Source organism: Bradyrhizobium sp. Mp19, assembly GCF_029952935.1.
Lineage (GTDB): Bacteria > Pseudomonadota > Alphaproteobacteria > Rhizobiales > Xanthobacteraceae > Bradyrhizobium > Bradyrhizobium elkanii.
Map to the genome: position 1 here is coordinate 54,894 of NZ_JASAUT010000009.1, position 57,671 is coordinate 112,564.

The following is a 57,671-nucleotide window of genomic DNA, read 5'->3' on the forward strand; positions in this document are numbered from 1 at the left end:
CGGCCGCTTACTCGGCGCAGCCCTTCTTCTCGTCGGCGTTGTCAGCGCTGCGGGCGCGCGGCGTCAACATGGACGTGCCGATCAGCATCGGCATCGTGCTCGCGCTGGCGACCTCGGTGATCGAGACCGTAAACCACGCCGAACATGCCTATTTCGATGCCGCGATCATGCTGATCGCGTTTCTGCTTGCCGGTCGTTATCTCGACCAGAACATGCGGCGGCGCACTCGCGCCTTTGCCGGCAACCTGGCTGCCCTCAAGGCGGAGACGGCGACGAAGTTCGTCGGTCCGACCGAGATCAAAACAGTCCCGGCAGCCGCGATCCGCCCCGGCGACATCGTTCTGCTGCGGCCCGGAGAGCGCTGCGCGGTCGATGGCAATGTGATCGAGGGCCGCTCGGAGGTCGATCAGAGCCTGATCACGGGCGAAACCTTACCGGCGATAGCCACGCCCGGCACCGCGGTGTTCGCCGGCACTCTGGTCCGTTCAGGCACATTGCGCATCCGCGCGTCCGCGGCTTCGGGCGGCACGTTGCTCGACGAAATATCCCGGCTGCTCGATCACGCGCTGCAGGCGCGCTCGCGCTACCTTCGCCTGGCGGAGCGGGCATCGCGGCTCTATGCCCCCATTGTCCACGCGACCGCATTTCTCGCGATGCTCGGCTGGTTGGCCTATGGCGCGAGTTTTCACGATTCGATCGTGACCGCGATTGCGGTCCTGATCATCACCTGTCCCTGCGCGCTGGGGCTTGCCGTTCCGGCCGTGCAGACCGTTGCATCCGGTGCGCTGTTCAGTTCAGGTGTGCTGCTCAACGCTGGCGATGCGATCGAGCGTATCGCTGAGATCGATCGGGTGATCTTCGACAAGACAGGGACGTTGACGCTGCCCGAGCTTGATGTCGCCAATCTCGCGGACATTCCAGACGATGTCTTGAAGATTGCAGGCCGGCTGGCACTCTCGAGCCGTCATCCGGTCGCTGCCGCCGTTGCGCGCAGGGCGGGCGTCGCCTCACCGTTGCCCGACATCCAGGAAGAACCAGGCCAGGGCGTGCACGGCTTTCATGAGGGGCGTCCGATCCGACTGGGCCGCCCGTCATTCTGTGGCGCGGACAACTTGGCCAACGAGATTCTGTGCCGCGATCCGGAGGCTTCCGTCGTCGCATTCAGCCACGGCGAGAGCAAATATGCCTTCGCAGTCCGGCAGAGGCTACGGCCGGACGCGGCCGAGGTGGTGGCAGGGCTGGCGCGCATGGGCATCGCCGTCGAGATCGTGTCCGGGGATCGCGAACCTGCGGTCCGGCTGACGGCCGAAGTGCTCGGCGTGCATGAATGGCGCGCCGAGGTGTCTCCGGTCGACAAGATCGACCGGATCGACGAGCTGGCGCGCCAGGGCTGCAAAGTTCTGATGGTCGGCGATGGCCTGAACGATGCGCCGGCTCTTGCTGCGGCACACGCTTCGATGTCGCCCGTTACGGCCACGCACATGAGTCAAGCGATCGCCGATGCGGTCTTTCTTGGCGAGCGTCTTGCGCCGGTGCTGGCAGCGGTCAAGGTGTCGCGCCAGGCGCTGCGGCTGATGCGGCAAAATCTCTGGCTTGCTGTCGTCTACAACGTGCTGGCGGTACCGATCGCGATCGCCGGCCTAGTCACGCCGCTGATCGCCGCCGCGGCCATGTCAGGCTCTTCAGTGATCGTGATGTTCAATGCACTGCGAGCACGAACGAGGGAAGCGGCCTGATGGAAGTTCTGGTCATTCTGGTCCCGTTAGCGCTCGCGCTTGGCTTTGCCGGGCTGCTCGGCTTTCTCTGGTCACTCAAGAGTGGACAGTATGACGACCTCGATGGCGCAGCCTGGCGTGCCATCACCGACGATGAGCCCGTCAGTGGTCAAGGCCGGTCCAAGTAATGAAAGTACAGCAATGAAGCCGCCGATGCGATCGTGAGCGCCGTGCAGGCGAGCGCAAGCACCAGTGTCCAGTCTGTCTGCCGCAATCGCGGTGTCCGCGACCACAGGAGCAGGACTGAGACCAGCCGGTTGATGACGCCAAACCGCGCCATCGTCAGCAGCAGCACGTCGGAAGCACGTCAGGCTGCCAATGGCGCCAGTGTGTCGCCGACACGATAACAGGCTGCATCGTGGCGGCGTCCAGCCACCCCTCGGTGTGGCGGATGCAGGGGACGCCGAGCGGCTGACGTTCGCCATCAATCATTGCAAGCTCGATCACGCAACCGAATGGCGCCGACGCGATGTCGTGCCATCCCAAAAGGGTGAGCCGGCGAAACCGTGATGTGAATGTGTGGCGCACGCAAGCCTCCGGTCGATGTTCCGCTTTGTCGCACGTGTAGCAGGTCACGCGATTGACGTGGCTCAAAGTCTGCGGTGCGGACGGCGAGGGGGCCGTTGACGCAGCACAATCCACCAAGCGGGAGAACTGCATATTCTTGAGGTGCCCACGGCAAAGGAAATCCGGAGCAAACGCCACGGAGCGTTACCGGCCGGGTTGACGGAGATCAACTCAAGACCCGCGGCGACGCGATTAACTCTCATCGCGCAGTATCGTGCCAGATCTCGCTGACATCCGCTGAACAAGGAAGACGTCCATGGCGACGATGCAGAGGTTAACGGGTTATCGAGGCCCAGCACTGTTCTCCTACGGCTTTCGGCCGTTCTTTCTGTTCGGCGCCATCTACGCCGGCGCAATCGTTCCATTGTGGATGGCGGTTTTCTATGGGGATGTCAGCCTTCCAACCGCGTTGGCGCCACGGGACTGGCACGTGCATGAGATGCTGTTCGGTTACGTGGGTGCGGTGATAGCAGGTTTCCTCCTGACCGCCGTTCCGAACTGGACAGGGCGCCTCCCGATCCAGGGCGGTCCGCTCGGCGCTCTGTTCGCCATCTGGCTTGCCGGAAGACTGGCCGCGACATTCTCAGGCATCATCGGCTGGCAATTCGCGCTTGCGATCGACGCTACGTTCTGGCTGTTGCTCGCCGCCGCAGCCGCCCGCGAGATCATCGCTGGACGAAAGTGGGGCAATCTGAAACTGGTCGGCATCGTATCGCTGCTTGCGGCCACCAACATCGCTTTCCATATCGAAGCACATTTCAATGGCATTGCGGACTATTCAGCGCGGGCGGGTGTTGGTCTTGTCGTTACGCTGATTTGTGTGATCGGAGGGAGGATCGTTCCGAGCTTTACACGCAACTGGCTCTCGCGCCAGAAGCCGGGCCGGCTGCCTGTTCCCTTCGGCCGCTTCGACGCGGCGGCGGTCGCTATCGGTGCGAGCGCGATGGGTGCATGGGCTGTGGTTCCTTCCGGTCGCGCGGTCGCAGGCGCCCTGGGAGTTGCTGGAGTGCTCCACGTCATCCGCCTTGCTCGCTGGGCCGGCCATCGAACGATATCGGACCGGCTGGTCCTGATCCTCCATGTTGCCTACGCGTTCGTGCCTGTCGGGTTTTTCCTGACGGCGCTATCGTCGCTAGACCTCGTCGCCCCCAGCGCGGGTATCCATGCCTGGACCGGTGGTGCGATCGGCTCAATGACGATCGCGGTGATGACACGAGCGTCGCTCGGTCATACGGGGCAGGAGCTCTCGGCATCCATGGCTACTCAAGCCGTTTACGCCTCGGTCAGCATCGCAGCGCTGGCGCGGATATGCGCGGCTGTCGATCCGACCTACTCAATCCCGCTATTAATGGTCGCTGGTGTCGAATGGACGAGTGCATTTCTCGGATTCGCGCTGATCTATGCTCCGGCCCTGTGTCGCGCACGCAGGTTCTGAGTCCACCGGCTGTAAAAAGCTCACTATGGGCGCGGAGGAGGCAGTGATGAAGAATGCGGTTGGAAGGGACTACGGTCCAGTTGCAAAGACACTGCACTGGCTGAGCGTTCTCTTCGTCGCACTCGCATGGGCCTTGGGAACGTTCGGAGAGGAATTGTCCGAGGGATCAAGGCGGGAGACCGGACTGATAGCGCATGTTTGGACCGGTCTTATCGTACTGTTGCTCGTCGCGGTGCGGATACCGTGGCGCGTTGCAAATCCGCCACCGAAGTCCAGTCCTACCGAATTCGGCAAATGGCTGATCGAATGGACGGATCCGGCAGCGCGGATCATGCACTACCTCCTTTACGTCTTGTTGGTGGCTGTACCGCTTGTTGGGATCGCATTTCTCTTCGCGCGAGGACATTCGCTCTCGCTGTTTGGCTTCTTGGAAATCCCGTCACCGTGGAGTGCCGACCGAGCGCTCGCACGGAAACTAAAGGAAGTTCACGAAGTTCTCGGCAACCTGCTCGTTATCCTGGCGCTGTTTCACATGATGGCGGCACTGCTGCATCATTGGGTTTTTGGAGACAATACGTTGAGGCGGATGCTGCTGCACTTTCGTAGTCCAAACGCGCATTGATTTCAGGGGGAGACGGACTCGAAGGCCTTTCGGGCCGTCGGAGCGGCCGGGCAATCGTTCCCCGCAAGGAACAAGGTGTACTGCACGACTTGGCGGTAGTAGTGCCGGCTGCACTCAGGGCGCGCTCAAATCGAAACTGAAGTTTCGACGTGTTCAACCTTCTTGATCGTTCTTACCGTCAATAGGCGAAGTAGCCGTGCCTGCCCGGTTGCAAGACGGATCAAAGGCTTGACTTGGTGCCGTTCCGCTTCAGCTTCTTGCTCCAGTCGTAGAATAGGCGCTCTTAAGGCAGCGAAGGTCTCTTCGGCGGCGTCGCTAAATAGCGAATCTTTGTGATCGGTTAGGTTAGGGCAGAAGCGACCTCCGCCCAATCCTGGGGTAATAGAGCCTTGAAGGCTGCCGGGAAGAAATCGCGGTAAGCTGGTATCGCATGAAAGTCCCCCCGATTGGTTCAGATTTCGACTACGCAATGATTGATGTCGCCTCCTCGCCGGTGCTGATAGTGAGAAGACGTGAGGTGGTGAGCGTGAAAGTACTAGCGGTGAAGTTGATCGCTTTCATTTCGAAATCCGTTCGTAAGTGATTGATCTTCCTTCTCTATCCGCTCTTTAGAGGCCAAGTCATTGAAATGATTGGGATTGCAATAGGACTCTTAATCAGCGGCGCGGTCCGAATCAGTTATGCAGCAAGCTTAGGAAGCTCCTGTTCAATCAATCGCAATAATCGGGTGTTGCGCCTCCCCGCAACCAAATTGGTAAAAAACCCCAGCAATCCGAATGGCTTGCTGGGGTTGTTTTTTGCGTTCTTGATTGATCCAAGCGGCCCCAATGACTTAGCTCGTAAGTTCAAATCACCCTGCAACCACACATGATGTGTTGCGGCGGATACGTCGCGGCGCGAGCTGCGCAGGCAGCACCGCGCGCTTGATCGCCTCATCATGATCGCCATTCACCACCAGGACTTTCGCCCTGATCGAGCGCAGTTGATCATCAGTCCAGTTCGGTCCGGTCTCCCACATCCTGGTGATCTGCGCGACGAGGGCGTCTTCATTCTTCGGTGTCGCGGTTTGGCGCACTCGACGCGGGTCTGCTCGATGAAGCGCGCGAACACCGATGCTTTCTCCAAGCCCTCCCGTGTCTCCGATGTGACCGTATTGGCGGCGAACGCGAAAACTTCCGACACGGCCGGAGTGGCGGAGGCGATATCGAGCCCGAGAATGGCACCGTCGCTCCAGCTTACGGCGTCGCTCTTGGCGATACGCAACATGTTGAGAACGCGATGACGTCATCGGCTATCAGATCGTACTCATAAGCTGCGCTCGCGTGGCCCAAACTCTTCGTGTGAAGTGCCGGCCTGATCGGCAATTGTCCACCGCGCAGCATTGAATTGTCGACTTCATCTCGTGTCGAATTGATTTTATCCATCATCAGTGAAGGCCCGCGAATTATTTTTCAAACTTCGCTGCCGGGCTGCGCGTCGGATGTTTGCGTGTTGCGTTCGCGCGCAGCAGCGAATTAGATCGCACTGCAACAGAAACGATGTCTGCAGAAAATAGCTAACGCGCAAACCGTTCTCCGCTCACCCGATTGGAGGATGTTCGATGCGTCAATTGCGCAGGCGTCAGCAAGAAATAAGTGCAGGTGATATCAATGAAGAACAATATGCTGGCGAGCGGAATTGCAATCGCGCTGCTGTCGACAAGCGTTGCAAATGCGGCGGATCAGCCGGTGTCCGGCGGTGCGCTCACATGGGGCGTTACCACCGAGCCATCCTGTTTCGATCCGCATCGCTCATCACAGCAGGCGGCCTTCTTCGTCGCGCGCAACTATATTGACTCCCTGATCGCCAAGAAGACGGATGGGACGTTTGCATCCTGGCTCGCGACGGAGTGGTCGATCTCTGCGGACGGCAAGGAATATACCTACAAGCTGCGCGAGGATGTCGTCTTCCATGACGGCGAGAAGTTCGACGCTGCTGCGGTCAAGGCAAATTTCGACTTCATCCACAAGCCCGAGAACGCGGTGACGGCCGTCTCCCTGCTGACGAACTTCGATCACGCGGAAGTGGTCTCGCCACATGTCGTAAAGCTCGTGCTGTCGAAGCCGGACTCGAGCTTCCTGGAATCGACGTCGAATGTGAAGCTGGGTCTGATCTCGCCGAAGTCGCTCGAGAAGGGTGATCTCTGCGGTGGCGGGCGGGCGCTCGCCGGCACCGGCCCGTTTATCTTCGAAGGTTACACGCGTGGTCAGTCTGCGGTCTTCGCTCGCAATCCTGCGTACAAATGGGCACCAGGCAATGCCGCGCATAGCGGCCCGGCCTATCTGGATCGTGTGACCTTCCGCTTTCTGCCCGAATATGCCGTGCGCACCGGCGCCCTGACGTCCGGTCAGGTCGACTTGATCGAAGGCGTGCAGCCGACCGACGCTCCGCTGTTCGCCGAGCAGCCGGGGTTCAAGCTGCTAACGGGGCCGTCCGGCGCAAGCACGTCCTTCACGTTCAACATCAACTATACGCGTCCGCCGGCCGATGATGTTCGCGTGCGTCGCGCGTTGCGTGACGGCTTCGATCTCGAGCCGATCGTCAAGCAAGTCTATCTGGGAACGGTGCCTCGCGCCTGGTCGATCATCGGGCCTGCCAATCCTGCGTACAACAAGGCGCTCGTTGGATCCTGGGGTAATGACATTGCGGGGGCTAACAAGCTGCTTGATGAAGCCGGCTGGACCGGTCGCGACTCCGAGGGCTTTCGAACCAAAGACGGCAAGCGGTTGTCGATCGAGGTCGGCTATCCTCAACCTTATGTGCGGGACAATCGCGATATCCTGATCCAAGGTGTTCAAGCTGCTCTGCGCAAGAATGTTGGTCTGGATCTGAATTTGCGGCTCATCACCGCCGGCGAATACGCCAAGAACAATGCCAACGGCACCTGGACGATCTACCCGAACACCGACAATCCATCGGACCCAGCGCGCGAACTGTGGGATATGCTGGGCTCGAAGGGCTTCCTGTACGCTAACATTCCCAATCCGGATCCGGAGATCACTGGCCAGATCGATGAGGCGCTGCAATCGACCGATTCGGTGCGCAAGCGGGAGCTGACAGACGCGGTGCAGAAGCGCGGTGTCGATCAGGCCTTCATCGTGCCGCTGTTTGCGCCAAGCTGGTTCCTGGCGGCCAAGAGCAACGTCAATGGCCTGAGCTTCGAGGCGGGCCTCGACTCGCCGTCCAGCGCCTACGACTTCTGGATCGCAAAGAAGTAGGGCAGCCGGATGTGGTCCCGTATCATCTCCAGGCTGTTCACCAGCCTGGTGGTCGCCTGGGCGAGCGTGACCGTGACGTTCGTCGCGTTGCACGCGCTGCCGGGCAGCATTCAGGACATCCTTGCCGGTGACCTCGAATATCCCGGCTTGCGTGAGGCGATCGCCGCCGAATGGGGACTGAATCGCAGCCTGCCGGAACAATATCTTGATTTCCTGTTTCGCATCTTTCGCGGCGATTTCGGCACGTCATACGTGCTGCGTCAGCCCGTCATCGAAGTCGTCGGATCGCAGTTGCTGCCGACGGTCGAGCTTGCCCTGACCGCGGGTGTGCTTGCGATCGTGATTGCCGGGGCCATCGCGCTCCTTACGGCAGGGCGAGGCCGTCTCTCGCGCGAGGTTGCTTCGTTCGTCGAGCTCGTGTTCGCGTCGACGCCGGTGTTCTGGCTCGGCATCCTGCTCCTGATGGCGTTCTCCTTCAATCTGCGTTGGTTTCCAGTATCAGGCGCAGATGGCTGGAAGTCGCTCGTCCTGCCGTCGATCACCCTGGCGCTGCCGACCGCGGGCCTCCTGACGCAGGTCCTGCGCGAGGCCATGGAGAAGACCCTCGATCAGCCGTTCGTGACGACGGTGCGGTCACGGGGTGTCGGTGAATTCATGATTCGATGGCGGCACGTGCTCCGCCATGCCTTGCTGCCGGCAGTGACCCTCGGCGGCTGGCTGATCGGCGGCTTGCTCGGCGGTGCGGTGATTACCGAGAAGGTATTCGGTCGGCCTGGACTCGGCACCGTGACGCTTGGCGCCGTGCTCACCCATGACGTGCCGGTGGTGCTGACCGTTGTGCTGCTGGCTGCTTTCATGCACGTCGCTGCCTCGACGCTGCTGGACATTCTCTATGTGCTGATCGATCCGAGATTGAGAGCTCAATGACCGCACCGTCGCACCGTTCATTCGAGCAGGCCGTCGCCCTGGAGCGGCCGGAAGATGTGGTCGGCTTCGAGACGCTGCCTGCAACTCCCGTGGTCGGCATTCGCCGCCGACCGCCGCTTGGCTTCGTTGTGGCGCTGGCATTTGTGGCGCTTCTGATCATCGCGGCGGCAGTGCCGTCGCTGTTCACACATTTCGACCCGCTCGTCGGCGATTTCACCGAGGGGTTGAAGCCGCCGGGCTGGGCCCATCTGTTTGGAACAGATCGCCTCGGCCGCGACGTCTTCGCGCGGACGGTCTATGGCACGCGCTACTCGCTTCTCATTGGCTTTGGCGGCGTCGCCGTCGGGCTCGGTTTCGGCGTCGTTCTCGGCATCATCGCCGGTCAGCGCAATCGGATCCTTGATGAAGCAGTGTCGCGTCTCTTCGACATGCTGTCATCCTTTCCCGGCGTGCTGCTCGCCATGCTGATCGTCACCTTTCTCGGGCAGGGCATGCTCAACATCGCGATCGCGGTCGGCATCGCAGGCATTCCGAAATTCGGTCGCGTGGTTCGGGCGCAGACCCAATTGGTGCGCGACGCCGATTACGTGACACAGGCCGCCATCTACGGTTTGAGCCGGTGGCAGGTCTTCGTCCGGCACGTCCTGCCCAATGTGCTCGTCGCGATCCCGATCATCGCGACCGTCTATGTCGGCAGCACCATCCTGATCGTGTCGGGCCTGAGCTTTCTCGGCCTCGGTCCGCAACCGCCGACCCCGGAGTGGGGCGTCATGCTGGCGGAGAGCCGGGATGTCCTGCGTGTCGCGTGGTGGCCGGGGGTATTTCCGGGGCTTGCGATCACCGCGACGGTGATCGCCTTCAGCATCGTCGGCAATTTCCTGCAGAAGACGTTCGAGGGGCGCGTGGCATGAGCGGCAGCCAACCGAACGCTCCGTTGGTCGACGTGCAGAGGCTGAGCGTGGGCTTTGCCGGGGCGAGCGGCGGCAGATCGATCGTGGTCGACGTGGATCTGACGATCCGCCCCGGCGAATGCGTTGCGCTGGTCGGTGAGTCCGGATCTGGCAAGAGCGTGACCGCGCGCAGCCTGCTGAACCTCGCCGGAGAGGGCGCTATCGCGCGCGCGCAGCGCTTCGAGATCAAGGGACGCGATGTCCGCGGCTTCAGCGAAGCCGACTGGCGGAAGCTGCGCGGCACGGTGACGGGTCTCGTCATGCAGGATGCGCTGGTGTCGCTCGATCCGCTGCGCACCATCGGCCAGGAGGTCGCCGAGGTGATCTCGAGCCACGGAATTCTTACCGATCCGGGGGCGATCCGGGAGCGGACGCTGGACACGTTGCGCAAGGTCGGCATCCCCAACCCGGCCGATCGCGTTTTCCAGTATGCGCACCAGCTGTCGGGTGGACTGCGCCAGCGCGCGCTGATTGCTTCGGCGATCGCCGCCGATCCCGATCTGATCATCGCGGACGAGCCGACTACGTCGCTCGATGTCACCGTGCAGGCGCAGGTATTGCAGGTCCTGGCCGAGAGGATCCGCGAGGGCGCAGGGCTGTTGCTGATCAGCCATGACCTCGCTGTCGTCGCCGGTATCGCCGACCGGGTCGTCGTGATGCGCGATGGCAGGATCGTCGACAGCGGGCCGACACGCGAGGTCCTTGCCCGGCCGCGGCACGCCTATACGCGGCAGCTGATCGCTGCTGTTCCATCGCTCCGCTCGCGAGGCGCACGGCTTGCCTCCGCTCGATTTGAGCTCGCAGCGACGGGCGCGGGAGACGGAGGCGCCGTCAATATCGTGCGAGAGCCATTGCCGTCGCGCCGCGCCGTCGGGGATGTGGTTCTCGAGGTCGAGAAAATCTCAAAGAGCTTTACTTCGCCGAAGGCAAGCGGACGGGGCCGGACAGTGGTGTTGCAGGACATCAGCTTCGATGTCAGGGCCGGCGAAGTCGTGGGCATCGTGGGCGAGTCCGGCTCGGGCAAATCGACCTGCGCCAAGGTCATCCTCGGCTTGCTGCCGCCCGACGAGGGCGAGGTGCGGTTGCTCGGCGGGCCCTGGTCGGCCGTTTCCGAAGCGGGGCGGCGGCCGCTTCGCCGCAAGCTTCAGTATATTCCGCAGGATGCGCTCAGCAGCTTCGATCCCAGGTATCGCGTCCAGGACATCATCGGCGAGAATCTCGTGGACGGGCCGGGACGCAACGCGCGCCGTGAACGCATCGTGTCCCTGCTGGAGCTCGTTGGCTTGGGTGCAGCGTATCTCGACCGCCGGCCGAGGTCGTTGTCGGGCGGACAGCGTCAGCGGGTTTCCATTGCGAGGGCACTGGCGGCGGAGCCCGCCTTGATCGTCTGCGATGAACCGGTGTCAGCGCTCGATATCTGCATCCAGGCCCAGGTGCTGGATTTGCTGGCGGAATTGCAGTCGAGACTTGGCACGGCGCTGATCTTCATCTCGCATGATCTCGGCGTGATCGAGCATCTGGCCGACCGGGTGCTCGTATTTCACAACGGCCGCATGGTGGAGCAGGGGAGCGTCGAGGCGGTCCTCCGACATCCGCAGCAGGCATATACCCAATCCCTGCTGGCGTCCGTTCCGGACATCCAGCGCGGATTGACAACGAGGTTGCAGGCGCAGGGCCCGATTGCCCCAAGCCTTGGGTGAGGTGCGCGGAAGGCGCGCCGGGAGGACGATGATGACGCAAATCGATCAAGCCTGGGGCAGCGGTCCGTCGGCACGCTATGAGGATCTTGCGGCGCCGTTTCGGCCGCTGTTCCGCTCGATCCGGGATACGGCTGTCGCGCGCGATCTCGAGCGCCGCCTGCCCTATGACGAAATCAAGGCGCTGCGCGCGGCCGGCTTCACGACCGTGCGTGTCCCCGAGCAGTTTGGCGGCCCTGGCGCTACGCTGCCGGAGCTTTTCAACCTCTTGATCGAGCTGTCGGAGGCCGATTCGAACGTCACCAATTCGCTTCGTTCGCACTTCGGCTTCACCGAGGACGTGCTCAACTCGCCCGATCCGAAGCGTCGCGAGCTTTGGCTGCGGCGGATCGGCGAGAAGACCCTGTTCGGCAACGGGCACAGCGAGGTCGGCGACAACAAGTTGCAGGCGTTTTCGACGACGGTTTCGAACAAGGACGGGCAGTTGGTGCTGAACGGCCGAAAGTACTACACGACAGGCACGCTGTTCGCCGACTGGATCAATATCGCGGCTCAGCACGAGAGTGGCGATCCGGTGGGCGTCGTCGTATCCCGCCATTCGTCTGGGGTCGAGGTGCTCGACGACTGGGATGGTTTTGGCCAGGCGCTCACGGCGAGCGGAACGACGATTTTCAAGGATGTTCCGGTCGAGGGAAACCAGGTCATTCCTGTGACCGAGCGGTTCAAATACTCCAATGCGTTCTACCAGCTCGTGCATCTTGCGACGCTGGCCGGGATCGGCCGCGCCGCGACCAACGACGTTGCGCGCCTGGTCAAGCAGCGCACGCGGGTGTTCAGTCATGGCAATGCGAGCAGTGTCGCATCCGATCCGCAGATTCTCCAGGTCGTCGGCCGCGTGCGCGGAAACGCCTACGCCGCGGGTGCGATCGTGCTCAAGGTCGCCGAGGCGCTGCAGCGCGCGCATGAGGCGCAGCTGTCCCGCGACGAGGAGCGAACCGCAGGCGCGGTTGCCATCGCCGAGATCGAGCTTGATCAGGCCGTCACGGTTGTTTCCACCCTCATTCTCGAAGCGACAACGATCTTCTTCGATGCGCTCGGCGCATCATCCGCGGCGCGCAACCTCGCGCTCGATCGCTATTGGCGAAATGCCAGAACCATCGCCAACCATAATCCGCGGGTCTATCGCGACCGTATCGTCGGCGATTTTGCCGTGAACGGAACGCTTCCGCCCGGTCAGTACCGGATCGGGACGCCGTGAAATAGCGAGGGCGTTCCGGCTTGTCGAAGACGTCGCCGTCTCTCCGACAGTTTTGCTTTCTTCACGTCGTACCGTGGAAGGAACGTGTTGCTAGCCCGATATCGGGGCAGCATTCATCGCTTTTCTCGCCGCTCGATTGATAACCGCATGGCGTGTGTTCACTATGCGCGCGTCGGAGCGCGCTTAAGGCGGGGCCAGCGGTGAGGCTCGAGGTCTCTCGGCGCAGGCGAGAGGGATTTGATCGATGGCATTACCTCTACGATTTGGCGTGTGGGCGCTGACGCATGGCGCGTGGGCGTCGCGGCATCATCCGCTCGACCCTCCCGATGCGTCTTGGGGACGCGTCCGCCGCCAGATTCTCAAGCTCGAGGAGCTCGGTTATGAATCGACACTGCTTGCCCAGCACATCATCCATCCGAGCGGCGACGATCAGGATCTGCTCGAGAACTGGACCGGAGCGGCGGCGCTTGCCGCGCTGACCAGCCGGATCGAGCTGATCGCGGCGATCAAGCCCTTGCTGGTGCACCCCGTGGTGCTGGCCAAGATGGCGCTCCAGATCGAGAATATCAGCGAGGGCCGGTTCGGCATCAATCTCGTCAACGCCTGGTATCGTCCCGAGTTGGAACGCTCGGGCATCGGCTTTCCGGCCCATGACGATCGCTATGCCTTTGGACGGGAGTGGGTCGAGATCGTCGAGCGGCTGACATCGGGCCAACGGGTCGATTTTCACGGACACCATTTCAACATCGACGGCTATCAGCTTCGGCCTCGCGACCAGTTCCGGCCACGTCCGGCGATCTACCTCGGCGGCGAGTCGGAGGCGGCGCGCGCGCTGGCGGCCGACGCTGCTGACGTCTACTTCATCAACGGGCAACCGCTTGAGGATGTCCGGGCGCTGATCCAGGACGTCGCCCGCAGACCCCGGCGCGGGCCGCCGATCCGGTTCGGAATGTCCGCGTTCGTGGTCGCGCGCGAAACCGGGGTTGAAGCCGATGCCGAGTTGGCACAGCTGTTTGCGATCTCGGAGCAGGACAAGCCAACACGTGCCCGGCTGGTCGCCAATGCCGACCCGGACGCGCAAATGTTCAAGACCGCTGCGAAGGAGGCAAGGGTGGGGACCAATGGCGGGACCTCGGCGCGCCTGGTCGGAAGCTACGACACGGTCGCGCAGCGCATCCTGGAGTTCAATGCGATCGGCGTCGAACTGTTCATGCTGCAGTTTCAGCCGGTCGAGGAGAACATCGAGCGCTTTGCCGAGCACGTGATCCCGCGCGTGCGGCGCTTGCAGGCCAGAGCCGCCTAGGTGTCGCATCGACGGTCTGAGCGACTTTCACCGACGCGGTGGGCCAACCGCTCACCATCAGATTGTGCCAGTCGAAACATTTCATTGCCTCGCTCTCGGCCGGCAGCAATCGTCCACGACCGCCATGCAATTTGCCATGGACACGAATTGGTCGCGACCATTACGTTTTGAAGACATCATTGCTGCACGCGGAGACGCGACCGCGACATTGATGTGCGAGCGTCCACACCAAGATTTTCGAAGGTTGTCCTGATGAGCTTCCGTCCGCTGCACGATCGCGTGGTGATCCGTCGAATTGAGGAGAGCAACAAGACCAAGGGAGGAATCATCATTCCCGATACCGCCAAGGAGAAGCCGCAGGAGGGAGAAATCGTCGCCGTCGGCAGCGGCGCCCGCGACGAGACCGGCAAGCTGCTTCCGCTCGACGTGAAGAAGGGCGACCGGGTTCTGTTCGGCAAGTGGTCGGGAACCGAGGTCAAGATCAATGGAGAGGATCTGCTGATCGCCAAGGAATCCGACATTCTCGGCGTGATCGCCTAGACCCTCGCCACCAAACTCATTCCCCAACGATGTCATGCTTCGCGGTCTGGCGCGAGGCAGGGACAGTTTTGCATGAAGGACAATGTACATGGCTGCAAAGGACGTGAAATTCTCGGTCGACGCCCGCGACCGCCTGCTGCGCGGCGTGGATACGCTGGCCAATGCCGTCAAGGTGACGCTCGGCCCAAAAGGCCGCAACGTGGTCATCGAAAAGTCGTTCGGCGCGCCTCGCATCACCAAGGACGGCGTGACGGTCGCCAAGGAGATCGAGCTCGAGGACCGGTACGAGAATATCGGCGCGCAGCTGTTGCGCGAGGTCGCCTCGAAGACCAACGACCTCGCCGGCGACGGGACCACGACAGCGACTGTGTTGGCGCAGGCCATTGTCCGGGAAGGCGCAAAGGCCGTTGCGGCGAGCCTCAATCCGCTCGACCTCAAGCGCGGCATTGACCTTGCGGTCGCGGAGGCGATCAAGGATATCGAGAAGCGGGCGCGAAAGGTGCAATCCTCGGAAGAGGTCGCTCAGGTCGGCACGATCTCGGCCAATGGCGATGTCGCGGTCGGAAAGATCATCGCGAACGCGGTGAAGAAGGTCGGCAACGACGGCGTCATCACCGTCGAGGAGGCGAAGAGCCTGGATACCGAGCTCGACGTCGTGGAAGGCCTGCAGTTCGATCGCGGCTATCTATCTCCGTATTTCGTCACCAATGCCGACAAGCTGCTGGTTGAGTTCGAGGATCCCTATCTTCTGATCCACGAATCGAAGTTGAACTCCCTGCAACCGCTGCTCCCGGTGCTCGAGGCAGTCGCGCAGTCCGGCAAGCCGCTGTTGATCATCGCCGAGGACGTCGAGGGCGAGGCGCTTGCCACCCTGGTCGTCAACCGGCTTCGCGGCGGCCTCAAGGTGGCTGCGGTCAAGGCGCCCGGATTCGGCGATCGGCGGAAGGCGCAGCTCGAGGACATCGCGATCGTGACAGGCGGTCAGACGATTTCGGACGAGCTCGGCATCAAGCTCGAGAACGTGACCCTGTCGCAGCTCGGCCGCGCCAAGCGGGTGCGGATCGACAAGGAGAACACGACGGTGGTCGGCGGCTCGGGCAAGCGGAAGGATATCGACGGCCGGATCGTGCAGATCAAGGCGCAAATCGAGGAGACCACTTCGGATTATGATCGCGAGAAGCTGCAGGAGCGTCTCGCCAAGCTCTCGGGCGGTGTTGCGGTGATTCGCGTCGGCGGGGCGACCGAGATCGAGGTCAAGGAAAAGAAGGACCGTGTCGACGACGCGCTCAATGCCACCCGGGCGGCGATCGCCGAGGGCATCGTGCCGGGCGGCGGGGTCGCGCTGCTGCGGGCGAAGGCCGCTATCGGCCGGCTGAACCACGGCAATGCCGACGTGCAGGCCGGGATCAACATCGTCCTCAAGGCGCTGGAAAGTCCGATCCGGCAGATTGCCGAGAACGCCGGTGTCGAAGGCTCCATCGTGGTCGGGAAGATCCTCGAGAACAGGTCGCCGACCTTCGGCTTCAACGCGCAGACCGAGGAGTATGTCGACCTGATCGAAGCCGGCATCGTCGACCCGGCCAAGGTCGTCCGCACCGCGCTGCAGGACGCCGCCTCGGTCGCATCGCTGATCGTGACGACGGAGGCGTTGGTGGCCGAACTGCCAAAGGACAAGTCGGGAATTGCGGCTCCGGGGGCGGGGGGAGAGTTCTGAGCGGCCCAGCCGGCAGCATCGCCGGCTGATCGAGCAGAACGGACTGTCGCGAGGGACGCGATCGAATGGCGGCTTTGATCGGATGTCCCTCGCGACGGTCGCTTCGTCGTGAACGACCAGCCGTTGAACCGGCCCGAACCGAATATTGGGAGAGTGAAATGGCGTTACAAGCAAGGCCGCATCAGCCATCCAGCCTGTCGCGACGAAGGCTGTGCGCAGCGCTCGGCCTGGCCGTCACTGCGCTCGTCGGCGGAGCGATGGCTCGGGCCGATGAAAGACCGCTGCGCATTGGGCTCGCGACCAGCATATCGAACCAGGCCGCCGAGATTGCGGCGCGCGAAGCCAAGGCGCAGGGTATCAACGTCGAGCTGATCGAGTTCAACGACTGGAATACGCCGAACCGCGCGGTCGCGGAAAAGGAGATCGACGCCAACCTGTTCCAGCACGTTCCGTTCCTGGAGTTCAGCATCCGCAACGCCGGCTATGCTCTCGTGCCGGTCGCGCCCGCGTTCAGCACGCCGTTCGGGCTCTATTCCAGGAAGTACAAGTCGATCCAGGATCTGCCTGACAATGCACGGATCGCGATCTCGAGTGACGCCGTCAACACGGGACGGGCGTTGCTGCTGCTCAAGAAGGCTGGGCTGATCGAGCTCAGGCCGGGTGCCGACCACCGCGCGAAGCTGGAAGACATCGTCGCCTACCGCAAGCCGCTGAAGCTGGTGCAGCTCGAAGGTCCCCAGATTGCGCGCTCGCTCGACGATGTCGATGCCGCGGCGACGTATCCGACGTTTGCCAAACTTGCGGGGCTCGATCCGTCGTCGGGCCTGATCTTCGAGAACGACCCGATCTACGCTTTTCAGTTCGTGACCCGCCCGGAACTGAAGGACGATGAACGCCTCAAACGCTTTATAGCCGTCTACCGCGGCTCGGAGGCGGTCCACGCCAAGCTGCGTGAACTCTACGGATCGCTGGTGAGCTTTCCGGGCTCCTAGGAGGTGGCGATGATCTCGATGTCCCGACGAGCCTTCGTTGCGGGAGCCGCGGCTAGCCTTGCGGCTTCCGCGGCGCGGGCGCAGGGGGGCGCGCCGCGCGCCGGAGGTCGGCTCACCTTCGTGATTCATCCGGAGCCGACGACGCTGGTCTGCTTCAACACGACGGAGGGACCGGCCGTCCAGGCGAGCACCAAGGTTGTCGAGGGACTGCTGACCTACGACTTCGAGCTCAATCCCAGGCCCCAGCTCGCAACCGCCTGGAGCGTCAGCGAGGACGGGCTGCAATACCGCTTTGAGCTGCGGCGGAACGTCAAATGGCACGACGGCCAGCCGTTCACGGCAGCCGACGTGGCGTTTTCCATCGGCCTGTTGAAATCGGCCCATCCGCGCGGGCGCACGACATTCGCCAACCTGCTCGACGCCACTGCGCTCGATGCGCATACCGTGTTGCTGAAGTTGTCCCGGCCGGCGCCTTACCTGCTCTATGCGCTGGCGGCAGGCGAGTCGCCGATCGTTCCGCGCCACCTCTACGAAGGCAAGGGTGATCCGCTACAGAACCCGAACAATCGCGCTCCGATCGGCACGGGGCCCTTCCTGTTCAAGGAGTGGGTGCTCGGCAACTATGTCAGCTATGTCCGCAATCCAGACTACTGGGACAGCCCGAAGCCGTACCTCGATGTATTGCTGGTACGGGTGATCCCGGATGGTGCGGCGCGCGCTGTGGCATTCGAGACCGGAGAGCTCGACCTCGGCGGTTCAACGCCCGTGTCACCGCTGGACGTCGAACGCTTCCAGAAGCTGCCGCATCTCGGCCTCGAGACGCGCGGCTATGAATACTCTCCGACGCTCTATGGTCTCGAGTTCAATCTCGACCATCCGATCCTGAAGAACAACAAGGTTCGCAAGGCGATCGCCCATGCGGTCGATCCCGGCGTCATCCTGAACGTGGCCTGGTATGGGCTTGGAGAGCGTACGGTCAGCATCGTCAGCCCGACCTTGAAGCGGTTCTACAACTCCAAGGTCCCGACGTACCCCTACGATCCGAAAACTGCGGCCAGCTTGCTCGATGAAGCCGGCTTCCCCCTGAAAGGGCGCTGGCGCTTTGCGCTGACGCACGACTTCCAGCCTTTCGGCGAGAACTTCAAGCGCAGCGGCGAGGCGCTGAAGAGCGCGCTCGCCGCCGTCGGCATCGATGTCACCGTCCGCGGACAGGATTTTCCGAGCTATCTGAAGCGGGTCTATACCGATCGTGACTACGATTTCACGTTCCATCCCTTCACCAACATGTTCGATCCGACGGTCGGGCTGCAGCGGTTTTACACCAGCGACAACTTCCGCAAGGGCGTGGCGTTCACCAATGCCAGCCATTACGCCAATCCGGAAGTCGACAGATTGTTTGCCGAGATCGCCGTGGAGGCCGACGCCGGCAAACGCAAGGCGCTGATCGATCGCTTCCAGGAGATCGTCGCGGATGAGCTTCCGGTTCTTCCGCTGATGCTCAGCAAGCCCGTCACCGTCTACAACCGCCGTGTCGTCGGCCACACCGTCGACAGTGCGGGCGTTCAGGGCAATTTCGCCAATGTTTGGTTGCGCAGCTGAGCGGTATCTAGAGCATTTTCGGTTCTGATTGAATCAGAACCGAAGCTCTAGATTGTTGTTTTGACACGTTTTCTTCACGCGAACCGGTATCCACCTTCGCTCGAAAACGCTCTAGCTCGTCGCCAGATCGGCATGGTGGCACGCCACGCGCTGGCCTGACCGGCTCAAGCGCAGTTCGGGATCCTGTTGCTCGCACAGCGCAGTCGCAAGCGGGCACCGCGGCCGGAAACGGCAGCCTTTGACCGCGTTGCGAGGATCGGGCAGATCGCCCGGCAACGGCGCTGCGTAGCGGCGCCGCTTGGGATCGGGGACGGCGTCGATGAGGGCGCGGGTGTAAGGATGCAGCGGCGCTTTCCAGATCTGTTCATGGCTGCCGCTCTCGACGATGCGCCCGAGATACATCACCAGCACACGATCCGAAAGGTACCTCACCACTGAGAGGTCGTGTGAGATGAACAGAAGCGACAGCTTCAGGTCGCGCTTGATGTCGGCAAGCAGGTTCAGGATCTGGGCCTGCACGGACAGATCGAGAGCGGATACCGGCTCGTCGCAGATGATCACATCGGGGTTCAGGATCAAGGCCCGCGCAATGCCGATGCGTTGCCGCTGGCCGCCGGAAAATTCGTGCGGGTAGCGCGCGGCCGCGTTTTCCGGCAGGCCGACCCGCGAAAGGATCGCTCCGACACGCTCGCGCCGGTCGGCGCGCGAGCCGATGCCGTGGACATTGAGCGGGGCGATCAGGATGTCGCCGATGGTCTGGCGTGGATTGAGCGAGGCAAAGGGATCCTGGAACACCATCTGCAACCGGCGCCGGTAGGCGCGCATCCGTCGCTCGGGCAGCGCGGTGAGATCGGTGCCGTCGAACTTGATCCGGCCCGCCGCAGGTTCAACGAGCCTCAGGATGGACTTGCCAAGCGTCGACTTGCCACAGCCCGACTCTCCGACCAGGCCGACGGTCTCGCCCGGCGCGATGTCGAGGGACACGCCGTCGACGGCGTGCACCGCTGTTGCACCCACGTGATACGTGGTCTTGAGTTCAGAGACCGACAGATGCGTCATGCGGCAGACCGTGCGACAGATTGGCGGATTCGACGTGACAGGCGAGGCGCCGTCGTGGCGCGGCGGACCGTTCGACCGGGAAATGGTCGCGGCACAGGCTTTGCCGGGCTGGACAACGCGGTGCGAACGGGCACCCGGGTTCGGCAGCGGCCGAGGCGATACTGCCGGGAATTTCGGAGAGCCTGGCGTTCCGGTAGTGCAGATCGTCGTGCAACCGTGGCGAGGCTGCCAGCAGCCCATGTGTATATGGATGCAAGGGGCGGCCGAACAATTCGTCGGGCGGTGCTTCCTCGACCTTTCTGCCGGCATACATCACGACGACGCGGTCGGCCCATTGTCCGACCAGACCGAGGTCGTGGGTAATCAGAAGCAGCGACAGCGACAGCTCCCGCCGCAGCCGATCGAGCAGTTCGAGCATCTGCGCCTGAATGGTCACATCCAGCGCCGTCGTCGGCTCGTCCGCGATCAGGACCTTCGGCCGGCACGCGGCCGCGATGGCGATCATGACGCGCTGACGCATGCCGCCGGACAGCCGGTGCGGATAGTCGTCCAGGCAGCGCTCGGGATTTGGAATGCGGACGAGATCGAGCAGTTCGGCGGCTTCGCGGCGCGCCTGTGCTTTCGAGAGACCCCGATGCACCTGCAACACTTCGGCGATCTGCCGGCCGATCGTCAGCACCGGATTGAGCGACGTCATCGGCTCCTGGAAGATCATCGCGATGTCGCGGCCGCGGCGCCGCCGCATCTCGATCTCGGGGAGCGCCGTCAGGTCGTCATCACCGAGCCGGATCCGGCCGGTTGCGATTTGCGCGGTGCTCGGCAGCAGCCGCATCAGCGCAAGCGCCGTCAGCGATTTCCCCGAGCCGGACTCGCCGACGATGGCCAGCGTTTCCGCCGGCGCAACGCTGAAGGAGAGGTCTCGCACCGGCGTCGCGTTCGGAAAGCTGATCGTCAGGCCGCTTATGTCGAGCAGAGCGGGCATATCAGCGCTCCCGGCTGAGACGAGGGTTGAGCACGTCGGTCAGTCCGTCACCGATCAGGTTCAGCGACAGCACGGTCATGACGATGACGAGCCCGGGAAGGGCGGTCAGATACCACGCCGTCCTGATCAACTCGCGACCGGAGCCGATCATGCTGCCCCAGCTCACGGCGTTCGGATCGCCGAGGCCGAGAAAGGACAGCGCCGCCTCCATCAGGATCGCCGTCGCCACCATCACCGAAGACGTGACGATGATCGCCGGAAGCGCATTGGGCAGAATCTCGCGAACGACAATCCGGGTGTGGCCAAAGCCGAGGCTGCGGGCGGCCATGACGAACTCCTTCTCCCGCAGCACCCTGAACTCGGCCCGGACCAGCCTGGCGATGGTCGGCCAGGTGACAAGTCCGATCGCCCAGGTCACCGTCACGATCGAAGGCTGGGCGATCGCGACCAGCACGACCAGCAGGATGAAGCTCGGCACGGTCTGAAACAGCTCGATGATCCGGACCAGCAAATCGTCGACGCGGCCGCCGCGGTAGCCTGCAACAGCGCCTACGGATATGCCGACGACAAGGCCGATCGTGGTCGCGACGAAGCCGATCAGGAGCGATATTCGCGCCCCATGCATGAGATCGGCAGCGAGGTCGCGGCCCAGGGAGTCGCTTCCGAGAGGAAACGAGGAATCCTGCCCTGGCCACAGCAGCGGCCGCGCGACCATCGAGAGGGGATCGCCGGGGTAGAACACGGGGGCGAGGGCGGCTGCCGCGACGATCAGCAGCAGCAAGGCGGTCCCGGCGACAAAAGACGGATTCCGGCGTAGGCGACGGATCAGTTGTGGGCGATCATGCTCCACGATGGGCGCGATCACATGCGTGTCTGGCGCATGAAGGTTCGGCCATTCGGGTTGATGTGGCAAGGCGCGTGGCTTGTCGTCGGCCGAACGTCCGGTTGCGGGAGCAGAGTCCAGGGTGGCGTCAGTCATGATGGCTAGCGGGTTTCGATGCGAGGGTCGAGCCAGGCCTGCACGAGATCGACCGCCACATTGGCGACGATCACGAGCAACGAAGAAAGCAGGAGGATTCCGAGCAGCACGCTGAAGTCGCGGCTCATGACCGCTTCAAAGGCGAGGCGGCCGAGACCGGGCCAGCTGTAGACGGTCTCGACCACCACGGCACCACCGAGCAGCCCTCCGAAATGCATGCCGGCCACGGTCGTGACGGGCAACAGAGCGTTGCGCAGGACATGACGCACCGTGATCGCCAGCGGGGAGAGCCCCTTCGCCGCCGCCGTCCGTACATAGTCCTGAGCCTGGGCCTCGAGCATGGCAGCGCGTGCCAGCCGGGAATAGATCGCGATGTAGAACAGCGCCAGCGACAGAGCGGGCAGCACCATGTAGCGGGCACGATCGATCAGGAGGTCGAAGCCGCTGATGTTCGCGCCGATCGTCGCCGCGCCGCCGCTCGGCAACCACCCCAGCTTGACCGAGAACAGCAGGATCAGCATCAGGCCGATCCAGAAGCCGGGGACCGAGTAGAACAGCGTCACCACGATCGAGATCAGCCGGTCGGGCCATCGCCCGGCAAAGGTCGCCATCACGATGCCGAGCGCGATACCGCCGGCGAGCGCGATGACGAGGGCGGTGGCCATCAAGGCCACGGTGCCGGGCAGACGCTGGCCGATGATGTCGGCGACGGGCAGGTTGTAGCGCGGCGAAAACCCAAGGCTGAAATGCGCAAGATTGTCGAGATAGGCGACGAGCTGCAGCAGAAGCGGCTGATCGAGGCCGAAGCGCGCCCGCAACGCCGCGATGGTCTCGACCGTTGCGGATCCCGATTCTCCCGCCAGCACATCGGCGGCATCGCCCGGCGCAAGCTGGAGCAGAAAAAAATTGATGATGATGATTCCGATCACCGTCGGGATCGCCTGCCAGATCGTACGACGAAAAGTCTTCGCGATGCGCTGGATGCTCGACATGTTTGTTCTAACTTCCGTGGCGTGGCAAAAATGCAGTTATCCGCGCCGCGCTCCTGCTTGCGCGCGGGCACGGCGATCGTGCAGCTCCGATGACGAGGCTCGGTTGACAACGGCAATACGCGTCGTCAACGTCGATGCATTCGCGTGCGATCTGTTCGATGTTGCGGCCAAGCCGCCGTCCGCACGCATCATCACGACGGACATGATCATGACGATAGTGCACAGGCCGGGCGACATCGTTGGCTCGCCGCTGTTTCCGAGCCCGACGCAGTTTCCCGACAGCCCTCTGTCGAAGGCGCTGCAGCAGCCGTTGCTGCTCGGGCTGTTCCTGCCGATCCAGGCCGGCGGCTGGAGCGCGTCGACCTTGCCGCGATCCACGACCTGGACCTTCGACTACAATCGCGACCTCACGCTCGACGCCGAGGCGTTCGGCTTCGATCTCGTTTTTGCGCTCTCGCAATGGCTGCCCAAGGGCGGCTATGGCGGCGTGTTCACGGGGGAGGCGCTCGACTCCTTCATCACCACGGCATCGCTCGCTGCCGTGACGTCGCGGATCATGCTGATCTCGACCATCCACGTGCTCTATGGGCCGATCCATCCCCTGCATCTCGCCAAGTACGGCGCGACGCTGGATCACATTTCGGGTGGTCGCTGGGGCATCAATGTCGTGACCGGCCACCGTGCCATCGAGCACGAGGCGTTCGGTTGGAACCAGATCGAGCACGATCGGCGTTATGAGTTGGCGGCCGAATTCATCGAGGTGCTGCAGCGACTGTGGACCGACCAGGAGAATTTTTCCTTCACCGGCCAGTCGCCATGGCGCCTCAGCAACGCCTTCGTGACGCCCAAGCCGCGGTTCGGGCGGCCCATCCTGGTCAACGCCACCGGGTCCGACGCCGGGATTGCATTCGCCGGCCGCTACTCCGATATCGTCTTCGTCACGAGCCCCGCCGGCTCTTCGTTTGAAAATGCGATTCAAGCGCTGCCCGCGCATGTCCAGCGCGTCAAGCAATCGGCGGTCGATGTCGGACGGGAGGTGCGGACGCTGCTCAATCCCATGGTCATTTGCCGCGAGACCGAACGGGAGACCCGGCAGTACCATGACGCGATCGTCGACCATCTCGATCCGGTCGCGAGCATGCAGAACTTCGCCAGCGATGCGCATGCCTGGAAGGGACGGGTGGGTGTTGACGCGCCGAAGCGCCGCGCCATCGGCGGCAATATCGAGGTGATCGGTACGCCCGAGCAGGTCGTCGAGCAATTCGTGCAGCTCAAGGAGGCCGGGATCGACGGGCTGCAGCTGAGCTTCTTCGACTTCAAGCCGGATCTCGACTTCTTCGGCCGGCGAGTGCTGCCCTTGATGGAGCAGGCCGGGTTGCGCCATGCCGTGCCGAATCCCGAGGTCGGTTGAGCGCATGGCCATGCGGATCAAACGGAGGTGACTTCAGGCCGCCGCGCGGCGGTTGCCTCGTGGCGGAAGCGGGCGGCGGGATGCGACGACGGCAGGCGGGCCTGACCGGGGCCGAATATCTTCTCGCGCAACGTGCCGGGGGCGTATTCGGTCTTGTAGACGCCGCGCCGTTGCAATTCAGGCACGACGAGCTCGGCGAAATCCCGGTATCCGCCGGGTGTCACGGCGTAGCTGAGGTTGAAGCCGTCGATGTCGGTCTCATCGACCCAGGCCTGAAGCTGGTCGGCCACCTCGTCCGGCGAGCCGATGATCACGGGGCCGCGGCCGCCGATTCCGTTGTGCGTGATGATCTCGCGGATCGTCCATGGCCGCTCGGTCCTGGAAAACGAATCGATCATCGACGTGACCGCGTTGTCCTTTTTCACTGTCGGGAACGGGTCGTCGAGGCTGTAGCGGGAGAGGTCGATGCCGGTCCAGCCCGACAGCAAGGCAAGCGAGCCCTTCGGGTCGATGTAGCGTTGATAGTCGCGGTACTTGGCTTCCGCCTCGGCACGGGTCTCGCCGACGATCACGGTCGTCAGGGCGTAGAAGCGAATATCCCTGCCGTCGCGGCCGAATGCCCGCGCGCGTGCGCGGGTCTCGGCGACATTGGCCGCGGTGCGGGTCTTCGAATGTTCACCAAGGAGCACCGCTTCCGCGTGCCGCGCCGCGAAGTCCTTGCCGCGGTTGGAGGCGCCCGCCTGGAACAGGAATGGCGTCCGTTGTGGCGAGGGATGAACGAGGTGGATGGCATCGATCTTGAAGTGGTCGCCCTGATGATGGACTTTGCGGATCCGCGAGGGATCACCAATGACGCCCCGGACCGGATCGACCACGACGGCTTCGTCGTCCCAGCTGCCCTCCCAAAGCGCGTAGACGGCATCGAGGAATTCGTCCGCGAGATCGTAGCGTGGGTCGTGGGCCATGATGGCGTCGCGGCCGACCGCGCGAGACGCCGCGTTGGAATAGCCGGTCACGATGTTCCAGGCGACGCGACCTTTGCTCAGATGGTCGAGGGTGGAAAACCGCCGCGCGAGGGTGAAGGGGGGTTCATACGACACCGGAGCCGTGACGCCGAGCCCGAGATGCTTGGTGACGTGCGCCATGGCCGACACCAGCAGCATCGGATCGAGTTTCGGAATCTGCGCGCCGGTGCTTAGCGCAGCGTCGGCGGTTCCAGCGTAGACGTCATGGATCCCGATGCCGTCGGCGATGAAGATGGCGTCGAACCTGGCGGCCTCGAGGATCCGGGCGACATCGGTCCAGTAATCCAGCGTTGCGAAGTCGAGGGAGCGGTCGTCGGGATGGCGCCATAACCCCGGCGAGAGATGGACCGGGCTGAAGATGGCAAAGCCGTTGACCTGGATTGTCTTGGGCACGGTGAGGTCTCGCAAGCGGGCTGCTACTGGAAGGTCGACGGTTCCGGATGCGCTCCGGTCAGAAACCAGGTGCCGACATTGCGCGTCTTGTATTCGGCCGGATTGTGCAGCGTGTGGATCCGCACGTTGCGCCAGAAGCGGTCATATCCGTTGGCGATGGTGGCTGAGCGGGCGCCCATCACCTCGAAGATGCGGCTGGTGACGTCGAGCGCGACCTCGCCGGCATGGGCGTTGGCGCCCGCGATCACGACCGCCGCCTCGCCGCGCTCCTGGAGCGTGAGGTCACGGCCACGCGACCAGACCCAATCGAGCTTGTCGGCCGCTTCATCGGCGAGCAACGTGGCGGCTTTGACGCGCGTATAGAGCTCGCCATAGACGCGCTTCACCCATGGATCGTTGGTGTGCGTCTCGACGCCCGAGTGAATCCAGGGCCGCGATTTTTCCCGGGTGTAGTCGCGCGCGGCGATCAGCGCGCCCTGCGCGCTGCCGATGAAAACGTTCAGCAGGGTGCTCTGCTGCAGGAAGGGGGTGACTGTCTGATAGGGCCGACCGCCGTCGGGCTTGTAGTCGAGCACCTCGTTGCGCTGGATGCGCACGCCGGTATAGGTGACGCGACCGCTTCCGGTCTGCCGCTGGCCGAAGCCGTCCCAGTCGTTTTCGATCCGGATGCCGTCCCGGTTGGCCGGGATCGCCGCGAAGCTGCGCGCGTTGGTGTCGCGGTCCTCCCAGGCGACCTGCAGATAGTCCGCGATGTGCGATCCCGACGTGAAGGGACGATAGCCGTCCAGCACATAGCCATCGCCGTCGCGCCGGCCAAACAGGCTCTTGGAAAAGCTGTTGGCGGTGTTTCCCCAGAACCAGTTGCCGGCCGCGGACCGCCGGAAGATGTCGGCGGCCTGTTCGGTCGTTCCGCGCAGATGGGCGGCATGCTGGGAGCCGAAATGGTAGCCGTAGAGATGGCCCAGCGCGCCGTCGACCTTGGCAAACTCACGCGCAATCTTCAGCGCGGTCGACCAGCGTTCGCCTGCGCCGCCGAATTCCTTCGGCACCAGCAGATTGAGCAGCCCGCTGTCCTTGAGGAGCGCGAGTTGCTCGAGCGGTTTGCCGCCGGCGCGATCACGCTCGGCCGCGTCCCGGGCAAAACTCTCGCGCAGTTGCACCGCCTTGGCGAAATGGGAATTGGACGTATCGAGATCGAAACTCATCGGAAGCACCTCGTGCGGGATCAGGCTTGCAGCCAGACATCGGCAAAGTTTGCGGATGGGCCATCGATCGTCGTGGTGTGATCGCGCACCTTGCGGTTGGCGATCGTCAGGTTGGCGCCCGTCACCAGATTGATGTCGGGCAGGTCGGTAGCGATGATGACCTGGAACGCGCGGAACAATTCGCGCCGCTTGACCGGATCGCTCTCGACGGCCGCGGCCTCGAGCAGCCGGTCGGCCTCCGGATTGCTGTAGCCCGAGCCGTTCGAGAACGGCACGCCGGGCTTGAAGTTCTTCGACCAATAGAGCCGCTGGACACCGACCGTCGGGTCGAAGGAGTGGCTCATGCCGTTGCTCATGAAGTCGAAGTCGCGATTGGTATAGGTGCGTTTGAACCAGGTGGGCACGTCCTGCGCGCGCAGCGTGACCCCGATGCCGACATTGGCGAGCGCCTGCCGGGTGTAGGCGCCGAGTTGCTGATAGGTCTCGCTGTAGGGCATGTAATCGTGAAAGACCTTGAAGCGCGTGCCGTCGGGGCCGCGCGGCAATCCGGCCGCATCGAGCAGCGCCTCGGCCTTCTTCGGATTGAAATCGTGGCGGGGAATGTCCGGATTGTAGAACTGCTTCAATGCCGGGCTGATCGCTGCGGGAGCGTTTTGGCTCCAGCCGTAGAACACGACCCGATTGATGGTGTCGCGGTCGACGGCGTGCGCGACCGCCTGCCGGACCTCCGGCTTGGCGAAGTAGGGATTGGCAAGGTTGAATTCGAGCCGGTAGACGATCGGCTGGTAGTCATAGCCGCGCGTCTCGATGACAAGGCCCGGATTGGCCTTCAATGCCTCGATCTGTCCGAGCGGCACCGGCGTGTCGGGCGCGTAGTGGATTTCTCCGGTCTCGATCGCGACCGCGCGGGCGTTGGCATCGGCGATGAAGCGGATCACGATGCGGTCGAGGTATGGTTTGCCCGGATCCCAATAGTTGGGATTGCGTTCGAGCAGGATGTGGCTGCCCTGCTTCCATTCCTTGAAGACGAAGGGCCCGGTGCCGATCGGCGCGCGCCCATTGGGATTGGCCAGCGGATCGGTTCCTTCATAGATATGTCGGGATACGATCGGCGATTCCGAGGCTGTCAGGGCGGCAAGCAGGTAGGGGGCCGGCTTGTCGAGCACGATTTCCGCGACATGCGGATCGGGGGTGCGCACTTCGTGCACCGACGCGAGGGTGCCGCGGCCGCGCGGATGGTGCTGCTTGAGGAGATCGATCGAGTAGGCGACGTCCGCCGACGTGAAATCCCGGCCGTCATGCCATTTCACGCCACGCCGAAGCTCGAACCGGTAGCGAAGCCCGTCTTCGCTCCTCTGCCAGGACGTCGCGAGTTGAGGCCGTGGATTGAAGTCGAGATCGAAGGTGACGAGCCCTTCGGTGACCTTTCCGCTGACGCGCGTTGTCGGACCCGCCGTGTGCGTGAGACTCACGAGAATCGGCGGCTCGGGCTGAATGACGACGTTCAGCGTGCCGCCGTGCTTGCGTTCGTCCGCGGCGCGCAGCCTCGAAGGCACCACTCCGCCGGCGAACGCTCCCGATGTCAGCAGCAGGGCCTTCGTGAGTTGTCTGCGCGTAAGTCCGTTCATTGACGATCACGTTTCAACCGGGAACATTTCACCGCAGTAATTCATCGAAGGATCGCACAATCAATCCTGCTAGGCGTTTCCTCGCATAATGAAAATTTTGCTGCTGTACGTATGCAGTGGCGCGTTCGCGAACGCGCGCCGTGCCTGCAAACTACAAAAGCAAATTCTCCCGGACGCGTGCCTAAGATGGCAGCGGCATAACTTCTGCTGCGGATGGTGACGAGATGTCTTGTTCGATCGCCGCAGCGTAAGGGGAGAGGCGCGATGGCGCTGGATCGAAGGACATTCAATCGCGGACTTCTCGCCACCGGTACCGCCGGCCTGTTCACAGCCTCGCAAGGGATTGCAGCCGACGCTAGGCCGGTCCCCGGTGGAACCTTGAACTGGGTGTATTACCCCGATCCGTCCGCGATCATCGCGATCAATACGTCCTCGGGGACGGGGCAGACGATCGGCACCAAGATCAATGAAGGGTTGCTGGCGTATGACTACGATCTCAACCCGCGACCGGTCCTTGCGACATCCTGGAACATCAGCGAGGACGGCAAGCGCTACACGTTTCGCCTGAGACCGGGGGTGAAATGGTCGGACGGCAGGGAGTTCACCGCGGCCGACGTGGCGTTTTCCATCGAGCGGTTGAAGGTCGCTCATCCGCGCGGCCGGATCACGTTCGCAAATGTCGAGGCGGTCGAAACGCCCGATGCGCTGACGGCTGTGATCGTGCTCTCGAAGCCGGCGCCGTTCCTGATCTCCGCGTTGGCCGGTGCCGAATCTCCGATCGTTCCCAGGCACATCTACGAGGCCCTCAAGCCCGAGGAGCAACCCCGGCTGGAGCAGACCATTGGCACCGGACCGTTCATCCTTCGCGAATGGGTTCCGGGAAGCCATCTGCTGTTTGTTCGCAATCCAAACTATTGGGATGCGCCAAAGCCCTATGTCGATCGCGTGGTGCTGAAGGTGGTGCTGGATCCCGCCGCGCGCGCGGCGGCGCTGGAGGCCGGCGAGGTCGATATCGGGGCGACGCCGGTGCCGTATGGCGATGTCGAGCGTTTCAAGCTCGACAAGCGCTTTGTGGTCGACACCACCGCCTATGCCTATTCGGGTCCGCAGCAGCAGCTGTTCTTCAATTTCGATACGCCGCTCCTGCAGGATCGCCGCGTCCGCAAGGCGATCGCCCACGCAATCGATCTGCGCGCTTTGGTCAACGTCGTCTTTTTCGGTTACGCGCTTGCCTCGCCGTCGCCCGTCAGCACGGCGCTTCCCAAATTCTACGACCCGGCGATCCAGGCTTGGCCGTTCGATCCGAAAGCGGGCGACCAGTTGCTCGACGAGGCCGGTCTCAGGCGAGGAGCCGGCGGCCTGCGGGCTAAGCTCAGGCTGACGCAAAACCCGTTCCTGCCAGCGAGCTTTGCCGATTTCCTGCGCAACTCGCTGCGCAAGATCGGACTGGACATCGAGATCCTGCGCTATGACCTTGCGACCTATCTGAACGTCGTCTATCGCGACCGTGCCTTCGATCTCACCATCGAGAGCCTCTCGAACACGTTTGATCCGACGCTGGGCGTGCAGCGCGCCTATTGGTCGAAGAATTTCCGGATCGGTCTGCCGTTCTCGAACGCGGCGCATTACAGCAATCCCGAGGTCGATCAGTTGCTGGAGGCCGCGGCAATCGAGCCCGACGTCGGGAAGCGGCGGACAATTTGGGCGAAGTTCCAATCGATCATTCACGAGGAGGTCGCATCGGTGAACCTGGTCGCTGCCGGTGGTGTCATCATCGCCAACAAGAAGGTCCGCAATTTCGCGCCGGGAGCCGAAGGGTTGAACGGAAGCTTTGCGGATATCTGGATCGACCCGTCAGCTTGAGCCATACGCTCACAATCTTTCTCCATCGGCGGCTTGCGCAGAAGAGTCATAGCGTCGGTCCGGCCAAGAATGAAAATCTGTGAGATTGCGCAAAGTGAATGCCGATTGTCATACTTGCGCACATCGGCGGAGTGTCGTTCCGACGTTGCGTGACGGCTTCGGGTTGCGCGTCCGGCAAAGGAATATCGCGATGATCGCAAGACGGACCCTTCTCACCCTCCTGCTTGCGGGGAGCGGTCTGCTGGCCGGCTTGTCGTCGGGCATCGCCGCGGACGCGCTGACAGTGCGGATCGGCTTTGCGTCGGTCGGCGCGGACAACCGCCAGTTTTCCGGTGGCTCGTCTGCGGCGGTGGCCCATTCGGAGCATTATCTCGACCAGGATTTGCGCGACCGGCCGGACGTGAAGGTCGAGTGGTACTTCTTCAAGGGGGCGGGGCCCGCCGTCAACGAGGCCTTCGCCAACAACCAGCTCGACTTTGCGATCCAGGGCGATCTGCCCGAAATCATCGGGCGCGCGAACGGTCTGAAAACCAGGATCCTGCTGGCCTCTGGAGCTCACGCTCCCATCTACCTCGCGGTGCCCTCAGGCTCGCCGATCCGCAAGGTCGCCGACCTGCGCGGGCGCAAGGTCTCGATCTTCCGTGGAACCAACAACCATCTTGCGGCTGTGAAGGTTCTGGCTGGAAACGGTCTGCAAGAGCGCGATGTGCAGATCATCAACATGGATACCGCGACCACCAATGCGGCATTGACCTCAAAGGATATCGACGCCGCCTTCGGAAATTTTCCGCTGGCGAGTCTCGCCGAGAAGAGCATCGCGGAGATCGTCTACACCACAAAGGGCGACAATCCGGCCTGTGAGCGCCACTCGACGCTGATCGGGCAGGACGCCTTCATCAAGGCGCATCCCGATATCACGCAGAAGATCGTCTCGGCGATCGTCCGTGCCGCGCGCTGGTCGTCGGACGAGGCCAATCGGGAGGCGTTTTTCGAGATCTCGTCCCGCAGCGGCTTTCCGGCATCGGGCTATCGGTTCGACTTTTCAGGTCAGGAGTTGAAGTACCGCAACACGCCGATCATCGATGCTTCGATCATTGAGAGCTACCGGGTGCAGGCTAGGCAGGCGAAGGAGTTCGGCTTGCTTCGCCGCGACGTCGATCTCGACGGGTGGTTCGACCGCTCGTTTCTCGACGTCGCGTTGAAGGAGAAGGGGCTCGTCGGCTATTGGCAGGAGTTCGATGCGAACGGCAAGCCGCAGGCGGCCGGGCAGTGAGCGTTGTGTTGAAACTGCCGGATGCGTCGCGCGCACCGCTTGAACGCGCGAGCGGCCGCCTGGAGGTGCGCAACGTCTCCAAATCGTTTGTCGTCAACGGCGCGCCCGTCGAGGCGTTGCGCGACATGTCGCTCGATGTTGCCGCAGGCGAGTTCGTCGTCCTGCTGGGGCCGAGCGGATGCGGGAAATCGACGTTGCTGCGGCTGATCGCCGGGCTCGATCGGGATTTCCGCGGCACGATCAGCCAGGACGGAGAGGCGATCGCGGGGACCAGTCTCGAGCGCGGCATCGTCTTTCAGGAGCCGCGGCTGTTCCCCTGGGCGACGGTTGCGCAGAACATTGCGCTGGGCCTCAAGAATGCACCGCTCAGCGAGCGTGCCAAGCGGGAGTCGATCGCTGCCCATATTTCGCTGGTTGGGCTCGACGGTTTCGCCGAAGCCTATCCGCACCAGCTCTCCGGAGGTATGGCCCAGCGCGTAGCGATAGCACGCGGTCTGGTCAATCGTCCCCGACTGCTGCTCCTGGACGAGCCCTTTGGTGCGCTCGACGCCCTCACGCGGGCGCGTCTCCAGCTCGAGCTTCAGCGCATCTGGGCGCACGAGAAGGTGACCATGATTCTGGTCACCCATGACGTCGACGAGGCCGTCTTGCTCGGCGATCGGGTTCTGGTGCTCGCGCCTCGCCCCGGACGAATCTCGCATGTTTTTAAGGTCGGCGCAGCGCGGCCAAGGGCGCGAAGCGACGATGATCTGATCCGGATCCGCAACGAATTGCTGCGCGCGCTTGGCGACGACGAGGCGGGTGCGGGATCGGAGGCTGCCGTCCCGGGAAATCCGGCATGAGCGACGCTGCGCTTCGATCACCCCTCGAACCAGATGTCTCATGGCAGGCCGGAATCAGGCGCATCGCCGCCGGTCGCGTTGGCGAGGTCCTGGCTCGTCAGCTGGTGACGCTGGGTTGGCTGCTCATCCTGCCGGCCATCGCGTTGCCGATCTGGGTTATCGGAGCAGACCGTGGCTGGCTGCCCGAGCAGATCCTTCCGCGGCCGAGCGATGTTCTGCATACGCTTCGCGACATGATTGCGAGCGGCGAACTGGCCCAGCACGCAGGCTACAGCCTGCGCCGCGTCGCCCATGGGTTCGCGATCGGGGCCGGAGCTGGTCTGGTGGTTGGCTCGGCCATGGGACTGTCCCGCCGCTTGGATGACTATATTCGTCCGTTGTTCACGGCGATCGCCCAGGTGCCGGCGCTCGCCTGGATTCCGCTTGCGATGCTGCTGCTCGGCATCGGCGAAGGCTTGAAGATCGTGGTCATCGCGAAGGCCGCTTTTGTGCCTGTCGTGATGAACACCAGTGCCGGCATCGCGAATGTGCCGAAGGCCTTCGTCGAGGTGGGAGAGACATTCCGCTTCACGCCGTGGCAGATGTTGCGTCACGTCGTGCTCCCGGGCGCGGTACCATCCATCTTCACGGGCTTGCGCTATGGGCTTACCCACGCCTGGATCGCGCTGGTCAGCGTTGAGCTGCTGGCCTCGTCGGAAGGGCTGGGCTACCTGTTGGTCTGGGGACGCCAGATGTTCTGGCTGGATACCGTGCTTGTGGCGATGGTCGTGATCGGCGTGATCGGCTTTGCAAGCGACAAGGTCCTCGCGGTCATTGAGGCTCGCTTGCAACGTTGGCGGATCGACGGTGTCCGGTAGCACGACCCTCAGGACGGTCGGCCGGGGCCTGGTCCTGCCGCTCGGCCTGCTGGTTGCGTGGGAGATCGCGAGCCATTCCGGTCTCGTCAACCGGCAATTCCTGCCGCCGCTCGAACATGTCGGCTCCAGCGCGTGGCAGGAATTGACGAGCGGCGAACTCGCGCAGGCGCTCGCTGCAAGCCTGCGTCGCGATCTCCTCGGGCTGGCTCTGGGCGCTGGTGCTGGCGTGCTGGCAGGTCTTCTTCTCGGTCTGTCCCGGATCGCGGACCGCATTCTCACGACCTGGTTCAATGGGCTCAAGCAGATTGCGTTGCTGGCATGGATCCCCCTGATCTCGCTCTGGTTCGGCTTCGATGAGAGCGCCAAGGTCGTCTTCATCGCGCTCGCGGCGGCGATCCCGGTGATTCTCAATCTGGTCGAGGGTGTGCACACCACCTCGCGGAAGCTCGTCGAAGTCGGCGAGGTGTTTTGCTTCAACCGTCTCCAGTTCATTATTTACGTCTATCTTCCGTCGGCGCTGCCGTCGCTGCTGACTGGCCTGCACCTCGCATTGATCTACGCGTGGCTTGCGACCATTGGCGCCGAATACTTCATGGCGGCCGGCCCAGGTATCGGCGGTTTGATCATTGCGGGCCGCGAGCGCTTCGACATGGATCTCGTGATGCTCGGTATCCTCGTTGTCGGCTCGGTCGGTTTTGCGATCGACCGCGGCGCGAACTGGCTGGAGCGGAGATTGATCCCGTGGAGGTCTGCGTCGACGCAGGGCTGACCTGCGCCGGATACGCGCTGTTCGCAATAGCTGTTTCCATTACGCATCGTGCGGCGACAAGAACTCCCTAATCTTGCCGACAACTTTGCGATCGACGTGGCCGACCGCCGTCTCTAGCATTTCGCAACGTTGTTCGCCGTGCAGTGGATGCGAGCGGATTGAACCAAGCTCGAGAGGCGCGTGGTGATATTGCGGTCATCGCAGCCGGACCGGACAAGGGCGCCGAGCAAGCTGGAGATACCTGATGACAACCGACCAACGTGAACCGTTTTCGCCGTCACGGCGCCGCCTCCTTGGGCTGGCCGGCCTGGTCGGGGCGACTGCGCCCTTCGCCGCCATGCAGGCGGCGCGCGCTTTTCCGGCCTTTGGCCTTGGCCCGTCCGCCGATCCTCTCAACGGCGCGCCGATCTGCCGGGTGGCGAACCCGGACGAGGCACCCAAGGGGCCGTCACGCCGCATCCGCTTTGCCTATAATGGCACAGGAATCTGCACGGCGGCGGTGCCTGTCGCGCTGCACCGGGGCTTCTTCGCGCGCCACAATCTGGATGTTGAATTCCTGCAGCTTGCCGGCAGCACCGACCAGATGCTGCAATCGCTCGCCACCGACAAGGCCGATGCTGGCTCCAGCATGCTGCTCAACTGGCTGAAGCCTCTCGAGCAGGGTATCGACGTCAAGCTGACCACCGGCCTGCATGGCGGCTGCACGCGGTTGTTCGTAAGGAAGGACTCCGGTTTCAAGGACATCACGGACCTCAAGGGCAAGACGATCGGCGTATCCAGCATTTCCGGTCCGCCGCGCAACTTCTTCGCAATCCTGCTGTCGGACAATGGGCTCGACCCGCAGACCGATGTGCAGTGGCGCGAATTCCCGGCCGATCTGCAACTGACCGCCTTGCAGCGCGGAGAGATCCAGGCCATCGCCGATTCCGATCCGAATGCCTGGCTCACGGAGCGACGCGCCAACGGCGATCTCGTCGAGATCGCGTCAAATCTCACCGGCGACTATGCCAACCTGTCGTGCTGCACGCTCGGGGTGCGGAGCTCGCTCTGGGCATCGGATCCCGCCGCGGTGAAGGCGCTGACCCTCGCCATTCGCGAGGCGGCGCACCACGTTGCCGAAAATCCCGACGACGCCGCCGAGATCTTCTCGAAATACACGCCCAAGGTCGCGGTCGCCGAGCTCGCCGCCATGCTGCGCAGCCACACCCATGGCCATCACCCGGCAGGCGCAGAGCTGCGTCGCGAAGTCGTGAAGATCACGACCGATCTGAAGCGTGCCACGATCATCAAGCCGAACACGGATCCCGCCAAGCTTGCCAATCGCGTCGTGGTGGATATCGACGTCTGACTGTCCGAAGGGAGCGCTTCATGAGCGATACGAGAGCCAAGCCGACCTCGCACATCGTACCCGGACCGGCCGAGACAGACCCAGCCGCGTCGGCACTGAGTTCACGCTACGGCCAGCACGTGCCTCAGATTGGCGAGCTCTGGAACGAAGTTTTGGCCAATCTCCTCGCGCACCGCTCGGTGCGCGCCTATCGTCCGGACCCCTTGCCGCCGCGCACGCTGGAAACGCTCGTGGCTGCTGCGCAATCGGCTCCATCGTCCTCCAACCTTCAGACGTGGAGCGTTGTCGTGGTTGAGGACCAGGCGCGAAAGGCGCGCCTTGCCGAATTCGCCGGCGGGCAGAAGCACATCGTCGAAGCACCGTTATTCCTGGTGTGGCTCGCGGATCTGTCGCGCGCGGAGCGGCTGGCGAGGAACGCGCAGCATCCCAAGGACGGATTGCCCTTCCTCGAAACCTTCCTCCTGGCGGCGATTGATGCGGCGCTGGCCGCCCAGAACGCAGTTGCGGCCGCAGAAGCGCTGGGCCTCGGATCGGTCTATATCGGGGCTCTTAGAAACAAGCCGCAGGCCGTGGCCGAGGAGCTTAGATTGCCACCGCAGGCGGTGGCGGTATTTGGCCTATGCATCGGTTATCCGGATTCGACGCGGCCGGCCCAGGTCAAGCCGCGCCTGCGCCAGGGCGTCGTAATCCATCGTGAGCGTTATTCGACGGCAGGTGAAGATTCCGGCATCGCCACCTACGACACGACATTGCGCAAATTCCAGAGCGGCGAGGGACTGCCTGCGACGGGTTGGACACAAGCCGTGCTCAACCGGCTCGGGTCAGTCCGCTCGCTGAATGGTCGGGATCGGCTGGTCGAAGAGCTGCGGATCCTGGGGTTTCCTCTTAAGTAAGATAAGGACAACATCGATCGGGATCACCGAGGCAACGCTAGGTTTGCACCTGACCCCAGCGCTGGACCGTGATCCGCGTCAGGCTCCGGAAGATCACGTCCTCCACCAGGAGACCGATCAGGATCACGGTGAGTAATCCGGCAAAGACGCTGGCCGTCTCCAGTTGCGCACGGCTGGTGTAGATGAACCAGCCAATTCCGCCGGAGCGAGCGCTGACGCCGAACACCAGTTCAGCCGCGATCAGTGTGCGCCAGGCGAAAGCCCAGCCGATCCGAAGCCCTGACAGGATCTGGGGAAACGCTGCAGGCACCAGGATCTCCAACACGAAGCGCCCGCCCGACAAGCCGAGGTTGCGACCAGCCATTCGCAGCGTTGGCGGAACGGCGAGAAAGCCGCCGTGGCAGGCCAGCGCAACCGGCCACAGAACCGAGTGGACGATGACGAAGACGAGACTCGGTGTTCCCACGCCGAACCACAATAGTGCAATCGGAAGCAGTGCGATCGCCGGGAGTGGATTGAACATCGAGGTCAGCAGGCCAAGCGCGTCGCTGCCCCAGCGCGACAACGCTGCGAGGGCCGTCAGGACCGCGGCGACCGCAATCCCAAGCGCGTAGCCGGTGATCAGAACCCGCAACGATGTCAATGCGCGATTCGGTAATTCGCCCGAGAGAATCGCCGACCACAATGCCGACAGCGTCGCACCGAGGGTCGGAAGCAGAAGCGCGTTGTCGAGCCAGCGCGCATAGAGCTCCCAGGCAAGCGCAAAGCCTGCGAGAATGACGGCGCGCCGCCAGGGCGTTCCCTCGAGCGCACGCTGCAGGGCCGGTGCACGAGCCAGCTTCGGGGCCGCGATGTCAGACATGGTCGGTTTCCGGGTCGGCGAAGACAGTCTGCTGGATCCGCCGTTCCAGCTCGGCAAAAGCGGCGGTGCCGCGGGTGCGTGTTTCGATTGGAACATCGAACGTTGCGGCGAGCCGCCCGGGATGCGGCGTCAGAGCCAGGATGCGGGTTCCGACCCGGATCGCCTCGTCGATGCCATGCGTTACGAAGAGGGTGGTGTTGCCGGTTTCGTCGCACAGCCTGAGCAGCTCGTCCTGCATCTGTCGTCGCGTCAGCGCGTCCAGTGCGGCGAAAGGTTCATCCATCAGCAACAACGCCGGCTCCAGCGCAAAGGCCCGTGCGATCGCCACGCGTTGCTTCATTCCGCCGGACAAGGTGTGCGGAAAGGCATCGACGAAGTTCTTCAGCCCGACGCGCTCGAGCCAGCGACGCGCGACAGCCTCTGCATCGTGACGCGACAGCGATTTTCCACGCTCCAGAGCATAGCGGACGTTGCCGAGCACGGTGCGCCACGGCAGCAGTTGGTCGAACTCCTGAAACACGGTCATGCGGTCGGGGCCGGGCGGTCCGATGCGCCGGCCGTTCATCCGAATCTCGCCGGCGCTTGGCTTGAGAAAGCCGCCCACGGCACGCAGCAGCGTAGATTTGCCGCAGCCCGACGGGCCCAGCAGAACCAGGCGTTCGCCGGCCGAAAGCCTGAAGCTGACATCCTCGACCGCAGTGAGGATGCCTTCGCGCGTTGGGTAGCTGATACTGACGTGATCCAGATCGAGCAGCGTCGGTGATGCAGTCGCCCCAACGAGGCCAGTCAGTCGCGGAGCGACGTTCATGTCAGCTTCCCGGCTTCTCGCCGAGCCCGGACCAGAACAGGTCGCGCCAAGACGCCGGCGCCTGCTTGATCAGGCCGACCTTCGCCTCGAAGTCGGCGAATTTCTGCGCGCCTTCTGGCGCCGTCGTGAAATTGACGTCCTTGTCGCGGATGATGCTCTCGACGAAGTCCGGCGCGAGCTTCGAACCCTCTGCCTTGATGTAAAGCGCGGCGGCGTCCCGCGGATTGGCCTTGATCCACTCATTGGCCCGATCGAGACCGCGGACGAAAGCCTGGACCGTTTTCGGATTGTCGTTGATGAACTTCGCGGTGGAATAGACCACGTTGAAGGTGTGGGGACCCCCAAGCACGTCGTAGCTATTGAGCACCTGGTGGACCTTGCCTGTGGCGAGTTGCTGTTGCGAGAACGGCGGCGAGGTAAAATGCGCCGTGATTTCCGAATGCCCCGACAGGATCTGGGCCGTCGCATCGGGGTGGGGCATGCTGACGGTGAGTTCGTCGAGCTTGTCGTATTTGCCGAATGCCTTGTCGGCCGCCATCTGAAGGACAATCGGCTGGAAGCCGACCTTGACCGACGGCAGTGCGATCCGGTCCTTCTCGGTGAAATCTGCCAGCGTTTTGATGTTCGGATTGTTGGTGGTCAGGATGTTGGCCATCGAGCCAAGCGCAGCCACGCCGATGATCTTGGCGGTGGCCCGCGTCTTGTCCCAGGTCAGGATCATCGGCGTGATGCCTGCCGTCGCGAAATCAAGGCCCCCCGAAATGAGGGCTTCGTTCATTGCCGCTGCGCCGGAAAGCCGAAGCCATTCGATCTTCGGCGGCGTGATCCCGAGCGCCTTGGCCTCTTCCTCGATCAGTCCCCTTTCGCTGGCCACGATGAGCGGAAGATAGGCGATCCCGAACTGCTGGGCGATGCGAAGCTGACCTGTCTCCGCCCAGGCGCCATTCGGGCCGCTTGCGGTTACGGAAAGCGCGAGCGCCGCGATCTGCAAAAGCTTCGATGTATTCATTTGACGTCTCTTGAATCCCCGTTCGTCCAAGTGGCCCGCGACGAGCTCTCCGGGGCACACTTAAAGAAATCAAGCGGTTGGTCCAGCGAACTGATGTCGCTGCACCATCTTCGAAACAGTCATGCTTGGCTGACCGAATTTGAGAGATGATTTATTCTATGATTGTCCTTCGATGCAGAGGTCGCCTTCTCGATGCCGAATCTTCTGCCTTGGTTGTTCTCCGCGGACACTGAGCAAGGCGCGTGAAGCTGAGATCGGCCTTCAAAGCCGCAGCCGCCGCCTGGTGTCGATGGGAGAGGTAGCCGGCCGCTGCGGAACGCGCAGACTCGAGAAGTCTTTGCTACGCCGCCGGGCTTTACAGCGCGCGTGTTGTTTTGTTCGGCGACAGCTTGTCGGCTTCCGCGAGGGAATTACGATACCGGCATTGCAAATCGAACGCGGATTGGAAAAGGTGACAGAAGCGGCAAGCTCGGCGCGGATTATTGATCTGGCTGCCTATCGGTCGACGCGACGCCAGCAGCGGACCGAAGCCGGCACGGCGTCCTGGCGGAGCGATGCTGCGTCGCCATGGATGGGCAGCTTCGCGACGCCAATTTTCTGGTTCTGGCCGACCTGGGTATGGATCCCGGTGCCCGTGCCGGCGGCCACGGCCGTGCGCTGGGATGCTTCATGAGCGGCGGCAACGTCGCCCCATCGTCGGACGAGGACTGCTCACCCAACGCCAACCCTGAGCTGCCGGCCATCCTCGGACGCAATCTGCGGCGGCTGCGGACAAGCCGGGGTCATTCACTTGAGCGGCTTGCCAAACAGTCCGGAGTCAGCCGAGCGATGCTCGGTCAGATCGAGACCGGAAAGAGCGTTCCGACGATCGCGTTGCTCTGGAAAGTAGCCAACGCGCTCCGCGTGCCTTTCGCCAATCTGCTCCAGACCGACGTTGCGCGGGGACCATTGGTCCTGAGAGGCGGCGATGCCAAGCTGCTGTCGTCGAGCCAGGGGCAATTCACATCGCGCGCCCTGTTTCCCTTCGATGGCGGTCGTCAGGTCGAGTTCTACGAGCTGAGGATCGGCCCGCTTCATCGCGAGGCGGCGGAGGCGCACGCAGCAGGAACGCGCGAGAATCTCCTTGTCGCCAAGGGCGTCGTTGAGATCACGGCCGGCCTCGACAAGCCGCAGACGTTGGCCGAAGGGGACGCCATCCTGTTCGAGGCCGACGTGCCGCACGTCTACAGGAACCTGGTCGCCAGCGAGGCCGTTCTCTACCTGGTCATGACCTACGTCGAGGCCGTAGCCTGAAAGCAAACGGGCCGGCGCAGGGCCGACCCGTTGCGTTGCGTGTCAGCGCACGAGCTAATCAGGCAGCCTTCATCGGCATGCACATCATCGTCATGCCGCCGCAGCACATCATCATCGGCATGCCCATCTGCATCATATTCATCATGCTCTCGCAGCACTTCGTGAACATGTCCTTCATGGCCGGATCCATCGGCATCATCTCGCAGGTCATGCCATTGGCGGTCATCGTGCACTTCATCTGGCAGGGCATCATCATGGGCATGCCCATCATGGCCATGTTCATCATCGGCATCATGCCGCCGGCCATCGAGGGGTTCATCATGCCGCCCATCATCATCGGCATGGGCATCATCTGCATCGCGGTGTTCATCGTCATTCTCCAAGGTCAGAGCAAGAAGCAATCGTTTGTGTCGCCAATTTAGATAGAGTGCGCTGCGATATTCGCGAAGAGGGAAAAGTCTGCCTCATTCTCTTTCGTCCAAGAAAATGGAAGAGCTGCAGGATGAACGGGCCAGCATGTTCAAGAAAACAGATATCCATCTGCTAAATTGGACGGGCATTCATGGGCTGCACGTCTCGTAGAGCGGCCAAACGTCCGGCGTGCTAGCGAACCGGCGGGCGGAGCGCGATGCAAAGCGGTGACGGCGCCGGTTCGCAACACGCAGGCTCTCATCCAGCCCTCTAACCGGGGCGCCGATCGCCCTCGCTGGCAGCTGGCAGGACATCTTGCGGATGCTTGTTGTGATGCTCGACATACTCAACGAGCGTATCGTCGGGATGACGGACGAGCATGTTGCGTCCTGTCGGGACTGCCTTGGGCGCCTCCAGTATGCTGGCGCCCACTGTCGGCAGATGGTTGGCGAAGGCGTCAATGTCCTCTACCAGAAACGTCAGGTGGGTCGGCCGAAACCGCGCCAGGCTTTCCTCCGTTCCCGCGATAAACAGAATTGATGCGATTTGCGCGAGCCTGAGGTCGTATTGGGGATAGTCGAAGCGAAGGTGCGCTTTCTGACCGATCAGCGTCTCGTAGAAGAGGACAGTCTCGTCGAGCCGCTCCAGCGGCAGATAGCGTCTGGCCAGGATGTTGAGTATTTTCATGGTCGTCTCCCTAAAGCATGATCCGGAAAGATCATGCGCAAACGAGGAGCAGAAGCGCGTTGACGCTTCAACCTGATCTCATCGCGCTCTAGCTGTCGCCGGACCTCTGCTTCCAGTCGGACAGCCGGCGCGATAGCGCACGGCGCCGCTTCCGCAAGGTCTCGATGGCATGATCGATCCGCTCAAGTTTGTCCTGCATCACCGCTGAACAGATCCCGGCACGACCTGGGCTGTCCTCAAGTGCGGCCAGAAGATTGCGCAGCTCGCGGGTCGAGAATCCCGAATCGATCAGGTCTCGCACCCACGCAGCCCGGTCGACCTCCGGTGCCGAATAGCTCCGGTAGCCGTTTCGGGTCCGGCGCGGAACGATCAGGCCTTCATGCTCGTAGTGGCGGAGCACGCGGGCGCTGACGCCCAGGCGGTTCGCCGCCTCCTGAATTCTCATCACAGTCTCCATCGGTGGGGGCCTTAGCACCCTCTCACTAATGTCAATGTCAAGCGCTCTGGCATGCGAAAACTAAGCCGGCCCAGCGGTCAAAGACGACGATGCGTCAGGGAGACGATTTTATGTGCGGTGTCCGGACGCACCGTCCTGTTGTTGCCGGGCGCTCGTCATCTTTGAAAAGACTATCCCGGAACGAGCGCCTAGCATGTCACGAATTCGCAATCGTGAGTGCAGGCCATGAATACCCCTCGCATCGACAATGGGCGCCCCGTTGCGAGCGTGCGATCGCCCATCATCGTCAATCAGCTCGGAGCGGATGTACGCGCGTCGCTGGCCGAGCATTGGTCGCGGCCGCTGATCATCGATCATCCCGCCGACCGGCCGGCGTGGGAGATCGCGCAGGAAGCCGATGTCCTGTTGACGCGACCGCTAGCCGGCTGGAGCAAGGCTCCCGCGGAAAGACCGGCGGGTTGGCCGTACGGCTTGCGGTGGATCCAGACTGCATCGACCGGCGTTGACTTCTTTCCGGCATGGCTGCTCGACGGTCCCGTGGTCACGGTTGGGCGAGGCATCTCGGCCGACGCGATCGCCGAATACGTGCTGGCGGCGATCCTCGGTTTTGCCAAGCGGATCCATGAGATCCGTCCGCGCAACCGCCAGGAATGGAAAATCAACCCGCTTGGTTCGCTTCGTGGAAAGACGGTTGGGATCGCAGGGTTCGGTGCGATCGGCCACGCTGTTGCCGAGCGGCTGAAGCCATTCGGTGTCGAAATCAGGGTGCTGCGGCGCTCCTCATGGCGATATGCCGTTCCCGGCATTGTTCCCGCCGACAGTATCGAAGCTCTCGTCGCCGCAGCTGATCATCTTGTCATCGCGCTGCCGGCGACCCCGGAGACGGTGCATCTGATCAATGCCGACGTGCTGGCACGCGCCAAGCCGTCGCTGCATCTGATCAACGTGGCGCGCGGCCGCATCATCGACCAGCAGGCGCTGTTGCGCGCGCTCGACAACGGCCAGCTCGCCGGCGCCACGCTCGATGTCACCGATCCGGAGCCGCCTCGGGACGGCGATCCGATCTATGACCATCCGAAAGTCGTTCTGACGCCGCACGTCTCCTGGACGGGTGCGGATGACGTCAAGCGGCTGGCCGACAAGACGCTGGTCAATCTCGACGCCTATGCGCATGGCGCGCCGTTGGCCGACGTCTTTGACAGGAAGCTTGGATATTGAGCAGGGAGCCCTTGAAAATGAACAAGATCGTCGAGAAGCCGAAGAAATACTCACTGGTCGAGCGTGTGCCGGCGGCTTCGTTCGAGGAGGAGAGACTTCACCGCAAGCAACGCCTTGCGGCAACCTTTCGGCTGTTTGCCCGCTACGGATTCGATCAAGGCCTCGCCGGGCACGTCACGGTACGCGACCCCGAATTCCCGGACCGTTTCTGGATCAATCCGCTGTCGAAATATTTTGGTCAGATCAAGGTGTCCGACCTCCAGCTGGTCGACCATGCCGGCAACATCCTGATCGGCGACAAGCCGATCAACCAGGCGGGCTTTGTGATTCATTCGGCGATCCACGCCGCCCATCCGGAGGTCATCGCTGCCGCCCACACCCACTCGACCTATGGCAAAGCCTGGTCTGCGCTTGGCCGCCTGCTCGATCCGCTCACCCAGGATTCATGCGCCTTCTATGAGGATCACGCGTTGTTCGATCCGTTTTCCGGCGTCGTGCTCGAGGCGGAAGAGGGCAGGAAGATCGCGGAAGCGCTGGGATCGAAGAAGGCTGTGATCCTGCAGAACCACGGGCTGTTGACGGTCGGCCCCACGATCGAGGCGACCGCCTGGTGGTACATCGCGATGGACAACGCGGCCCGCGCGCAGCTGCTCGCCGAGGCGGCCGGGACGCCGAAGCCGATCCCGCATGAGGTGGCGAAGCTGACGGCGGGTCAGGTGGGTACCCACAAGGGCGGCTATTTCAGCTTCCAGCCGCTTTGGGACTGGATCAGCGAAGCCGAGCCGGAGCTCTTCAACTAGGCACGTGCTTGCGGCACCCGTGGACAGTCCAGCGCGGGTGCCGATCGGCGAGAGGGGACGAAGCTGGAAGCGGGTCGACGGCGTTTGAGTCGGTGACCCCAGTCTTCCGAGTGACGCCGGCAGCGCAAGGGGGAGAAGTGTGAGCCCGCGACAGGAAGAAGCAGCTACCAACAAGCGGTCCGGACCGGCCAGCGATCGTCCATGGACGGCTGCAGAGAAGTACAAGCTCAGAGGCCTGGCGAAGACGAATGCGCCCGTCGAGAAGATCGCACGAAGTCTCAATCGCAGCGTCGCCTCGACCGTTACAACAGCAGCCAGGCTCGGTATCGTACTGAACGACCCACCCCGAACGCTTCAGTCCCCGGCAAGCTAACAGCTCATCCACGGCTCCGTATGATCGCCAGCAGCGTGTACATCGTCGAGACGGCCGGATCGCGGAGGTTTGCCTTCGAAGCGAGAAGCCATGAAGACGCGGAAAGGCTGGCGCGGGCGGGCTGGTTCGTGCGCGCGCTCGGTAGATTTTGCTCGAAGCGGCTGGGCGCGGAGAACATCAACGCGCGCCCGCGTGCCGCGACTGATCAGGAGGCGGCAGCTTTTCGAGAGCGCGCCGCGGAATTCGCGGACGAAGCGGCGAGCGTGCTGGTTGCTTACTTGGGTTCTGATGCGCAGGATTGCGCAGCACCTGTTTGGACCCGATCGAGCGTCGATGAGAAGTAATTTCCATCTGCGTGTTCACTTCTGGAGCATCGTATACGCAGGTGCAGAATCTTTGGTGATTCGCAGCGCTGACGTTTGCGCGCCAAAGCGATAATATCGCTGCAACAAAATCGCCGCGGTACTATCCGCGCGCCAACGTGGAGCAGCAACCATGGCTCTCGACGGACCCATCTCTCCCCGCAATCTCACTGCGAAGCTTCACTATCTCAAGCGTGGAGCGGAAAAGCCGACCTTCTATCGGATCGAACCACCTCCCGGCGTGCCGCAATGGAACGGTATCGACGATGAACGCGAGGTATCAATCGAGGACGCGCGTGGGCGCGAGGCCGAATTCTCGCTGGATCGCAACGGCTTTGCCCTGGCCAAGGCGCCGACGGCCGTCGCCAGCTTTTACGACCCGGAAGAGATCAAGCGAGTTTACTATCCGGAGGTCGAGCAACTGCTGCGCAGTACGGTCGGTGCAAGCCGTGTGTTCATCTTCGACCACAATGTGCGCAATGCGAGCGTTCCGGGCCTCGCTCCGCCTTCGCGCCAGGTGCACAACGATCACACGATCAACTCCGCCCCGCGGCGCGTCCGCGACCACCTTGGAGCCGATGCCGACGAACTGTTGAAGCATCGGTTTGGCATCGTCAATGTGTGGCGACCGGTACGCGGTCCGGTGCTGGACTCGCCGCTGGCGCTGTGCGACGCGCGCTCGTTTACCGATGACGATCTGATCCCCAGTGATCTGGTCTACGCCCATGTTCGCGGAGAAACGTCCCGGGTCGAGTACAAGCCGGCGCATCGCTGGTACTATTTCTCCGAGATGCAGACCGACGAGGCGCTATTGATCCGCATACATGACAGCGCCAACGACGGGCGTGCGCGGCTGTCGTTTCACACCTCGTTCGAAAATCCGTTGGCGCCGGGCGCGCCACCGCGCGAGAGCATCGAGGTCCGTGCGTTGGTGTTCTTTCCGCCGGCGGCGTGAAGAGGTATCTCAGCGACGCGGGAAGCCGGCGCTGCCGTCAAGGGTAGGTTCGCGCTCGTCGGAAAAAGTCGCTCGCGCACCGGCGCGTCAGGTTCGGTCCGCATCGTGGCGTCCGAACGCCGGAGCGCGGGGACGAGCCTCTCTGAGATCAATGTCATACAACTTTCAATTTTCGACAAGGGCCCGATTCTGAGCGGTGCAACGCGGGGGAAGCCCTGCGCCGACCTGGGCGGACTTCGTTGCGGGATTTGCGATTCGGAGATTTTCATTCCGACGTTGTATTGGTCGGCGTTTCAGATCTTGCAATCTTGTAGCGTCGCTTGAAGTTCCGCAATTAATTGCTGATGCGTGCGGACGCGAGCGCCTAGGCATCATTCGCTCGGCAAGTGATTTGCCCTGATGGATGAATGAGGTGTCGTGCATGTCCGCTCAAAATGCTCCCGTGCGAGAGCCGGCTTCACGGCCGCGCGGTTCGGATGACATCGCCCTTCTTCCCGCAGCCGATCTGATCGAGCGCTATCGGGCAGGAACGCTCTCGCCGGTTGAAGCGACCCAGGCTGTACTTGATCGCATCGGGCGTCTCGATCACCATGTCAATGCTTTCGCGCTGCTCGATGCCGACGCTGCGCGCGTATCGGCGCGCGAATCCGAAATCCGCTGGCGGCGGGGCGAGCCGCTCGGTCCGGTCGATGGCGTGCCGGTGGCGCTCAAGGACCTCATTCTCGCCAAGGGGTGGCCGACGCTGCGGGGCAGCCGGGCAATCGATCCGGCGCAAGACTGGAACGAGGATTCGCCCGCCACGGCCCGGCTGCGGGAGCAGGGCGCGGTGCTGCTTGGCAAGACGACGACGTCGGAATTCGGTTGGAAAGGGCTCGGCGACAGTCCGTTGACCGGCATCACGCGTAATCCCTGGAACGTCGCACACACGCCGGGCGGCAGTAGCGGCGGATCCGCGGCCGGCGCGGCCCTGAGTTTCGGGCCGCTGCATGTCGCGACGGATGGCGGCGGTTCGACCCGGCTTCCGGCGGCGCATAGCGGCGTGTTCGGGTTCAAGCCGACCTTCGGTCGCGTTCCCGTCTATCCGCCATCGCAGAACGGGACGCTTTTCCACGTCACGCCGATGACGCGTTCGGTGCGCGACGCAGCTTTGCTGCTCGATGTGATCGGGCAGCCCGACGGACGTGATTGGACCGCGCTGCCGCCGGCCGAGATTTCCTGGCAAACGGCGCTCGATCAAGGTGTCCGAGGCCTGCGCATCGCATTCAGTCCGAAGCTCGGCTACGCACAGATCGACCCGCAGATTGAGAAGATCGTCACCGAGGCGGCCAATACGCTTGCCGGACTCGGGGCGATCGTCGAGCAGGTCGATCCGGGTATCGAAGATCCTATCGATCTGTTCCAGACCTTCTGGTTCGCGGGCGCAGCCAAGCTCCTGGCCTCGTTCGATCCCGCCCATCGCGCCTTGATCGAGCAGGGCTTGCAGGCTGTTGCCGAGAAGGGGCGGGCAATCGATGCCGTCACCTATCTGCGGGCAGTCGATCGCCGCGAAGCGCTCGGTCGACATTTCAATCGCTTCCATCAGGATTGGGATCTGCTGCTCACGCCCACGACGGCATATCCTGCTTCGGCGATCGATGCGTCGGAGGCCGATCTTGTGGTCCGGCCGATCCGCTCTCCCTTCACCTATCCGTTCAACCTGACGCAGCAGCCGGCGGCCTCGGTGCCGGCGGGCCTTACCGACGCAGGATTACCGGTGGGGCTGCAGATCATCGGAGCGAAATTCGCAGATACCACTGTTCTGCGCGCCGCATACGCGTTCGAGCAGGCAAAACCGTTCCCGCGCCCACTGGATCCGTCATGACCGAGCAATCCCAACGCCCTGACCTCGAACTGCTGCAATTGGCAAGTGCCTACGCCAGCGGGGCACTGACGCCGTCGACCGTGGTCGAGCATATCCTGGACGAGATCACGCGCCGCGGCGAGGACGGCGTCTGGATCAGTGTCGTCGCGCGCGAGGATGCACTTGCGCGAGCTGCGCATCTTGAGTCGTTGCCGAGGCGCCAGCGGCTGGCACTGCCGCTCTGGGGCGTTCCGTTCAGCGTCAAGGACTGTATCGACACGGTCGGCCTGCCGACCACGTCGGCTTGTCCGGCATTTTCCTATCAGCCCGCGAAAAACAATCCGGCAGTCGAACGCCTGCTGGCGGCAGGTGCCATCCTGATCGGGAAGACCAATATGGACCAGTTCGCGACCGGGCTGGTCGGGGTGCGCTCGCCCTATGGCGTTGCACGCAATCCGTTCGATCCCGCCTATATTCCCGGAGGATCCAGCTCAGGCGCAGCGGTCTCGGTCTCGGCAGGACTGGTCAGCTTTGCGCTCGCGACCGATACCGGCGGGTCGGGACGGGTGCCGGCGGCCTTCAACAATATCGTGGGACTGAAGCCGACCCGCGGTTTGATCAGTGGTGTCGGATCGGTCGCGGCCTGCCGCTCAATCGAGACGCTCTCGATCTTCGCGCTGACGGTTGGGGATGCCCAGGCGGCGTTTGACGTCGCGCGGGGGTACGACGAGGAGGATCCGTTCTCGCGGACCGTGCCGCCGGCTGCAGTTCGTCCGTTGCCCGCCGAATTCCGCTTCGGCGTTCCCGCTCTGCAATGGTTGGACTTCTTCGGCAATGCCGATGCAGCTGCGCTGTTCGCCAAGGCGGTCGAGCGGCTGCAAGGCCTCGGCGGCCGCAAGGTCGAGATCGACTATGCGCCGTTCGCGGAGATCAACGATCTCCTATTCAAAGGGCCGTGGCTGGCGGACCGCTACGGTGCCCTGCGCCAGTTCGTCGACAAACAGCCCGAAGCCCTGTTTCCGGTTACCCGCGACATCCTGCTTGGCGGGCGCGGCATTTCCGGCGGCGACGTCTTCGTGGCGCAACAGCGGCTGAACATTCTGAAACGCCAGATTGAGAAGCTCTGGAACGAGATCGACATCCTTATCGTGCCGACCACCGGCACAATCTACCGCGTCGATGAGGTCGAGGCCGATCCCATCACGCTTAACGCGCGGCTCGGGACCTATACGAACTTCGTCAATCTGGCCGATCTTTCGGCGGTCGCCGTTCCCTCGGGGTTTCTGCCCAACGGCTTGCCGCAGGGTGTCACGCTGATCGCCCCGGCCTTTGCCGATCATCATGCTGCCGCGTTGGCGCGGCGCTTTCACGATGCCGCCCTGCCACTCGGTGCACGCCACCTGCGGCCGGCTGCGAGCGCAGTTCATGCCCACCGAGACAAGGAGACCGTATCGTGACGTCTATTGCCACTTTATTCGCCGGCTTGCGCAGGCTCGCGCGAGCCGCGGCGGTCGGACTTGCAGCCGTTGTGACGCTCGCAAGCGCGCCCGCGCGCGCTCAGGAAATCACGATTGGTGAAGGGATTGCGCTCGGCTGGGGCCAGTTCTTCGTCGCCGATCACGACAAGACCTGGCAGAGGCAGGGGCTGGCGCCGAAGGTTTCGACCTTTGCCAGCGGCCGGCTGGTGCTGGACGCGCTGGTCGGTGGCGGCGTGATGATCGGCACCGCGGCGGAAACGCCGGTGGTGTTCGCCACCCTGAACGGGCTGCCGGTGCGCATCATCGGCACGTTGAACCGGCATGAACCCTTCGATCTCGTCGCCATCAAGGACATCAAGACCACCAAGGACATCAAGGGTCGGCGCATCGGTTATTCGCAGGGGACGAATGCGCACTACTACCTGTCCAAGCTGCTGAGGCAGGAAGGGCTGGCCTGGTCGGACGTCACGGCGGTCAGCCTAAACCCGGGCGATTTCGTCAGCAGCCTGGCGGGCGGTGCGATCGATGGATTCATCTGGACGGAGCCGCACTTGTCGCAAGCGATCGCGCAAGGCGCGGGCAAGTTCCATATCATCCGCTCGGAAGGTCTCTACAAGACCTTTTCAACAATCATCACGTTGCAGTCGACCATCGACAGCAAGCCAGACTTGCTCGTCAAGGCAGTGAAGGCGCTGCTCGAAGCGGATGACAATATCAGGAAGGACCCCGATGCCGCGGCCACGCTGACCGCCGAACGCATCAAGCTCGATCCCGTGATCGCAAAGGCGTTTTGGAAGCGGGCCAATTTCAAGCTCGAGCTCGACAAGGCGTCGCTGGTGTCCCTGATGGAGGAGCAGGCGAAGTGGGCGGTCGACAACAAGCTGGTGCGACCCGACGCCAAGATCCCGGACTTCAACACGGTGGTGGTGACATCGGTGCTGGATCGGGCGGGTCGGGAATAGGGCGGTCGACCGCAATGAATGCAAGGGTGGAGATTGCGTCGCAGACCGCCGTGGATGAGCCGCTGATCACGTGCATCGAACTGGGTCATGTCTACGATTCCGGCCGCGGCCGTACCGCCGCGCTGGGCAGCATCTCGCTCACCATCGACCGTGGCGAATTCGTTTGCGTTCTCGGGCCGAGCGGATGCGGCAAGACCACGCTCCTCAACATCTTGGCCGGATTTGTCGTACCCGCGCACGGCGACGTTCGCGTGGGCGGCCACGCGATCGACGGGCCGAGTTCCGAACGCGGCGTGGTGTTTCAGGACTACTCCCTGTTCCCATGGCTGACCTCGCAGGCCAACGTCGAGTTCGGACTCCGGATGGCGGGGCGCGCCGCGCGTGAACGAGCGAAGATCGCGCATGATCTGCTCGGGCTTGTCGGCCTGCCCGATGTCGGTACGAAGTACCCTTTCGAATTGTCGGGCGGAATGAAGCAGCGCATCGCCATCGCACGCGCGCTTGCGACCCGTCCATCGCTGCTCCTGATGGACGAGCCATTCGCGGCGCTCGATGCAATGACGCGCAGCTCCCTGCAAGCCAAGCTGATCGAGATTCACCAGCAGGAGCAGCCAACCATCCTGTTCGTGACGCACAACATCGCCGAAGCGCTGGTGCTTGCGAGCCGGCTGATCGTCATGTCGCCGAACCCGGGACGGATCGTGGAGGACATCAGCGTCGATCTGCCGCGTCCTCGCCGCCGTACGTCGCCGCGCTTCAACGAACTTTACGAGCACGTCGCACGGGCGATCGGCCTGGAAACGGCGGAGTAGAGCGTGGCCTTCAATGTCAGCCGCCATACCGTTGCCGGTACCATTGGTACGCTCGCCTTCTTTGGCGCATGGGAGGCACTCAGCCAGAGCGGCCTCGTCAACAACGTGATGCTGCCCGCGCCGAGCACGATCGTGCAGTCCGGATGGGCGCTGATCGTAGCGGGTGAACTGCCGCGGCATCTCGGCGCCAGCCTACTGCGGGCGGCGATCGGCTTTCTGAGCGGATCGTTGCTCGGCGTGGCGCTTGGCGTCGCGATGGCGCAATCGCCGCTGTTACACGGGACGATCAATCCCCTTGTGCAGATGTTTCGCGCCGTTCCGTCGCTCGCCTTCGTTCCGCTGGCGATCTTCTGGTTCGGCATTGGTGAAACCTCCAAGATCTTCCTGATCGCCTGGGGCGTCTTTTTTCCGGTCTGGGTCAACACCTATATCGGCGTGCGCGACGCGAGCCCGCTGCTCGGACGGGCGGCGGCGAGTCTCGGCGCACGCGGCTGGCGCAACTTCGCTTACGTCGTCATACCGGGCGCGCTGCCGTTCATCATCGCCGGGCTGCGCGTCAGCCTGTCGGTTGCGCTGGTCGTGCTGGTGGCGGCGGAATTGGCCGGAGCGGCGTTCGGGGTCGGCTATCTGATCCAGATGTCGCAACAGGTATTTCGAGTTGATCAGATGTTCGTCGGGCTGATCGTGCTCGGCGCGATGGGCTTTGCGGCTGATCTCCTGTTCGAACGCGCGGTCCGCAGATTGCTGCCCTGGTACGGCGCCGAGCAGGCCGGGCAGAAGGGGCCGCAAATCGAGCGAGCCTCTGGTCGCCTGGTCACGAAGTAGCGAAAGCAATTTATTGCGGGCGCCGAGTGCCCGGATCGGCCTACAAGCCGTAACGCGAACAATGCGAGGTGAAGGTGCAACCAATTCAGGTCGAGCTACGCGAAAATTCCACGGCGCTGGCGTTGACCTGGCCGGATTGCGGAACCCGTTTGGTCGCAGCGGAGACGTTACGTCGGGCCAGCCGCGCGGCCAGCGAAATCCGGCGGCTGGTTGACGGCATCGAGCTCCCGATTGCGCCGGGGCTTTACGTCCTTGCCGTCGAGCCCGTCGGGAATTACGCGCTGCGGCTCTCGTTCTCTGACGGTCATGACCGCGGCATCTATCCGTGGTCTTACCTGCGCGAGCTTGCCGGACAGCAGTCAACGTGAGGTCGGGACATGGATGAGATCAAAAATGGCGTGACGGAGGTCGTCTGCGACGTGCTGGTGATCGGCGGCGGCACGGCTGGTCCGATGGCGGCCTACAAGGCCAGGCGCCACAGTCCGGGGGCGCGCGTCGTGTTGCTGGAGAAGGCGAACGTCAAGCGGTCCGGCGCGATCGCGATGGGCATGGACGGGCTGAACAACGCCGTCATTCCCGGCTACGCCACGCCAGAGCAGTACACCAAGGAAATCACGATCGCCAATGACGGCATCTGCGACCAGGCGCCGGTGTACAAATATGCCTCGCGCTGCTTCGACGTCATTCAGGAGCTCGACCGCTTCGGCATCAAGTTCCAGAAGAACGAAAACGGCGACTTCGACGTCAAGAAGGTGCATCACCTCGGCTCCTACGTGCTGCCGATGCCGAACGGCGATACCGTCAAGAAGGCGCTTTATCGCCAGCTTCGCCGCGAGAAGGTGTTGATCTCCAATCGCTACATGGCGACGCGCCTGTTGACCGGGCGTGACGGGCAAATCGCGGGCGCGATCGCGGTCAATACCCGCAGCGCCGAGTTCCTGGTGCTGCGCGCGAAGACCGTCATCCTCTGTGCGGGCGCGGCGGGCCGGCTTGGCCTGCCGCAGTCGGGCTATCTCTGGGGCACCTATGAGAATGCTACCAATTCCGGCGACGGCTATGCGATGGCCTATCACGCCGGCGCCGCGCTCGCGAATCTCGAATGCTACCAGATCAATCCGCTGATCAAGGATTACAACGGCCCGGCCTGCGCCTACGTGGCCGGCCCGTTCGGGGCCTACACCACCAACAGCGAAGGCAATCGCTTCATCGAATGCGACTACTGGTCCGGACAGATGATGCAGGAGTTCTACAACGAGCTGCAATCCGGCAAGGGGCCGGTGTTCCTGAAGCTCAATCATCTGCATAGTGACACGATCGGGAAGATCGAGGCGATCCTGCATCAGGTCGAGCGGCCGTCGCGAGGACGGTTCCACGACAATCGCGGCACCAATTACCGCGAGCGCATGATCGAGATGCATATTTCCGAGATCGGATTCTGTTCGGGTCACAGCGCGTCGGGTGTCTATGTCGACGAATTTGCGCGCACCACGGTGCCGGGCCTTTATGCGGCAGGCGACATGGCCAGCGTGCCGCACAACTACATGCTCGGCGCCTTCACCAACGGAGCGGTGGCGGGCGAGCATGCAGCGGAAGTGGCTGACAATATCGATCTCGCACAATACGACGCGGCCGACGTCGCGCGTGAGCAGCAACGGGTGCTGGCGCCGACCAGGCGCGATGATGGTATCCCGCCGAACCAGCTCGAATACAAGACAAGGCGCTTCGTGAACGACTATCTTCAGCCGCCGAAAGTGACGGCCAAGATGAAGCTTGGTCAGGCGCGTTTCGCGGAGATCCGCGACGATATGGAAAGCGCAATGGTGGTGCGCGACGCGCACGAGTTGATGCGTTCGCTGGAAGTCGCGTCGATCGTCGACTGCGCCGAGATGGCGGCGTTCGCCTCGCTGTTTCGTACCGAAAGCCGCTGGGGCCTCTATCATCATCGGGTGGAATACCCTGACAAGAACGATGACGACTGGTTCTGTCACAGTATCCTGCGCAAGCGGGGTGGTCGGATGACGGCGGAGAAGCGGCCGGTGGCGCCCTACATCGTCCCGATCGATGAATCCGAGCGCTCGGCCTATGACCGCCAGCGCATCCGACAACATGCCTGAACAGGGGGATGCCTCATGCCGATTGCCCATACACCTACCACTGTTCCAGTCATCGTGGATGACGCCAAATGCATCGCCGACAAGGGGTGCACGGTCTGCGTCGACGTCTGCCCCCTCGACGTGCTCCGGATCAGCGATCTCACCGGCAAGGCCTATATGAAGTATGACGAGTGCTGGTATTGCATGCCTTGCGAGACCGATTGCCCGACTGGCGCGGTGACCGTCAATATCCCCTATCTGCTGCGCTGACATGACCGTGTTTGAGCCATTCGAGGCGTTCGGAGACCTTGGTGAGATCGCCGAGCGGTTGGCGAGCGAGGACCCATCCGTACGCCGGCTTGCGGTGCTCGATCTCGTGGAGACCTCGAGTGAGGAGGCGGTTCCATTGTTGGCGCGGGCCGCCCGCGACGTTGCGCCGTCTGTCAGGCAGCAGGCTGCTCGGGCGCTCGGTGAGTTCGACGGTATCGAGGTGGCCAGGGCGCTGACGGGTGCCATCCTCGATCCCGAGGCAGGCGTCGCTCAGGCGGCCGCGGACAGTCTTGCCGAACTCCGTGATCCGGCGGCCAGCGACGTATTGCAGCCGCTGGCGACACATTCCTCGGCCTTCGTGCGCGCCGCGATCTTTCGTGCGCTCAAGGCACTCCAGGTCGATGCGTCGCTTGGTCCCGCGATTGCCGCGCTCGGTGACGGTGATCCCGCCGTGCGTGTGCAGGCGGTCAGCGTGATCGGCTATCTCAAGAAGACTGAAACCCTGCCATCGCTAGTCCGTGCGACCCGGGACGAATTCGGCGACGTAAGGCTCGCGGCGGTCAATGCGCTGTCGTTTGCGCGGAACGACATAGCGGCCCAAGCCGCGGCCGCCGCGCTATCGGATCGGGAATGGCAGGTCAGGGCTGCCGCCGCGGATGCGATCGGGCGGATCGGTCAAGCTTCGGCGGCAGCAGCGCTGATGGCGTCGCTCGCCGACGGCTATTGGCAGGTGCGCCAGAAGGCGATTCAGAACCTGGGCCGGCTCCGTGTTCGGGACGCCATCGGCGCTATTGTCGCCTTCCTCGATGACCAGTTGCCTTCGTTGCGCAAGGATGCCGCTGCGGCGCTCGGTGATATCGCCGATCCGCGCGCCCGTGACGCGCTCACCGCGCATGCCGGCGATGACGATCCCGATGTCCGCAAGACCGTGGCCTGGGCATTGGGCGAGATCGGGGAAGGCTGATCATTCCCGGAACAGGATCTTCTCGAGCAGATCGACCCGTTTGATTCGGATGACCCCATCCTCGGTCGCGATGATGTGCTTGGTCTGGAAGCGTTTCAGCATCATCGTGACCCACTGCCGGGTCGAACCCACCATGGCGGCGATCTGATCGTGCGTCACCTTCCGATTGACGATCACGATGTCGCCGTCAGCTACTCCGTAGAGCTCGGCGAGGTTTAAGAGATACTGTGCAAGCCGCTCAATCACCGAACGGGTTCCTAGCATCTGCGCCATCGACGAATAGCACTTGCCTTTGGCGATCAGCCCGTCGATCAGCGCCAGCGCAAAGGCCGGCATTTGCACCAGCAGCCGCTGCAGGGCGGCGCTCGGCAATGCCGTGATCTCGCAATCCTCCATCGCGACTCCGGCCCACATGTGCGGTCCGCCACCGGAAATCTCGGGGCCGCCGATGAAATGGCCAGGTGTCCAGTAGGCGAGGGTGATCTCCCGGCCCGACGGCGCGGTGTAATAGACCCGGACCTGTCCCCGCCTGATGATGAAGATTCCGCTGTGGTGCTCGCCCTGGCTGAACACCATATCGCCTTGCGGAACCAGGATGGTGCGTCCGGCCGCCTGGACCTCTGCCTTCTGTTCGGCCGACAGACGATCAAGAAAGTGCGCGCCGACGTCGAGCCCGTCGATGCTTTCGCTCATGAACAACGCGGAATTGCCGCCAGTCGCCCGAGGGGCCGGCATGACTGCAAATGCCTGCCGTGTCCGATAGCTCCTCTCCGCGGCAGCGCTCGTTGGTACCAACAGGCTGCGTGAATCGAGTTCGGAGACTTCCTTCAGTGTCGTCATTGCCGCCAGATTGCCTCGAGCTGCCAAGCCGATAGCTAAGGGTGACGGGAAGGTAAAGTCCACTTCTTTGATAGACTCTCAATGCACTTAGCAAAGGTGCTGCGTGAACGGCATTCCATCGAAAGGATTTATCTGTCGATTGGGTCGCGGCGAGAAAATCATTCAATGCGGCCGTCGCACATCATGGCGGGATCACGATGGCAAGCGATCGGTGCGGCGCAATGCAAGTAATTGCTTCAGCCTGCCCAGTATCAGCCCGATAGTCCCGAGGCATTTGTGGGCGGCTGCGCCGCCGGTCGATAGTCAAGGACAGGCCTGATGATCTCGTTTCGCTCTTTGAAGACGATTGGCGCAGCCGTGATTGTTGCGATTGGACTGACCAGCGCCTTGCATGCCGAAACGATCCGTGTCGCAGTCGGAACGCAGGACACCACCATCAACTGTGCGACGGGCGGCCTTCTGATCCGCGAGCTGAAGCTGCTGGAGAGATTCCTGCCGCACGATGGCAAGTACAAGGATGTCACCTACGACATTCAATGGAAGAATTTCACCAGCGGCGCGCCGCTGACCAACGAGATGGTTGCAGGCAAGCTCGATTTTGGTGCAATGGCGGATTTCCCCGGCTCGCTCAACGGTGTGGCGTTCCAGAAGGCCGGCCGTCGTAGCCTCTTTATCAGCGTTCTGTCAGGCAGTGCCAAGGGCAGCGGCAACGGCATCGTCGTGCCGTTGAATTCGCCGGTGCAGTCGATCGACGACCTCAAGGGTAAGACGATCTCGGTCCCGTTTGCATCGACGTCGCATGGCATGCTGCTGCGTGCCATCGAGGGCAAGGGCTGGAACCCGGAAACGGACGTCAACATCATTACGCAAGCGCCCGAAGTTGCAGGTCCTGCGCTGCAGGCGAACAAGATCGAGGCTCACGCAGATTTCGTTCCATTTGCAGAGCTGTTCCCCTGGCGCGGCTTTGCGCGCAAGATCTTTGACGGCTCGCAGGCGAATACGCCGACCTTCCACGGCGCACTCGTGGATGCCGATTACGCCGAGAAATACCCGGAAATCGTCATTGCCTATCTTCGCGCCGCGCTCGAGGCCGATCGCCTGATCGCGACCGAACCCGAGAAGTATAGTGAGTTGATCGCCAAGGTGACCGGCATCGAGGCGGAAGTCGTCTATCTGTTCCACGGGCCACTTGGCTTGCAGACACGCGATGTGACATGGAAGCCGGAATATCGTCAGGCCGTGGCCACCTCGATCAAGACGCTGAAGTTCCTGAAGCGTGCCGACAGCGACCTCGATATCAATCAGTTCGTGACCGACAAGTACATCCGCGACGCATCCGCCCAAAGCGGTCGCGACTATGATGCTCAGTTGAAGAACTACGATCAGCTTGCCCTGAAAGCAAAGGATGCGGCGACTGGAGTCGAGATCACGGATTTCAGCCGGACCGCGCAGATTTGGGTCAAGGATGAGCCGCTCGTCCGTCACTACGGCTCGCCCGAGAATGCTTTGAAGGCGCTTGCTGCTCTCGAGAAGGAAGGCAAGACGGTTCGCGTCGTCTATGCCCAGGATCGCGAGACCGGTATCAAGCTGTTTGCGAACCAGGCGTGGTTCGTGCGTTCGCCGAAGGGTGAGCTCAGCGCTTTCTTGCTCAAGGATGGTGCGGAACGGTGGTCGAAGGAACACGGCGGCGCCGTGGTCGATTATGCCGGTGCCCGCGAATCCCTCGTGGCGAGCCGATGAGCAATGGCGATCGGACGCACCGTCGGCTGGTTGCCGGGAGCGCGCTGGTTCGTTCGCGGCCTGTCGATCATCACCTGCATTGCGTTGTGGCAACTGGCCTCGTCGCAGCATCTGAACCTGGGCATTGTCACGTTCCGTAACCTGCCGCCGCCGACGGAGGTTTTGCAGTCCGCCATCGTGCTGTTGAAGTCGCCGAAGCTGTTGGCGCATGTCGGCAGTAGTCTGTGGCGGGTATTCGCGGGATATGACGCTGCGGTCGTGTTCGGGATCGCCTTCGGATTCGCGATCGGCCGCTCGCGCGCCGCGAGCGACCTCTTGCTGCCGCCGCTTGAACTGCTCCGGCCGATTCCGGCGGTGGCTTGGATACCGCTGTCGATCCTGATCTTCCCGTCATCGGAAATGTCGATGATCTTCATCACGTTCATCGGCGCGTTGTTCCCGATCATTCTCAATACCG

54 protein-coding genes (2 of these 54 cut by a window edge) are annotated in these 57,671 nt (G+C 62.9%); 40 read left to right on the forward strand and 14 right to left on the reverse strand.

Annotation, left to right across the window (positions count from 1 at the left end):
• The 4 genes from QJT82_RS13875 to QJT82_RS13890 all read left to right on the forward strand — a co-directional run.
• Positions 1-1,736: the 3' portion of a heavy metal translocating P-type ATPase gene (locus QJT82_RS13875; protein ID WP_028340001.1), read on the forward strand. It extends 451 nt beyond the left edge of the window; the window shows 1,736 of its 2,187 coding nt (coding positions 452-2,187); its start codon lies off the left edge, out of view; it ends in the stop codon at positions 1,734-1,736.
• Entirely contained in the window at positions 1,736-1,903 is a 168-nt protein-coding gene (ccoS, locus tag QJT82_RS13880; RefSeq protein WP_028340002.1) for a cbb3-type cytochrome oxidase assembly protein CcoS, read from the forward strand. The genes QJT82_RS13875 and ccoS overlap by 1 nt, the downstream gene beginning before the upstream one ends.
• A 695-nt stretch (positions 1,904-2,598) precedes the next feature.
• Positions 2,599-3,777 (forward strand): NnrS family protein, encoded by a 1,179-nt coding sequence (locus tag QJT82_RS13885; protein WP_028340003.1) that lies wholly within the window; start codon positions 2,599-2,601, stop codon positions 3,775-3,777.
• A gap of 25 nt (positions 3,778-3,802) precedes the next feature.
• Entirely contained in the window at positions 3,803-4,399 is a 597-nt protein-coding gene (locus QJT82_RS13890) for a cytochrome b (protein WP_028340004.1), read from the forward strand.
• A gap of 850 nt (positions 4,400-5,249) precedes the next feature.
• On the opposite strand, the gene QJT82_RS13895 is transcribed toward QJT82_RS13890, so the two are convergent.
• Entirely contained in the window at positions 5,250-5,474 is a 225-nt protein-coding gene (locus tag QJT82_RS13895) for a hypothetical protein (protein WP_028340005.1), read from the reverse strand.
• 574 nt (positions 5,475-6,048) lie between these two features.
• On the opposite strand from QJT82_RS13895, the gene QJT82_RS13900 reads away from it, so the two are divergent.
• The 10 genes from QJT82_RS13900 to QJT82_RS13945 all read left to right on the forward strand — a co-directional run bounded on the left by QJT82_RS13900 (position 6,049) and on the right by QJT82_RS13945 (position 18,636).
• On the forward strand, positions 6,049-7,656 hold the full coding sequence (locus QJT82_RS13900; RefSeq protein ID WP_051447807.1) for an ABC transporter substrate-binding protein: 1,608 nt from the start codon (positions 6,049-6,051) through the stop codon (positions 7,654-7,656).
• 9 nt (positions 7,657-7,665) lie between these two features.
• Positions 7,666-8,583 (forward strand): ABC transporter permease, encoded by a 918-nt coding sequence (locus tag QJT82_RS13905; protein ID WP_028340007.1) that lies wholly within the window; start codon positions 7,666-7,668, stop codon positions 8,581-8,583.
• Positions 8,580-9,494 carry an ABC transporter permease gene (locus QJT82_RS13910; RefSeq protein WP_080686700.1) on the forward strand — a complete coding sequence of 305 codons (915 nt, stop codon included), beginning with the start codon at positions 8,580-8,582 and terminating at the stop codon, positions 9,492-9,494. The genes QJT82_RS13905 and QJT82_RS13910 overlap by 4 nt, the downstream gene beginning before the upstream one ends.
• Positions 9,491-11,233, forward strand: a complete 1,743-nt coding sequence (locus QJT82_RS13915; protein WP_035631264.1) for an ABC transporter ATP-binding protein — start codon at positions 9,491-9,493, stop codon at positions 11,231-11,233. The genes QJT82_RS13910 and QJT82_RS13915 overlap by 4 nt, the downstream gene beginning before the upstream one ends.
• A 31-nt stretch (positions 11,234-11,264) precedes the next feature.
• Positions 11,265-12,488: an acyl-CoA dehydrogenase family protein gene (locus tag QJT82_RS13920; RefSeq protein WP_028340009.1), complete on the forward strand. Its 1,224-nt coding sequence runs from the start codon at positions 11,265-11,267 to the stop codon at positions 12,486-12,488.
• 244 nt (positions 12,489-12,732) lie between these two features.
• Positions 12,733-13,791: an LLM class flavin-dependent oxidoreductase gene (locus QJT82_RS13925; RefSeq protein ID WP_028340010.1), complete on the forward strand. Its 1,059-nt coding sequence runs from the start codon at positions 12,733-12,735 to the stop codon at positions 13,789-13,791.
• Between the two features lie 252 nt (positions 13,792-14,043).
• Positions 14,044-14,331: a co-chaperone GroES gene (gene groES, locus QJT82_RS13930; protein WP_028340011.1), complete on the forward strand. Its 288-nt coding sequence runs from the start codon at positions 14,044-14,046 to the stop codon at positions 14,329-14,331.
• An 88-nt stretch (positions 14,332-14,419) separates the two neighbouring features.
• Positions 14,420-16,045 carry a chaperonin GroEL gene (groL, locus tag QJT82_RS13935; protein ID WP_028340012.1) on the forward strand — a complete coding sequence of 542 codons (1,626 nt, stop codon included), beginning with the start codon at positions 14,420-14,422 and terminating at the stop codon, positions 16,043-16,045.
• 158 nt (positions 16,046-16,203) lie between these two features.
• Entirely contained in the window at positions 16,204-17,037 is an 834-nt protein-coding gene (locus tag QJT82_RS13940; protein ID WP_028340013.1) for a MetQ/NlpA family ABC transporter substrate-binding protein, read from the forward strand.
• A gap of 9 nt (positions 17,038-17,046) precedes the next feature.
• Positions 17,047-18,636 (forward strand): ABC transporter substrate-binding protein, encoded by a 1,590-nt coding sequence (locus QJT82_RS13945; RefSeq protein ID WP_028340014.1) that lies wholly within the window; start codon positions 17,047-17,049, stop codon positions 18,634-18,636.
• A 111-nt stretch (positions 18,637-18,747) separates the two neighbouring features.
• Here the strand turns inward: QJT82_RS13945 and QJT82_RS13950 are convergent, their stop codons facing one another.
• From QJT82_RS13950 to QJT82_RS13965, 4 genes are read right to left on the reverse strand one after another with little or no spacing between them, the layout of a single operon-like run.
• Positions 18,748-19,695, reverse strand: coding sequence for an oligopeptide/dipeptide ABC transporter ATP-binding protein (locus QJT82_RS13950; RefSeq protein ID WP_028340015.1), 948 nt, complete (start codon positions 19,693-19,695; stop codon positions 18,748-18,750).
• Entirely contained in the window at positions 19,673-20,677 is a 1,005-nt protein-coding gene (locus QJT82_RS13955) for an ABC transporter ATP-binding protein (RefSeq protein WP_028340016.1), read from the reverse strand. The genes QJT82_RS13950 and QJT82_RS13955 overlap by 23 nt, the downstream gene beginning before the upstream one ends.
• A gap of 1 nt (position 20,678) precedes the next feature.
• Complete coding sequence (locus QJT82_RS13960) at positions 20,679-21,656, reverse strand: ABC transporter permease (protein WP_028340017.1); 978 nt, start codon at positions 21,654-21,656, stop codon at positions 20,679-20,681.
• Between the two features lie 5 nt (positions 21,657-21,661).
• The gene (locus tag QJT82_RS13965; protein ID WP_028340018.1) at positions 21,662-22,648 is read right to left on the reverse strand and encodes an ABC transporter permease; all 987 of its coding nucleotides are present in this window, start codon (positions 22,646-22,648) and stop codon (positions 21,662-21,664) included.
• Between the two features lie 208 nt (positions 22,649-22,856).
• Between QJT82_RS13965 and QJT82_RS13970 the strand changes: the two genes are divergently transcribed.
• A complete protein-coding gene (locus tag QJT82_RS13970; RefSeq protein ID WP_028340019.1) occupies positions 22,857-24,059 on the forward strand; it encodes an LLM class flavin-dependent oxidoreductase in 1,203 nt (400 codons plus the stop codon).
• Positions 24,060-24,076: 17 nt separating this feature from the next.
• On the opposite strand, the gene QJT82_RS13975 is transcribed toward QJT82_RS13970, so the two are convergent.
• Genes QJT82_RS13975 through QJT82_RS13985 form a run of 3 tightly spaced genes read right to left on the reverse strand, consistent with a single transcriptional unit; the run spans position 24,077 to position 28,310 of the window.
• Entirely contained in the window at positions 24,077-25,477 is a 1,401-nt protein-coding gene (locus tag QJT82_RS13975) for an LLM class flavin-dependent oxidoreductase (RefSeq protein ID WP_028340020.1), read from the reverse strand.
• Between the two features lie 23 nt (positions 25,478-25,500).
• Positions 25,501-26,682 carry an acyl-CoA dehydrogenase family protein gene (locus QJT82_RS13980; RefSeq protein ID WP_035631299.1) on the reverse strand — a complete coding sequence of 394 codons (1,182 nt, stop codon included), beginning with the start codon at positions 26,680-26,682 and terminating at the stop codon, positions 25,501-25,503.
• A 20-nt stretch (positions 26,683-26,702) separates the two neighbouring features.
• The gene (locus QJT82_RS13985) at positions 26,703-28,310 is read right to left on the reverse strand and encodes an ABC transporter substrate-binding protein (protein ID WP_028340022.1); all 1,608 of its coding nucleotides are present in this window, start codon (positions 28,308-28,310) and stop codon (positions 26,703-26,705) included.
• Between the two features lie 264 nt (positions 28,311-28,574).
• Between QJT82_RS13985 and QJT82_RS13990 the strand changes: the two genes are divergently transcribed.
• From QJT82_RS13990 to QJT82_RS14020, 7 genes are all read left to right on the forward strand, one after another.
• The gene (locus QJT82_RS13990; protein WP_028340023.1) at positions 28,575-30,173 is read left to right on the forward strand and encodes an ABC transporter substrate-binding protein; all 1,599 of its coding nucleotides are present in this window, start codon (positions 28,575-28,577) and stop codon (positions 30,171-30,173) included.
• A 190-nt stretch (positions 30,174-30,363) separates the two neighbouring features.
• Positions 30,364-31,446 (forward strand): ABC transporter substrate-binding protein, encoded by a 1,083-nt coding sequence (locus QJT82_RS13995; RefSeq protein WP_035631268.1) that lies wholly within the window; start codon positions 30,364-30,366, stop codon positions 31,444-31,446.
• 116 nt (positions 31,447-31,562) lie between these two features.
• A complete protein-coding gene (locus QJT82_RS14000) occupies positions 31,563-32,288 on the forward strand; it encodes an ABC transporter ATP-binding protein (protein WP_245288684.1) in 726 nt (241 codons plus the stop codon).
• Entirely contained in the window at positions 32,285-33,145 is an 861-nt protein-coding gene (locus QJT82_RS14005; protein ID WP_028340025.1) for an ABC transporter permease, read from the forward strand. Before QJT82_RS14000 ends, QJT82_RS14005 begins: the two co-directional genes overlap by 4 nt.
• Positions 33,135-33,914: an ABC transporter permease gene (locus QJT82_RS14010; RefSeq protein WP_028340026.1), complete on the forward strand. Its 780-nt coding sequence runs from the start codon at positions 33,135-33,137 to the stop codon at positions 33,912-33,914. Before QJT82_RS14005 ends, QJT82_RS14010 begins: the two co-directional genes overlap by 11 nt.
• 244 nt (positions 33,915-34,158) lie before the next feature.
• Entirely contained in the window at positions 34,159-35,262 is a 1,104-nt protein-coding gene (locus QJT82_RS14015; RefSeq protein ID WP_028340027.1) for an ABC transporter substrate-binding protein, read from the forward strand.
• Between the two features lie 20 nt (positions 35,263-35,282).
• Complete coding sequence (locus tag QJT82_RS14020) at positions 35,283-36,155, forward strand: nitroreductase family protein (protein ID WP_080686701.1); 873 nt, start codon at positions 35,283-35,285, stop codon at positions 36,153-36,155.
• Positions 36,156-36,192: 37 nt separating this feature from the next.
• Here QJT82_RS14020 and QJT82_RS14025 read toward each other — a convergent pair whose 3' ends face one another.
• The 3 genes from QJT82_RS14025 to QJT82_RS14035 are packed head-to-tail and all read right to left on the reverse strand — an operon-like array spanning position 36,193 to position 38,834.
• Complete coding sequence (locus QJT82_RS14025; RefSeq protein WP_028340029.1) at positions 36,193-37,017, reverse strand: ABC transporter permease; 825 nt, start codon at positions 37,015-37,017, stop codon at positions 36,193-36,195.
• Complete coding sequence (locus QJT82_RS14030) at positions 37,010-37,825, reverse strand: ABC transporter ATP-binding protein (protein WP_051447790.1); 816 nt, start codon at positions 37,823-37,825, stop codon at positions 37,010-37,012. The genes QJT82_RS14025 and QJT82_RS14030 overlap by 8 nt, the downstream gene beginning before the upstream one ends.
• Position 37,826: 1 nt before the next feature.
• Complete coding sequence (locus QJT82_RS14035; RefSeq protein ID WP_028340031.1) at positions 37,827-38,834, reverse strand: ABC transporter substrate-binding protein; 1,008 nt, start codon at positions 38,832-38,834, stop codon at positions 37,827-37,829.
• A 424-nt stretch (positions 38,835-39,258) separates the two neighbouring features.
• Between QJT82_RS14035 and QJT82_RS14040 the strand changes: the two genes are divergently transcribed.
• From QJT82_RS14040 to QJT82_RS14050, 3 genes are read left to right on the forward strand one after another with little or no spacing between them, the layout of a single operon-like run.
• Complete coding sequence (locus QJT82_RS14040) at positions 39,259-39,507, forward strand: hypothetical protein (protein WP_155258425.1); 249 nt, start codon at positions 39,259-39,261, stop codon at positions 39,505-39,507.
• Positions 39,504-40,127, forward strand: coding sequence for an XRE family transcriptional regulator (locus QJT82_RS14045; protein WP_028340032.1), 624 nt, complete (start codon positions 39,504-39,506; stop codon positions 40,125-40,127). Before QJT82_RS14040 ends, QJT82_RS14045 begins: the two co-directional genes overlap by 4 nt.
• Before the next feature lie 35 nt (positions 40,128-40,162).
• Positions 40,163-40,549, forward strand: a complete 387-nt coding sequence (locus QJT82_RS14050) for a hypothetical protein (protein ID WP_245288685.1) — start codon at positions 40,163-40,165, stop codon at positions 40,547-40,549.
• 259 nt (positions 40,550-40,808) lie between these two features.
• Here the strand turns inward: QJT82_RS14050 and QJT82_RS14055 are convergent, their stop codons facing one another.
• A complete protein-coding gene (locus QJT82_RS14055) occupies positions 40,809-41,225 on the reverse strand; it encodes a glyoxalase/bleomycin resistance/dioxygenase family protein (protein WP_051447791.1) in 417 nt (138 codons plus the stop codon).
• Between the two features lie 88 nt (positions 41,226-41,313).
• Complete coding sequence (locus QJT82_RS14060) at positions 41,314-41,670, reverse strand: MerR family transcriptional regulator (protein ID WP_035631305.1); 357 nt, start codon at positions 41,668-41,670, stop codon at positions 41,314-41,316.
• Positions 41,671-41,907: 237 nt separating this feature from the next.
• On the opposite strand from QJT82_RS14060, the gene QJT82_RS14065 reads away from it, so the two are divergent.
• From QJT82_RS14065 to QJT82_RS14125, 13 genes are all read left to right on the forward strand, one after another.
• A complete protein-coding gene (locus QJT82_RS14065) occupies positions 41,908-42,900 on the forward strand; it encodes an NAD(P)-dependent oxidoreductase (RefSeq protein ID WP_051447793.1) in 993 nt (330 codons plus the stop codon).
• 17 nt (positions 42,901-42,917) lie between these two features.
• On the forward strand, positions 42,918-43,700 hold the full coding sequence (locus tag QJT82_RS14070) for a class II aldolase/adducin family protein (RefSeq protein WP_028340034.1): 783 nt from the start codon (positions 42,918-42,920) through the stop codon (positions 43,698-43,700).
• Between the two features lie 393 nt (positions 43,701-44,093).
• Positions 44,094-44,417, forward strand: coding sequence for a hypothetical protein (locus QJT82_RS14075; protein ID WP_028340035.1), 324 nt, complete (start codon positions 44,094-44,096; stop codon positions 44,415-44,417).
• A gap of 151 nt (positions 44,418-44,568) precedes the next feature.
• Entirely contained in the window at positions 44,569-45,390 is an 822-nt protein-coding gene (locus QJT82_RS14080) for a CmcJ/NvfI family oxidoreductase (protein ID WP_028340036.1), read from the forward strand.
• Positions 45,391-45,811: 421 nt separating this feature from the next.
• Positions 45,812-47,251, forward strand: coding sequence for an amidase (locus QJT82_RS14085; protein WP_051447809.1), 1,440 nt, complete (start codon positions 45,812-45,814; stop codon positions 47,249-47,251).
• Positions 47,248-48,687, forward strand: a complete 1,440-nt coding sequence (gene atzF, locus QJT82_RS14090) for an allophanate hydrolase (protein ID WP_051447794.1) — start codon at positions 47,248-47,250, stop codon at positions 48,685-48,687. The genes QJT82_RS14085 and atzF overlap by 4 nt, the downstream gene beginning before the upstream one ends.
• Entirely contained in the window at positions 48,684-49,670 is a 987-nt protein-coding gene (locus QJT82_RS14095) for an NrtA/SsuA/CpmA family ABC transporter substrate-binding protein (protein WP_245288686.1), read from the forward strand. The genes atzF and QJT82_RS14095 overlap by 4 nt, the downstream gene beginning before the upstream one ends.
• Positions 49,671-49,684: 14 nt before the next feature.
• Positions 49,685-50,482, forward strand: a complete 798-nt coding sequence (locus QJT82_RS14100; protein ID WP_080686702.1) for an ABC transporter ATP-binding protein — start codon at positions 49,685-49,687, stop codon at positions 50,480-50,482.
• 3 nt (positions 50,483-50,485) lie between these two features.
• Entirely contained in the window at positions 50,486-51,307 is an 822-nt protein-coding gene (locus QJT82_RS14105) for an ABC transporter permease (protein WP_051447796.1), read from the forward strand.
• A gap of 74 nt (positions 51,308-51,381) precedes the next feature.
• The gene (locus QJT82_RS14110) at positions 51,382-51,675 is read left to right on the forward strand and encodes a DUF971 domain-containing protein (protein ID WP_051447811.1); all 294 of its coding nucleotides are present in this window, start codon (positions 51,382-51,384) and stop codon (positions 51,673-51,675) included.
• 9 nt (positions 51,676-51,684) lie between these two features.
• Entirely contained in the window at positions 51,685-53,421 is a 1,737-nt protein-coding gene (locus tag QJT82_RS14115; protein WP_028340041.1) for a fumarate reductase/succinate dehydrogenase flavoprotein subunit, read from the forward strand.
• A 15-nt stretch (positions 53,422-53,436) separates the two neighbouring features.
• A complete protein-coding gene (locus QJT82_RS14120) occupies positions 53,437-53,670 on the forward strand; it encodes a ferredoxin family protein (protein WP_028340042.1) in 234 nt (77 codons plus the stop codon).
• Between the two features lies 1 nt (position 53,671).
• Complete coding sequence (locus QJT82_RS14125; RefSeq protein ID WP_028340043.1) at positions 53,672-54,634, forward strand: HEAT repeat domain-containing protein; 963 nt, start codon at positions 53,672-53,674, stop codon at positions 54,632-54,634.
• Here QJT82_RS14125 and QJT82_RS14130 read toward each other — a convergent pair whose 3' ends face one another.
• Positions 54,635-55,327 (reverse strand): Crp/Fnr family transcriptional regulator, encoded by a 693-nt coding sequence (locus QJT82_RS14130; protein WP_264623061.1) that lies wholly within the window; start codon positions 55,325-55,327, stop codon positions 54,635-54,637.
• Positions 55,328-55,792: 465 nt separating this feature from the next.
• Here QJT82_RS14130 and QJT82_RS14135 point away from each other — a divergent pair, with 465 nt between their 5' ends.
• Positions 55,793-57,214, forward strand: coding sequence for an ABC transporter substrate-binding protein (locus QJT82_RS14135; RefSeq protein ID WP_051447797.1), 1,422 nt, complete (start codon positions 55,793-55,795; stop codon positions 57,212-57,214).
• Between the two features lie 3 nt (positions 57,215-57,217).
• Positions 57,218-57,671: the 5' portion of an ABC transporter permease gene (locus tag QJT82_RS14140; protein ID WP_035631273.1), read on the forward strand. Its footprint extends 350 nt past the window's final position; 454 of the gene's 804 nt are visible here — the first part of the coding sequence; it begins with the start codon at positions 57,218-57,220; its stop codon lies beyond the right edge, outside the window.

Coding starts and splice junctions, on each gene's coding strand:
- ccoS (WP_028340002.1), top strand. CDS start 1,736: ATGGAAGTTCTGGTCATTCTGGTCCCGTTAGCGCTCGCGCTTGGCTTT.
- QJT82_RS13885 (WP_028340003.1), top strand. CDS start 2,599: ATGGCGACGATGCAGAGGTTAACGGGTTATCGAGGCCCAGCACTGTTC.
- QJT82_RS13890 (WP_028340004.1), top strand. CDS start 3,803: ATGGGCGCGGAGGAGGCAGTGATGAAGAATGCGGTTGGAAGGGACTAC.
- QJT82_RS13900 (WP_051447807.1), top strand. CDS start 6,049: ATGAAGAACAATATGCTGGCGAGCGGAATTGCAATCGCGCTGCTGTCG.
- QJT82_RS13905 (WP_028340007.1), top strand. CDS start 7,666: ATGTGGTCCCGTATCATCTCCAGGCTGTTCACCAGCCTGGTGGTCGCC.
- QJT82_RS13910 (WP_080686700.1), top strand. CDS start 8,580: ATGACCGCACCGTCGCACCGTTCATTCGAGCAGGCCGTCGCCCTGGAG.
- QJT82_RS13915 (WP_035631264.1), top strand. CDS start 9,491: ATGAGCGGCAGCCAACCGAACGCTCCGTTGGTCGACGTGCAGAGGCTG.
- QJT82_RS13920 (WP_028340009.1), top strand. CDS start 11,265: ATGACGCAAATCGATCAAGCCTGGGGCAGCGGTCCGTCGGCACGCTAT.
- QJT82_RS13925 (WP_028340010.1), top strand. CDS start 12,733: ATGGCATTACCTCTACGATTTGGCGTGTGGGCGCTGACGCATGGCGCG.
- groES (WP_028340011.1), top strand. CDS start 14,044: ATGAGCTTCCGTCCGCTGCACGATCGCGTGGTGATCCGTCGAATTGAG.
- groL (WP_028340012.1), top strand. CDS start 14,420: ATGGCTGCAAAGGACGTGAAATTCTCGGTCGACGCCCGCGACCGCCTG.
- QJT82_RS13940 (WP_028340013.1), top strand. CDS start 16,204: ATGGCGTTACAAGCAAGGCCGCATCAGCCATCCAGCCTGTCGCGACGA.
- QJT82_RS13945 (WP_028340014.1), top strand. CDS start 17,047: ATGATCTCGATGTCCCGACGAGCCTTCGTTGCGGGAGCCGCGGCTAGC.
- QJT82_RS13950 (WP_028340015.1), bottom strand. CDS start 19,695: ATGACGCATCTGTCGGTCTCTGAACTCAAGACCACGTATCACGTGGGT.
- QJT82_RS13955 (WP_028340016.1), bottom strand. CDS start 20,677: ATGCCCGCTCTGCTCGACATAAGCGGCCTGACGATCAGCTTTCCGAAC.
- QJT82_RS13960 (WP_028340017.1), bottom strand. CDS start 21,656: ATGACTGACGCCACCCTGGACTCTGCTCCCGCAACCGGACGTTCGGCC.
- QJT82_RS13965 (WP_028340018.1), bottom strand. CDS start 22,648: ATGTCGAGCATCCAGCGCATCGCGAAGACTTTTCGTCGTACGATCTGG.
- QJT82_RS13970 (WP_028340019.1), top strand. CDS start 22,857: ATGACGATAGTGCACAGGCCGGGCGACATCGTTGGCTCGCCGCTGTTT.
- QJT82_RS13980 (WP_035631299.1), bottom strand. CDS start 26,682: ATGAGTTTCGATCTCGATACGTCCAATTCCCATTTCGCCAAGGCGGTG.
- QJT82_RS13985 (WP_028340022.1), bottom strand. CDS start 28,310: ATGAACGGACTTACGCGCAGACAACTCACGAAGGCCCTGCTGCTGACA.
- QJT82_RS13990 (WP_028340023.1), top strand. CDS start 28,575: ATGGCGCTGGATCGAAGGACATTCAATCGCGGACTTCTCGCCACCGGT.
- QJT82_RS13995 (WP_035631268.1), top strand. CDS start 30,364: ATGATCGCAAGACGGACCCTTCTCACCCTCCTGCTTGCGGGGAGCGGT.
- QJT82_RS14005 (WP_028340025.1), top strand. CDS start 32,285: ATGAGCGACGCTGCGCTTCGATCACCCCTCGAACCAGATGTCTCATGG.
- QJT82_RS14015 (WP_028340027.1), top strand. CDS start 34,159: ATGACAACCGACCAACGTGAACCGTTTTCGCCGTCACGGCGCCGCCTC.
- QJT82_RS14020 (WP_080686701.1), top strand. CDS start 35,283: ATGAGCGATACGAGAGCCAAGCCGACCTCGCACATCGTACCCGGACCG.
- QJT82_RS14025 (WP_028340029.1), bottom strand. CDS start 37,017: ATGTCTGACATCGCGGCCCCGAAGCTGGCTCGTGCACCGGCCCTGCAG.
- QJT82_RS14030 (WP_051447790.1), bottom strand. CDS start 37,825: ATGAACGTCGCTCCGCGACTGACTGGCCTCGTTGGGGCGACTGCATCA.
- QJT82_RS14035 (WP_028340031.1), bottom strand. CDS start 38,834: ATGAATACATCGAAGCTTTTGCAGATCGCGGCGCTCGCGCTTTCCGTA.
- QJT82_RS14045 (WP_028340032.1), top strand. CDS start 39,504: ATGAGCGGCGGCAACGTCGCCCCATCGTCGGACGAGGACTGCTCACCC.
- QJT82_RS14055 (WP_051447791.1), bottom strand. CDS start 41,225: ATGAAAATACTCAACATCCTGGCCAGACGCTATCTGCCGCTGGAGCGG.
- QJT82_RS14060 (WP_035631305.1), bottom strand. CDS start 41,670: ATGAGAATTCAGGAGGCGGCGAACCGCCTGGGCGTCAGCGCCCGCGTG.
- QJT82_RS14065 (WP_051447793.1), top strand. CDS start 41,908: ATGAATACCCCTCGCATCGACAATGGGCGCCCCGTTGCGAGCGTGCGA.
- QJT82_RS14070 (WP_028340034.1), top strand. CDS start 42,918: ATGAACAAGATCGTCGAGAAGCCGAAGAAATACTCACTGGTCGAGCGT.
- QJT82_RS14075 (WP_028340035.1), top strand. CDS start 44,094: ATGATCGCCAGCAGCGTGTACATCGTCGAGACGGCCGGATCGCGGAGG.
- QJT82_RS14080 (WP_028340036.1), top strand. CDS start 44,569: ATGGCTCTCGACGGACCCATCTCTCCCCGCAATCTCACTGCGAAGCTT.
- QJT82_RS14085 (WP_051447809.1), top strand. CDS start 45,812: ATGTCCGCTCAAAATGCTCCCGTGCGAGAGCCGGCTTCACGGCCGCGC.
- atzF (WP_051447794.1), top strand. CDS start 47,248: ATGACCGAGCAATCCCAACGCCCTGACCTCGAACTGCTGCAATTGGCA.
- QJT82_RS14100 (WP_080686702.1), top strand. CDS start 49,685: ATGAATGCAAGGGTGGAGATTGCGTCGCAGACCGCCGTGGATGAGCCG.
- QJT82_RS14115 (WP_028340041.1), top strand. CDS start 51,685: ATGGATGAGATCAAAAATGGCGTGACGGAGGTCGTCTGCGACGTGCTG.
- QJT82_RS14120 (WP_028340042.1), top strand. CDS start 53,437: ATGCCGATTGCCCATACACCTACCACTGTTCCAGTCATCGTGGATGAC.
- QJT82_RS14125 (WP_028340043.1), top strand. CDS start 53,672: ATGACCGTGTTTGAGCCATTCGAGGCGTTCGGAGACCTTGGTGAGATC.
- QJT82_RS14130 (WP_264623061.1), bottom strand. CDS start 55,327: ATGAGCGAAAGCATCGACGGGCTCGACGTCGGCGCGCACTTTCTTGAT.
- QJT82_RS14135 (WP_051447797.1), top strand. CDS start 55,793: ATGATCTCGTTTCGCTCTTTGAAGACGATTGGCGCAGCCGTGATTGTT.